The organism is Treponema sp. R6D11 (genome assembly GCF_054786075.1).
The window spans coordinates 1-57,671 of sequence record NZ_BDHD01000002.1 but is presented as its reverse complement, the minus strand read 5'-3'; the positions used below and the strand labels follow the sequence as shown (position 1 = coordinate 57,671).

Below are 57,671 nucleotides of genomic sequence, written 5' to 3'. Positions count from 1 at the left end.
AATTTATTAAATTTCGGGAAAAATGTCAATATGTCAGAAGTTTAAATTATGGATAAAAAAACCCCGGAGAAAGGAGTTACTCCGGGGAAAAAGGAAAAAAATAGGAGGAACGTGGTACAATGTGAGCTTGCTGAATATATAACCATACTTGGGATAAAAGGTTACAGGAAAATAAAGATTATTGCGCCTTTAATTTGCCAATAAATAGCTCGTAGGCGGCTATCGTCGCGGCTAATATTATATCCTGTAAAGTGCCCCTGCCGCCTATGTCTGCGCCTTCCATTATGTACAAATTCCTTAAAATTGCCTCAAAATCCTCCACTTTGCAATAAGGGTCGGAGGCAAGGCGGCGTTCCAAGCCCCTTGTTTCTTGCTCAAATACCTCTTTGTACTTTACTTTCTGCCATTCGTCGCTAAGAGCCACTTTTTTCTCCGGAACGAGAAAGCTTTGGGAAATACTTTTTTATCGTCTCTTTTAAACCTATGGGCTGTAATGTAAAGGTTAGGGCTATAGGCAGAATCAACATCTGGTCTGTAAGATTATCTTGATAAAAAGCGGGGAGGAGCTTAATCAACATTGATATAATTACACCCAAAACCGAAAGTAGCCATACTATTCTTATTAATTCGCCGTAAATTTGCAGTTTCTTTTGGTTTTTGGTTATCGCATAACATATTCCAACCGGGACTGTAACAAGTAAAAGCGGAGTACAGAAAATCATATTTATATTTTGATAGGTGTAATCGTGGTTTGTAAAAAGATTCATAAAATATAAAAGAAGAGCCACTAATCCAAAGAATAATCCGCTTAAACTCATGCTGACGCCCGCCAGCACTCTGCCTGCTTTAATGTTCTTTTTCTGTAAAAAGAAAAAGAAGGCGAAAATAGCGGATAATACAAGACTGAATAGAAGTTCCCATACCCATTGTTTATGCGGTTTTTCCAAAACAGGAGAACGTTCTATAGATTGATTTACAATTTCAACTGACGATACAAGTTTACGCTTTTTGCCGTTAATATCGGTATACTGGAAATCTTCTATCCTTTTGCCAACTTCCGATGGAAGGAACATCTCTTCCCAAATTGTAACGGGATTATCAATAACTTGCCCCATTAGGAAATTTAAAAACCAGTCGGCGACGGGCGAAAAATATGTGTGCCGCCGCACATGGTTGCGTAATGTAAAACCGGTAGTTTTATTTTCAAATTCTGCTTTAAATTGCCCGTCTGTCGCAAGATCGATTATATCCCTTATCCTTGTTGAACAATTATCTTTAAAATGATGGTAATAATAATCACGATTTTCGGGAAGAACATTTTGTACGGCAAAATCCCTTACTTTTCTTTTTGTTTCAGGCGGAAGGTCTAATGTATAAATTGTTATATCGCGGTTGGTTCTTTTATAAATATTTAAATTTCTCTCGGCATGAGAAACTCCGCAACTGTACAACAATCTGCCAAAAGCAAAGTTATAAAAAAAGTTGTCATTATCAAAGGAAAATATTCCGTAATCAAAAAAATAACCGGTATTATCGGAAGAATCTTCTATCATTAAGGCAATATGCCCCCACCAAAAATACAGTTGGTCGCCAGGTCCCATAACGGCAATCTTAATTGTAAGATTATCATCTTGCGCAAAAAGGTTTGCGCTCAAGGCAATAGTTAATAACAACAATAATAAAATAACTTTCTTAATCATGTTATTAGTGTGCATTATCATTAAAAATTTTTCAATAGCATTATCGTTTTGATTTTCGTAAATTTAACGCCAAATTTACCTGCGCCATGCTTATTTCAAGGCGCGATGCTATTTCTTCGGGGGAAAGTCCTTCATTTACAAGCGAATCAATAGCGTTACGAATCTGTTTTTTTGAAGGCGATTTTTGAATAGGGGGAGGCGCAGCTTGAATCGTTTTACTTTCAGTTTTAACCGAAACTTTATCTTGTTCACCTGTTGGCAATTCCAACGATAATTGACGCGATTTTAACGGGTGCTCGGTCTGCAACTGCGGCGCAAGATGAGAAGGCGGTTGTTCTTGAGGAGCTTTTAAAGCTGAACGAACACCATGTCCTAAGTTTGTATAAAGAGTATTGGGCGAAGGTTTAATTTCTATGGCGTTTTTATATTCTTCTATGCGTTTTTCCGCATCTTCCAATATTTTTTTTAGTCTTGAAATACTGTCTTCTACAAGCTGTACATTTCTGTCTGTAACCGAATTAATTTCGGCAATTAATTTTGCTACTTCTGTTCTGTTTTCTCCAAGTCCGTCCGAAGGCGCTTTGGTTTTAATATACCACTTTAAATAAAAAAACATTATCAAACAAAGAGCAAAACAAACAATTGATACTATAAAAAAAATATTCATAAATTTTCCGTATTAAAGGCTTATATCGATCTTCTTGCCCAAATATGGATCGCGCAAAACATGAGCTTGTGTTTCTTCATCATTTTCTTCTTTTTTTCTTTCATCGTGCTTACCGCCTGAATTCTGTCTTTGCCCATGTTCCTTATCGCGATCTTTAATTTTCTCTATTCCTTCCCCCGTATTCTGAGCTTCATTCACCTGCTGAATATGTTCTTCCGTTTTTCGTTCAATTTGTACGCCCTGAATTGCCTGATGAAGCGATTGCCCCTCTTTTTGAGCGGCTTGGGCTTTCCCAACCTTGTCAACCTGTGAAAAAATGGCTTGTAGATCAATTGGTGCTATAGCCATCAAGTCCCTTCATTGCAAGTTCGTCGGGCTCCTCATACTTAGTCGCCCTTACAAGCCCGTTCTCCAGAATAAAGGTTACCGCGCGATATTCTGTTCTTACGTCTTCTTTAACATCACGAATCCATATTTTTACACCGGGCCAGACTTTAGTAGAAGCGGAAACTTTTCCGCGAACTTGCATTTGATTCATAAATTCCTGGACTTTTTGAATGTTGTCATTAGTGTCTTTCAATTCATCGGTTAACACCTGTTTGCGCTCTATTAATTCCTGTAAGTGTGCCTCTTTATCCTCCGGCAATGTTTTACGCTGTTTTTTTGTATTGGTTAATGTCTGCAAATCCAACCGCATTGATTCAAGTTCTTCTTCCGATGTCGCTTTAATCGCCATAAGACGCTCCAATTCCAATTTACTGTGAGGATCAAAACCAACTTCGCAGATTGTTTCAGTCCCGCTTGTTGAGTTACCCAAAACTTTGGCGTTTATTTCCTCTCCCGCGCGCAAACGACCGCCCATGATATTGGCGCGTTTGCCCATACAAACAATGCTCTTTATCGCGTCAACATTTGAATTGATAATTCCGTCTGTAACAACAACCATATTGCCTGCTTCTACATTAGCATTTTCGATAAAGCGAGACCAAAGAGAGCGCCCAGCGCGAATTTTCCCGCCGCTCTTTCCGTTGATACCCTGATAAATAATTATATCGCCTTCCGCGTCAAGCTCCGCTTTGGATACTGTTCCTCTTACTTCAATATTACCGGCAGCTTTTACAGAGAAAGTATCTTCAACATTACCTGTAATAATAACTGTTCCAAGGAAAATAATATTTCCTGTTTTAAGGTTAACGTCGCCTTCAACCGTTAAAACCGGCTCTACGTTAATTTTGCCGTTTGCTACTATAACTTGTCCGTTAATGTCGGAAATAATAGTGTCATTAGCGTCGTTTACATGCACATTTGTTCCGACAGGCAGAGGAATATCGCTTCCGGCTTTTGCGGGAAGAATTTTTCCCGTAACTGTTTTCCCGTCTACGCCGTCTTCGGGAGGCACTTTTTTAGCAAGCGGCTGATTTTGAACAACGTTCTGAATAATATTAAGTTCTTTAAAGTTTACCCTGCCGTTAGTTCCTTCTTTTAATTTTATTTGAGTTTGATCCGTCTCAAAGAAATAATGAATATACGCGTCTTTTCCGTTAACCGGTTTTAAGCCTTCGGCTATTTCTACCTTTTCCCTGTAAACAGGTTTGTCTACCAGTTCTTCAATGTATTGTTCTTTAACGCCGTGGTACACCCTATTCTGCACAAGAAGACTCTTATATACATCAACCGTTAAATCCGCACCGCCTTCATTGGGAGGAATGATAGTCGCAAGAACTTTCATTTCCGCGTCGTCAACTTCTATATTAGCCATAGTATCATTTGCGGGATTATGATTAAAATCAGCCACCTTTACATACATTCCGCCGGCTTCACTTATAAGTTTTTCAACTAAAGAATTGTCGTAATCTTGTATACCTCTGGCATGAAGCTCTTGTACCGCGTAAGCCGAATATACTCTTTTACCATTACCGACAGGAGCAGTAACCTTAAGATAGACTCCGTTAGGCCAACATCGTACAAAAGCGTCTCCGTCTTTATCTTGAATAACCTCAACGCTTTCAGCGTCTTCATCTGTAAGAGCCTCTTTTTCTTGTTTCTTCTTTTTGGTTTGAGCTCGTTCATAAGCGCGTATTACCCAATCTTTTTTTCCCGCGCCCATAAATCCTTCTGAACCTCTTTCAAGGATTTCATACTCAAGACGGCGGATAGACGTATCAAGAAGGGTTGCGGCTTCATTTACAGCCGCTTCCAATGTAGGACCCGACGCATCTACAGATCGAATCGCTCTGTCAACTTCCAGATGCTCTTTTACAATTTCCTGCAACTGGAGAAAATCGATCATACAATACCTTTTCTGATATTTGTTAATTTTGATCTTAAATGCAGAATCGCTTTGGAATGAAGCTGTGAAACTCTGGATTCTGTTACCTGTAAAACGCGCCCAATATCTTTTAATGTTAAATCTTCGTAATAATATAATACAAGAATTTTCTTTTCTTTATCGGGAAGCTCATTTATCGCTTCGACAATAACTCTGCGAATCTCATCGTTAACCACGACAACATCGGGATTCATACTGGAAGGAGATTCTATACTGTCGCCGATAGATACTTTGTCGTTATCGTCGCCCGAATACCACAAATCATTTAAGGAAATTATTGAAGTGCCTGAAATTTTTTGAATCACTTTCATGTATTCCTGTTCGTCTATGCCCATAGCGCCGGCTATTTCTTGCTCCGAGGCGGTTCTGCCTAAGTGAGCTTCAAGTGAGGAAATTGTTGTTTCTATTTCGCGGGTTTTTTGTCTGACGGAACGCGGAACAAAGTCGATTAATCGCAATTCGTCAAAAATTGCGCCTCTTATGCGCGTAACGGCGTAAGTTTTAAACTTTACATTTTTATCAGGATCAAATTTGTCAATCGCGTCAATAAGACCAAAGACACCGTAGCCTACAAGGTCGTCAAATTCAACATTGTTGGGCATTCCAACGGCTACTTTTCCGGCAACATACTTTACCAATGGGGCGTATTGTTTTATAAAAGCTTCTCGTATCGCAGGATCCCGAGTTTTTCGGTACTGCTGCCAGAGTTCCTCTTCTGTCTTTTCTTCCGGCATTCCCAAACCTTTCCTTTTTAATCTTTACTCAATACTGTTCTAATGCCTTCCGCCAAAGTTTGCGGGTTAAAATCACCCTTCAACGCTTGAGGCTTATTGCCCTTATATTGACTGCGATCCGGCTCAGATTCCTCAACAGGATTTGTCGGTCCCGCCGAAGGCACTGAGGACGCCGCCGCAGTTGGGGGACCCGAATAATTGGAAAATGCCATTGCCATCATATCTAAATCAGGCAACCCTCCCAATCCTGAATCATCCCCAATACTTGGAGTAAACTGAGGCTGAAAGACCTGCGGTTTTTCAGCCTCAGATCTGTCAAAAACAGCCGCTTCATCAAAACTACCCGGCTTTGCTTCCGCAGGTTCGCCAAATGAAACATCTCCAAAGTCCTCTGTCCCATTATAACCCGTTTCTCTATTTTGGTCTATACCCTCATCTGCCATTGAAAAGTTGATATTTGGGTAGGCAGGCTGACTGCTTTCCTCGGAAACGCTAGTATCCGCGCCGCCGGGCTTGAAAATACCGGAAATTAAGTCCTCAATATTTCCCAATTCATTTGGATCGCCCTGATTAAACAATTCCGGCACTGCATATTCACCCATGCTATCCATAGCTATACTTATATGCCCTTCAGATTCATCGGTTTCTGGAGTAGAGGTTTCTTCATTGATATATAAAAGCTCCGGAAAATAACTATTTATAACAAAATTCAGACCAAAGCCAAGCCCAAAGAAAACAACGGCAAAAATAATTGCTCTTATAAAGATATGAAACGCTCCTACCCCTGAAACCAAGCCAAGAAGGACTGAAACAACCAAAGCGAAGATTGCGGCTGAAAACCCCCATTTAAAATTATTCACTTTTTGCCCCTTTTACCTTTAATCATTCATTTCCTGCGGAGACTTAAAAAGCCTTTTAAGCATTCCGCTAAAACCTGCGGATTCCGCAGGTTTGTTCCTGTCCATGCGTTCCACAATATGTTGAACACAAATACTTGCCTTGCATTTTGGATCTACTACCATAAATGGTTTCTGCCTTAAAACGGCATTAGAAACCGATATATCATCGTAAATAAATCCCAGATAGTCCAATTTTAAGTTTAAAAATTGACCTGCAATATTGATCATTCTGTCGGCGACGCCTTTTGCCTGAGCCGCGCCCTTTGCGCGATTTACTACAAGTTTTAATCCCATATTAACGGAGTCATATTCCGTAGCGATAATTTTAATTATGCCGTAAGCGTCTGTAATCGCGGTCGGTTCGGGAGTGGTAATAATTACCGCGTCATCGGCGGCGGCGATAAAATCTAAAACATTGCTAGAAACACCCGCGCTTGTGTCTATGATGATTATGTCAGCGTTGGATAATGAATCAAGCTCCGATATAAAAACTTTTCTGTCTTCTTCGCCCATATTGGCAATTTGAGAGAAGCCGGAAGCGCCGGCGACAATGGAAATCCCATATTCAGTCTCTACAAGAATTTCCCTGATTGTTTTTTGCTTTTTAATTACATGGTAAAGGTTGTACTTTGGTATCATATTGAGCATAACGTTGACATTGGCAAGCCCAAGGTCGGCGTCCATTACAACCACCTTTTTCCCCAACCTGGCGAACGCAAGAGCCATGTTGACAGAAAGGTTTGTTTTTCCTACGCCGCCCTTGCCTGAAGTAACGGTAATAACGCGGGCTTTATCAACGGGTTTTACACTCGCCGACTTTGAAGACGAAGATGTTTTTGACGGGCTTGTTCCGTCTTTTTTCCTCTTCATTATTTCCCGCAATTTTTCAGCTTGATCGTCCATACTATCTCCATTTAAATTGATCCGCTTCACCTGAAGGGAAACGTTTTTCAATTTTATCCCGGTTTACTTTAAAACCTTCAAGATTAATAAGAAAATGTACAACTGACGCTCTTCTTATATCCTCAGGAACCCCTTGTCCGTTAGTTATAAAAGAAATACTTTTTCTTTTTTCGGCAAGAGCCGAAATTATATTTCCATAACTGTCGGTTTCGTCCATTTTTGTAAGTATGATTGATTTATAATTAAAAGGTTCAAACTGCCGCATAATAACTTCTATATCGCTTGATTTAGTCGCCGCGCTTATAACCAGATGATATTCCGCGCTTTTTGGACAGCCGTCAAGAATATCTTTCATTTCGCCTATCTTTGATGAATCTTTGGGACTATTGCCGATAGTGTCGATTAAAATTAAATCAATGTCTTCACCGCAAAGCGCGATTTCTTTTTTTATATCCTGTTTATTCAACGCGCAGGAAACAGGAATGCGCATAATGTCCCCGATTTGTTCAAGCTGTTCTTTGGCGCAAATACGGAAAGTGTCAATTGTTATTAATCTTACGTCAACGGCGGGAATTTCTTCCGTCCCTATTCCGTAAATAGCCGCAAGTTTTGACACAGTGGTTGTTTTTCCCACTCCCGTAGGACCTACAAGAACCATTATTCTTGGTTTGCGTATAACGGCTTCTTCTTTGTAAATACTGATGCTCTCCCCTATCCATTCAAGAAGATGCTCCTGCACAATATCAAAATTATCCAGTTGTTCAAGAGACAGCTCTTTTCGCAGTTTCTCAATCATTGTGTTAATATATTTTTCCGAAAAATCATTCGCTTTTAATAATTCCACAGTACGGACAAAAGAGGGATGATCTTCTTTTTTACCGGAACTTTCTACTTTTTCTTTTATTTCTTTAAGCGCGTCTAGAATCTGCTGAGAAGCTTCTCTGCCGCTTGCCGATATTTCGCCGATATTTTTTCTGGCGGCGGCTATAACTTTTTGCTTTTCCTGCTCAAGATTTCTTTCGGCAAATAATTCTTCGGGCGAAATACCCAATGCATTATGCGAAATTGACGAGCGAGTGGTGTTATAATCATGCGTAGCCAAATTATTTTGTCTTTGCGGAGTAAAATAAAATTCAACCTGAACGCCGGGCTTTGAAAACATTCCTAAAAATCCGCCGAATCTAACTTCCTTTTGACTTAAAATGTGGAAAGGACGGTTATACTTTGCGGCAATTTTTAATTCGCAATCCATTCGGCTGTCGCCCTGTTCGATATACTTCTCCATCTTACTGCTCCGTTGTAGTTTCTTCTGCGGTATTTTCTATCCTTATCATACCTACAGCTTCTGGAATAATTCCCGTAACAATTTCCGGGACTGAAAGAACCGCCAAATCAGGCAATTCTCTATCTGTTGAATTTTTAACAAGGAAACGCGCCTGTTCAGAACAGAGAATTACAGGCATCCAACCCTTTTCTTTAACCGCCTTGACCGCTTTAGCGACTGCGGAAATCCAGAGTTTTTGTGTTTGAGGATCAAGGGCGCAAACCATGCCTGTCGCTGTTTCGTATTTTGCGTCGATGATTTTCTGCTCAATATTGGGGTCAATTGTAAGAACGCGCAGTTTTTTATCTTCATCGGCATATTGATCGCATATCTGGCTTGCAAGAGCCTGCCGCGCTTTTTCCGTAAGAAACCAAATATTTTTGGAAATCGGCGCATAATCGGCAACAGCTTCAAGAATTGACACAAGGTTGCGGATAGATACCCTTTCCCGCAATAAGCCGTGAAGCACTTTTTGAATTTCTGTTACGCGCAATCCCTTGCCTTCCCTAAGAGCCTCATCGACAACGGCTGGGTAATCCTTGCGCAGAGTATCAAGAATAACTTGAGTATCCTGCAAGCCAAGAATATCGGCAGCATGGCGGCGAATAATTTCCGTTAAGTGGGTAGCGATTATTGAGGGAGGATCTACAACTGTGTAACCGGCGCGCTCCGCTTCGTCTCTCCTCTCTTGATCGATCCATATTGCAGGAATTCCAAATGCGGGGTCTATTGTTTTTTCGCCTTCTATCTCTGATGTAACTGTTCCCGGATTTATACACAGATAATTTCCAAGACGTATTTTCCCTCGCCCTGAATCTACTCCCTTAATCTTAAAGCAGTATTCCGAAGGTCCAAGCATTGAGTTGTCAATTATGCGCACTTTGGGAATAACAAGCCCAAGGTCGTAGGCGGATTGGCTTCTTACGCCCATAACCCTTTCCAAAAGTTCCGCGCCTTTTTCCTTTTCAACTAACGGCACTAAGCCATAACCAAGCTCTAGCGAAAGGGCGTCAAGCGGAACAACGGGAGGAAAGTCAGCCGCTTTTTCATCTTTCTGCTCGCGGGCTTTTACGGCTTTTTCGTTAAATATTATAGCCTTTTTCTGATTAACGCCTGTCCTATACGCATGGAATCCAAGCAAGCCCGCCATAGGAACAAGCACATGCCACGGGAAACCGGGTAACAAGGCGAGAACTATAAGCACGGCGGCGCATATCCAATAAACAAGCGCATCGCGTTTTAAAAGTTGGTCTACTATTTGATCCGAGAAAACGCCTGTCGCGGCGGCTCTTGTAACAACAATACCCATAGCGACGGAGATAAGAAGAGCGGGAAGCTGGGTAACAAGTCCGTCGCCTACGGCAAGTCCTATGTAGGTGCTTACAACATTTTGTTCTTGGTACATAGTCGAACCAATAATAAAACCGCCGAGCATTTCCACAATTATAATAAAGATTCCCACCTTTACGTTACCTGAAATAAATTTACTCGCTCCGTCCATTGATCCGTAATAATCAGACTCTCTTTGAATCTGCGCTTTTCTTGCTTGCGCTTCTTCTTCCGTGATTGAACCGGAACTGTATTCGGTGTCTACCGCCATCATTTTTACTGTCATACTGTCCAAAGTAAAACGCGCCGCAACTTCGGATACGCGGGTAGCTCCCTTTGTAATAACAATTACCTGCACGGCAATAATTATGATAAAGATGATAAGCCCGATAACAATGCCTTGAAGACCGCCGGATCCGACTACAAAGTTGGAAAAAGCCCTTATCATCTGCCCGTTAAACTTGGCTCCCTGAGTAAGAATAAGGCGTGTAGACGAAACATTTAACGCAAGACTGAATACTGTAGAAACAAGCAGTAATGTCGGGAAAAGGTTAAAGTCTGTCGGTTTTTGAGTGTAAATAACGATAAGCAGTATCATCAGGGAGAAAATCAAATTAATTGCCATAAGCGCGTCAAGAATAACAGTGGGCAACGGAAGGATAATAGCAAGCACAATAGTGATTACAGCTACTGCGGGAAAACTATCCTTTAAAAAGCCCAATGCGTCGCGTGTATTGCCTGCGCTTAATGCCGAATCAGCCATTTATACCTCTCATAGAATTAAGTTTTTTCATGCGCTCATCCTCATTTTTTTGCGCCGTTCTTCGTTAAGACGCCAAACCTTACTAAAAATTACAGCTACCGTATTAATGTACGCCGATGGCACTACGTCGCCTACATCGGTCTCTCGGTACAAAGCCCAAGCAAGCGGCTTGTTTTCCACTAACGGAACTTCATTCTCCTTAGCGATTTCTCTGATTTTAGCCGCCATTTCATCAGCGCCCATCGCCACAACAATAGGACCGTCTCTCATGTAACTTTCGTCGTACTGCAAAGCAACAGCAAGGTGAGTCGGGTTTGTAATTACAACGTCCGCTTTTGGAACAGCGGTAGTGATATTCTGCCTTAGCATCTCGCGGAAGCGGGCGCGAATTCTTTGCTGTATCTGCGGATCCGCTTCGTACATTTTCATTTCTTCTTTTATCTCGTAACGGGTCATCTTGTGTCTTTCGCGGAAACGGAATCGTTGGAAAAAATAATCCGCTATAGAAAGAACAAGCATTAAAACGGCGACAACGATTATCATTCTTATAGCGATTGTTCCTACCAGCGTAAGCCCCTGATAAACATCAGCTTTTTGCAAATTAAGCAGTTTATTAATATCAGCTTTTATGAATAAATACGCGACAATGCCGATGATAGCTATTTTAACAAGGGACATGCCAAGTTTAACAAGTCCGTCAATGGAAAAGATACGCTTAAAATATTGTCCAAACCGCGGGATAACTTTTGTAAAGTCGGGCGTAATAGTTTTTGTTGTAAACAGCCAGCCGCCTGTCTGAACCATGTTTGAAAAAATTGCCGAGACAACGGCAACTATAAGAATTGGAACAACAAGCCGCGCGAAAAATATCAAAAAGTTTCCGGCAATGAGCGCGTCTTTTGTCGGGTCAAGTTCTACCGCGCGAAGAAAGAAGAATCGCACCATTTCAACGCAGGTTTTTAGCATGGAAGGAGCCATAAAAAGCAGCAACAGCGCAGGAAGCAATAAACCGATAGCGCCTACAAGCTCCTGACTTTTTACCAGTTGCCCTTCTTCTCTTAACCTTTTTAATTTATGCTCTGTAGGTTGTTCTGTTTTACCTGGAGCGTCTTCATCATTGCTGTCGGCAAACCACTGCAGATCGATAATGGGTAGTGGATAGTGAGTAGTGAGTAGTGGAAAATTAAATGTGCATTTTAACTCATTAACTCCTATTCCAAATTCTTTCATATTCCGCCTCCATTGGTAATCTGCCGCCCGATTTGTATGTAGAGGGTTTCGATATTTTGAAAACCGGAATCAATTACACGGGTAAATGCTTCGATCATAAACGGGAGCGACGCGAAAATAAGCAGAAAGGCAGCGGTAATTGAAATTGGAAAACCTTCCGAAAGAATATTTACCTGAGGAGCGGCTTTTGATATAAGCCCCGTAGTTAACGATGTTAAAAATAAAGTGCCAAGAATGGGAAGCGAAATTACAATCGCGTCCAAAAACAGGCGAGAAAGACCTGACGCAAACATCTTTACAACATTTTCTCTTCCGTCAATCAAGTACATAATGTTGAGCGATTGCACAGAACGCCAAAAGCCGCCAAGAAAAAGTTGATGAAAGCCGCCAATCATTACAAAGATAAGCATAGACACCAAGTTAAAATATTGCCCCATAAGAGGGTTTTCAACCTGCGCTACAGGGTCAAAAGTTTCTGAAGCTCCAAATCCCATTTGCAAAGAAAAGAATTGTCCCGCCGTGGCAAAAGCGGCAAAAATTACAGTTAAATAAAAACCCATAATAATGCCGATTATTCCCTCTCCGATAAGAAGCATTAAAAAGCGAAGGCTGAATGTCTCGTAACGCAAGTCGCTTAAAGTGCCGCCTGGCAGAGTAACAATGCCGTTAGGTGAATTAGCCGCCATATAAATTTCCGCCGTGGGAAGGACGGCAAAAGCGGCTAACCCCGCAAGCGCGATTTTTGCTGTTTGAGGAACAGCTTCGGACGAAAGAATAGGCGCGGTTTGAATCATAGCAAACGCTCTTACCGCTATCAGCAGAAAGACAGGTCCAAAAGAGAGAATATTCTGTAAGACCGCGTTTTCTATCACTTATTACCTCGCCATCTCCGGAATTCGCATAAATAATTGCGTTGTGTATTGACCAAGGGACGTAAACATAAAACCGCCTAACAACGCAAGCACTCCAAGAATAACAAACAACTTAGGAACAAACGTAAGCGTCTGTTCCTGAATTGACGTTGCCGCCTGAAGTATCGCGACAACCAAACCAATCGCCAACGCGGACAGCAAAATAGGAGCCGCAAGAATTACTGTCTCTAATATTCCTTCGCGTAACACTGTTACCACGTCGCCGACACTCATTCCTTACTCCTTAAACAAATGAACGGACAAGTTGATCCGTTAACAATCCCCACCCATCTACGAGGATAAAAAGAACTAACTTAAATGGCATGGAGATCATAACGGGAGGAAGCATGATCATACCCATGGACATAAGCGCGCTTGCAACAACAAAATCTATTACAATGAACGGAATAAAAAGCAGTATTCCTATTTTAAAAGCGACAGTAAGCTCGTTAAGAATAAACGCCGGAATTAAAACATAAGTAGGAACGTCAGCTAACGTATTTGGACGGTCAAGACCGCGCATTGCCATAAAGAGCCTTATATTTTCCGGGCGGCTGCTCATTTGCCTGTACATAAAAACTCTTAAAGGAGCTTCCGCTTCCCTGTACGCATTTTCTACAGAAAGCGTACCCGCGGAAAGAGGCTTAACGGAATTAGTATAAATTGCGCTAAATGTAGGCCACATTATAAGCACTGTAAGAAAAAGCGATATGCCTAAAATTACCTGGTTGGGAGGAACCTGCTGTAATGAAAGTGCTCGTTTTATAAAATCCAAAACTATGGAAACGCGCAAGAAACTTGTCATAAGAATAATGATACTGGGAGCAAGAGAAAGAACTGTTAACAAAAGCAGTAACTGTAACGAAAACGCTACTTCCTGTCCGCCTTGAGGGTTTCGTATCGTTAAGTCTATAAAAGGAATCGCCGGAGGTCCCGGAGGAGCGATTAAATTTGTTGTCCCCTGTACCGCTCTGTCAGGAAATTGCTGTTGCGCGTTAGCTGAAGCGGGTAAAATAACAAACAAAACCACGAATAAAATAAGCGTCGCTAATTTATAATAAGTTTTTGTTACGCGCATCACATCTCCTTTAGCCTTTCGCGGCGTTTACGAATTTCATCGATGCCGGAAGGACGATTTTGAGCAGGAGTTCCAAGACGGCGAAGAATCGATAAAAAGTCAGGAAATCTATTTTGAGTCTCTACGCTTTTTTTTGAATCTTCAAGGAGCATTGCGTCTATAATTTCTTTATCTTCAATTTCGCTGATAAGATTCACACCGCCTTCGCTTGCGCCAAGAAGCCAAGCTTTGGAGCCTACAGATGCGATATGCACATAACGGTTAAAACCAAGATGAGAGCTTGCTAAAACTTTTAAAAAGGGGTCGTTTGCGGCGGTTTGTTTTGAAGAACGCTTAATAAAAAGAACAATTCCATAAATTGCCGCCGCTGCAAGAGCTAGAACGAGTATCATTCTGAATACAACCCAGATTGACGCGCCTGAATCTCGCCGAGTTTGCGCGGGCGCGTCTCCAAATGTCATATTTTGCTCTGCAATTCTGTAAGGATCTTCCGTAACAGAAGGCGCGACTTGCTCCGTCTCCTGCTCTGCTTCCTGAGAAAAAATAGGTACTTGGACGAATAGCCCCACTGCCAACAGCAAGGCAAATTTAGACGTTTTCAGTTCTTACCCTCCCAGATTAAACTGATTCTCGTTAATTGTACACTTTTTTTAAATAAGTGGCAAGCAAAAACAGGAAAATTTATCAAAAATATTAAAAAAACAGTGAAAATAGCGTGTTTTTCCCCCTTTTTACTATGGGCGGACAAGCCGGAATCCGATCATATAGCTCCTGGTATTCGGGGCATTTTTACCACGATACGCAGAACGCAAGTATTGACCGGCATCGCCCCAGTACCCGCCGCGTTCTACTCGGCTAGTACCGTTAGCCACGCCGGTCGGATTAGCGTTATCTTCTGTTATATCAGCTTTATACCAGTCCCAGCACCATTCATTTAAATTCCCATGCATATCATACAGTCCATAAGCGTTAGGTGCAAAATTTTCTACGGGCGTTGTCTGCCCTCTGTTGATTCCTGTTACATTACCATTATACGGAAAGTTGCCGTTATAATTAGACTGATCTGTAGTTATGTTGTCTCCTGTATTAAACGGCGTTATTGTTCCTGCCCGGCATGCGTACTCCCATTCCGCTTCTGTCGGTAAACGATACCCGCTTTTGTTCTTGTCCATTGCCGCCGCGTTCCATGTCTCATTACTGTTAGTGGGTATGTTTCCCCAGTTAGACGGATTTGTACTACCATTAATACTGTATACGGGGTTTAATCCTTCCTTTATGCTTAATTTGTTGCAGAATACTATTGCATCATACCAGTTTACATAATAAATGGGATAATTATCCCCTTTACCATAATCTATAATAGTTCTATCCTCTGCGTTTCCCATTACCGCTTGATATTGCTCCTGCGTTACCTGATACTTACTCATTTTAAATCCGCTCAATGTTACTTGATGTTGCGTTTCATCGTTATATCGATTCGGTTCGTTTACAGGACTGCCCATTGTAAATGTTCCGCCGGGTATCGAAACCATTGCTACGCCTATATAATCTTTAAATACAATCTTAAAATCTTGGGTATAGTCCTTTCCTTCCGCTATGCCGTTTGTTATTATAGCTCTTATTGTAACAGTTCCGACTGCCGCAGCATTTAAAATATTTCCGCTTATTGTTGCGTCGGTAGTTCCGGCGTTTTTGACAGACCAAATGATAGTTTGATTACTCGCAAAAGCGGGTCTTACTGTCGCGGTAAGAGTAAGAGGCGTGTCCCTACAGTGCCTGTTTCCGGCACGCCTTCAATATGGGCTACCTGTATAAAAAAAGAATTTGAGTCACAGCCTGCTATTGCTAAAAAAAACGCGGTTAAGATGTATAAACGCCTTATGGTTTTGGATATGGATTTAACTGTCATTTTTTCTCTGATACGGAATAAAACCATCATTGGTATTATTATACCACAAATGTTTTTGTTTGTAAAACATGGGATAACTTTTTCAGTAATAAGAAAACTTGACAACCTGACCGCCGTGAATGGTCAAGTAACCAGACTATGTCATGCACCCAAAGCGGACTTATGCCAATAATATCGACATTTTGCATAATAGCAACCGCAATATTCGCTTTTTCACTATCGCCTATAGATAAAAATTTTTTATATACCTCGTAAAGACTAATAACAGGAATATACAAATTGTCGGTATCTTTAATTGTATCAATGATAGATTGATCAATATCATTTTCTAAGAAATATTCAACCCACAAAGAAGAATCGACAATATTCATATCCTGTCTTCTTCATCTCTTTCAATGGTAGTATCCATTCCTTTTAGTTCCTTGAAAATACCATAAGCGTCTTTTATCGCTATTTCGCTGTGCGGTTGTGCCAGAATATGTCTGCCCTTTATAAACATGGCAAAATCAAGCACCTCAGCGGCGGCGGTTTCCGGCATGGTTTCAATTTCTTTTAATAATATGGCGGCAGTTGTCATGTTTTAAATATAGTAATGTTCGTCGCTTTTGTCAAGTATACTATTTTTACTACTTAACACCTTTTATGCAGTCTGGAGCAAGATGTATGCTCATTAAATAGTGGTTAGTAAATAGCGGATAGTATTTAGCATTTCGCTTTCACTATCCACTATTTACTATCCACTACCTACTTCCTCCCTTCCCTCTCCTCTAATTGGAACGCACCACCCGGATACCTGAGTATAAACCCTGACTGTACGAAACATCGACGTACCGACACGCCGAACGCAGGACATTACTAGCGTTGTAATAACTACCGCCACGTTTCACCTTGTAAGTGCCAGTAGCCACGCCGGTCGGATCCGTCTGTGTACCGCTTGAGTAGTCTTCATACCAGTCCCAACACCATTCCAACACATTCCCATGCATATCATACAATCCAAACGTATTTTCTGGTTTCAATCCAACCTGATGCGTCTTACTACTGCTGTTATTATTATACCACCCTGTATTTTCGCTAATAGTGTCTCCTGTGTTGTAAGCTGTTGTTGTCCCCGCCCGGCATGCGTATTCCCATTCCGCTTCTGTCGGTAATCTATACCCGTTTTTGCTCTTGTCCATAACCACCGCATTCCATGTCGCGTTATCACTGGCGGGTATGGTTCCTCCGTTATTTGTTATCCAAAAAGATGGATCGGTAATGCCGTTAATGCTGTATACGGGGTTTAATCCTTCCATAACGCTCAATTTGTTGCAGAATACCAAAGCGTCATACCAACTTACTTTTTCAACAGGCAATTTGCCAGGAGTATTACTTTCCCCTGCTACGGCTGACGTAAAATTACTCGGATTACTCCCCATCACTGCCTGATACTGTTCCTGCGTTACCTCATACTTGCCCATTTTAAATCCGCTTAATGTTACCGAATGTTGCGTTTCATCGGTATTGCGGCTCGGTTCGTTTGTAGGACTGCCCATAGTAAATGTTCCACCTGTTATAGTTACCATTTCCATAAATACATAAATTGTTACTTCTTTTGGCGAACCGCTAATAGTATAGCCCGATTTTGACACCGATACAGTCAAAGTTCCACCTGCATTAAATTCGCTGATTGGTAGTGTGTACACTGACCCCGAATTGCTGAGTGTTCCTTTGGTTACTGTTACTCCGGTAATTGTGATGTCGCTAGCGGCAAGACCAGTTATCGCCGCGCTAAAGGTCAGCGTCAACTGCGTTGTAGTTTGCGTAGATGAGCCATTCGCGGTTACGCTGTTTAAGGTAACTGCAATGAAGGTTGTTATTCCATCGCTGACGTTGGGCGTACCGGCGTTGTAATTGGTACTGGACTTTGAGCGAGCGTAGACATAGTATGTTGTGCCGGAAGTTAATCCGCTAAATGTCGTATTGTCCTGATAGGATAATTCTGTTCCGCTACTCGATGTGCTTATGGCGTATTCTATGCTTTGTCCTGTCGCATTATTTGTCAAAGTTGCCGCACTTACAGTAATACTGGTGGTTGTAGAACTGCTTACAGCGGGCTTGCTTACCGCAGAACCTGCGGCTTTGTTTACAGTAATAGAAACAGTCCGTATAACTGTGTTAGAGGCGCTGCTCCAACCTTCTACGTCCGTATAATCGGTAGCCATATCATTCGGGGTAAACTCTACGGAATACCCGCTGTTGGTTACTGTGGGAATAGTTGTGCCGTTTTGCCACGCGAAAGTACCGCGTCCTGCAGTGCCACCGCTTAGGGTTGATGTCGAAAGCGCTGCGCCGTAGGTTATTGCCGCAGCCGTGGGGAAGGTAATGTCGGAAGCGCTCCTTTTATTGACTGTCAAATTATTTGTGTTTTTTGAATATGTGCTTACATTCACAACGACAGGAGTTCCGCCATGCGTTAAAGCAAGCGTCGTTCCATTAGCGGGGATTGCGGTTATACCATAAGTGTTAAAATTACTGTACGCAACGTTTTCCGGCTGACCCGAGTCAAAGGTAAGTGTTACCTCAAGAGCGGAAAGATCAAGCGTATCTCCTTCTGTATATGTCAGTTTCGGCTGTGTTATAATCGTTAATCCAGTAATATCCTTTGCAAGAGTTTTTGCGAATGTGTACGAAACTTTAATGCTTGCTCCGGTGTTTTCAATTACAATTGCATCTTTATCGTTGACAGTCGCTGTAATTTCGCTCGGGAAAGAATAGCCTTCACTCGCCGTTAGCGTAACAGTTGCCGTATATGCGGTATCGCTCTCGAACGGGTTATCATTAGGCAGCCACGAAACCGCTCCGACAGTAAAATTACCGTCGCCGCTTTCGGCATTGCTCGGCGTACCATTTTTAACGGGAGGGGTTATTGTAAGGGCAACGCCGCCGCCTATGGCATTGTTGCCTATAATAATTTCAAAATCTTCAGTATATGCTTTTCCTTCTGCTACGCCGTTGACTATTGTCGCTCTTATTGTAACAGTCCCTCTTGCCGTGGCAGTTAAAATATTTCCGCTTATACTCGCTCCTGTAGTTCCGCCGTCTACGACGCTCCAAACAATGTCGGTGTTGCTGGCAAAGACGGGTCTTATTGCCGCGTTAAGGGCAAGAGGCGTTCCTACAGTACCGCTTTCCGGTACGCCTTCAATAAACTCTACCCGTACAAAAAAAGAATCATTATCGCAGCTCGCTATCGCTAAAAATAATGCGGCAAAGATAACTGCGGCGTTTTTGAGTGTAGTTTTTTTACGCATCTTTTCCTCCATGTCTAAAATTGCCAGCCTATGCCAAGCCACGGACGCAGACAGCCTGAATCGCTATTTTTATCTATTAAATGATTAAACCCAACGCCTGCTTCTAAATACATCAGTTTCCAAACAAACCAAAGGAATGACGCCTCAGCATTTATTTGGGGTATCAATACTCCCGTTGTGTACGAATAATCTTCGATGTTTATTTCGCCTACTTGAAAGGCAAAGGCGAATCCCGCCTTTAGAGCAACCGCCATCTTATTGTTAAGTTTTTTTTGCGCGACAATATTAAAGCCTGTTACTCCTGTTTGTACGCCGATTTTATCGCCCTCATAGGAGTTGTTAAGCGAGTACCATGATGTTGAAAGTTCAATGCCCGGGCTGAACCATTGCGGTTTCTTAAAAAGAACGCCAAAACGGACAGCCGCGCCTATGGGATAAAATTCACTTCCAAAAATTTCCTGCATTCTTCCATAGATGGGGATTAACGGCAACCATGCGGCATTTAAATACAAATTAACAAGTTTATTGGATTCGTCTCCACCTGATATTTTAATATCATTTGAATCGTTAATAACTATCTCGTTAACGCCCGGCACTATCTGTTCTTTTTCGTAAGGATGAATGACGTAACTTCCGTCATCTTTTTTTTCTACTTCAACCGGAACGATTGGGAGAGGTTTTATTTCGATGTTTACCCAGTTAGACGCTACGCCGGGTTGTTCAAGGTAATCATAGGGGATTATGCGGTAACGGTATTTTCCCAAAGGAAGGGAAACCTGAAAACTTGGCTTTTCGGTAAATTCCTTTATGTGCTCTTTGTACTTGCCGTTTTCGTTTTTTTCTATAACAACTTCATATTTTAGGGTATAGTTGTCTCCTACCCACTCAAGTTTCTGCACATAATGCTGTTCAATAACATAGTGTCCGCTTTCGCCGCCGCTTTGTTGCGGTTGCTGTGCAGGAGTTTTTGAATTTGATTGCGCCCACAGAGGTTGGTTAAATAAAAACAACGCCGTTAAAATAACAAAAAGTAAAATTCTGTTTGTCATGGCTTAACCTCTAGCCCGTTAATTATCTTTACGGGTCCCGCCGTGGGAATGTCTATAGCAAAACGGCTTTCCGCAGGATCGCCGCGACGTTCAATGATATTGTCCTTCCCCACATTTACAGCTTCCACTCTCCAAATAAAATTACCGCGTCCCAGCGTTTTTATTTCTACTGTCCATGAAGTGCGATTATCAGGTCCTAGTTGCGTAACCTGTTGCCGTCCTTTTGAGGTCTCCTGATAAATCGTTAACAGGTAGGCGTTAGCCCCCGGCACTGCCGACCATTTAAAATTGATGTTTACATTTTTTACTTCATTTATACCGATGCGGTATCCTTCGGCAGGTTGACGACCCTGCGGTGCGGGCAGACGTGAAGCGGATACAGGCTCAGACGCAGATGCGGATGCGGATTCAGACGCAGGAGCGGGCAAATACACTATTTCCGTTACATACACTATCTTTGTTTCCGGTACGGGCATTGGAAACGCCGCAAACGATGACGCGGGGTCTCCGGCAAAAACTAAAGACTGATCTTGCGGTTCTTTGCTTTTAACTATACGAAAAGCGGACGGATGCGGGGCTGTAACCCCGTCAGAGTTTTCGACGGTTTGAGAAAAGACGGGCGTTACACGCCAGTACCATATTCCTTCCTCAAGGCTTGAATCGGAAAAAGAGGCGGCGGTTGTCTGTTTTCTTATAACGGGGTTTCTAAATTCGGGAGTAACGTCCACTTCCAAAATGTAATGCAAAACATCGTCAACCTGCGACCACTGGAAATACAATTTTGGCGGATCAGTTTCATAAAAAAACTGCCTGTTTCTCGCGGGGCTTAACAACTCAATGCCTTTATCTTCCGTTATGGTAAAGCGCCCCGAATCCAAAACAGCGCCGTTGTAAGTCAGCCGCCAGTTCCAAAGACCGGCGTTCAGAGCCGTATTTGCCGAATCGTTAAGCCCGTTAAGGGTACGGACGGAACGTCTAAAAGATTGATCTTCCGATATTTCAAGTCGCAATGTTTCATTCGGCTGAAGATTGATCCTGTTCCATGAAAAAGAGATATTAAGCGCTCCGCTTGTACTTTTGCGGTAAAGTGCGTTAGGCTTGGGTTGAATGACAAATACCGAGGGAGAGTAGTTGATTGAGCCGCCTGAATCCATCGCAATAGCCGTCCCCGCGTCAAGTTCGCGGGTTTGATTTTCTTCCGCTATTACCGCCTGCCCTTCGCTGACTTGCAGAGCCATGCCGTTATCTGTGGCGGCGGCGTTAAGGGCGGTTCCCGGTTTGGCTTTTACCTGCCGTCCCATAATGTTTAAAGCGACTTCACTTCCTTTGGTATCGGTAACAAGCCCAATGCTGCCCGATGAAAGTTCAATTTGAAATTGTTTTGTTTCTTTGTCGTACTTCAGGCGTAAAAGCGTATTTTCGCTCATAGAAATGTTATTGCCGCCAACACGAAGATCGGCTTCGGAATTATCTCCCACTCGGATTACGTCATTGGAATATACGGACGATTCTTTAATCAATCTGTCCCATATTACTCTGTCCGACATACGGCGTTGAACTATATTTCTTTTTATATGAACATTCCCTATGGGAGTTTTATTTTTATCGCTGATGGTTTGAAACAGATCATTCCAAAACAAATTAACGCTATAGACCGCTCCCGAAAGACAAAACAGAATAACAAGAAAATCCACAAGCCGGAATTTGCCGTTTGACTTCTTTTTGACGCTCATTTTTATTTGCCGCCAATGTGGTATTTAAGTTCTTCGGCGTTGACATCAGCCTTTGAAACGTCCGGCGGTTTAATGCCTAACAGTTTTCGTACTTCCGCCAAAGTTTTTGGACCTGACTTAACGGAAACATGATTTACAACGGCAAAAAGCCGCACCGGTTTTTCTTTTCCCTTTACGGTTACAGACGGCATTTCTTCCACAATGATATGATCTTTTACCAAGTTCCATGTATCTTCGGTAATCAGAATGTCCGTACCAAGAGGTTTGTTAAGAGCTTCAACACGTGATGCAAGATTTACAGGATCGCCTATTACAGTGTATTCCATGCGAATGTCAGAGCCAATCTGCCCTGCGGTAACAATGCCTGAATTGATGCCGCAACCAATCTTAATAGGCGGGTTTCCAATGTTTTCTTTTTTTCGATCCAGATCCAATTTATACAAAACTACCCTCATCATCAACGCCGCCTTAACGCAGTTTAACGCGTCTTCCTGCGGGCTTCCCGCAGTGCTGGCTGTTCCCCAATGCGCCATTACAGCGTCGCCGATAAATTTATCAATAGTGCCGTTGGTTTTTGCAACACATTCAACCATTCCGGTTAAATATTCATTAAGCCAAAAAACGATGCGGTCGGAAGCTTCTTCGCCAAACGCCTTTACAAAGTTTTCCGATTTTTCGGTAAAGCCGCGTATATCCGAAAAAAAGATCGTGGCGTGCTTGGACAATCCGCCCGGTTTAATCTGACCCCGCATGGCTTGAACGGCAATGTCGCGGTTTGTAAACTTGCCGAAAATATTTAATGCGGCGCACATTTTCCCAAAGCTGGAAGTTAATAAGCCTATTTCATCGCGACTTACCGGATGCAGTTCCACGTCAAAAATACCGCCTTCGATGCTTCTCGCCGCGGCAGCAAGCGTTTTAAGCGGAACAGAAATACTTTTTGCAAAAAACCAGACGCACATTATAGAAAGAAACAAGATCGCGGCGGTAAGATATAGGTTACGCCGAGTGGTCGCATTTATGCCTTCAAAGACTTTATCGTATTCAATTGTGGTGATTACAACGCTTCCCGCCGTATTCAGCCGAGTATAGGCAAGATAGTGGCGTACTTTTTTACTTTTATTTTGCGTATTGTTTTTTCTTATTTTTTCCCACAGGAGGGAGAATAAAGAAGAAGCCTTATCTTTCTGCGTTGGCTGAACGTCAAGTGCAACTAACATCTGTTTGTTGCGGTCGGGGCTGTTAAATATCTGTCTGATAATTTCTTGTTCAGACAGATTAACTTGAGTTTTTACTCTTTCCAAGTCGGCATCAGCGATAATATCGCCGTCCGCGTTTATAAGGAAAGAAGCGTTAACGCCCATGCCAAAACTTTCATTAAGGTTTTCGGTTGAGAACAAAACGCAACAGCTTCCTACCTGTATGGGGAAAAACATCGCCGCAAGATACGTTGAACCTTGCATATCAAACAGTGGCGAGGCGTTTATAAGAACCGTCTGTCCCAACGCGGCGTTTTCCTGCGTTTTTACGCTGTTGACGCGTAAATCGTTCGCAAGCTTTGCATCAATCTTCCCCTCTCCCCCATGCGAAAGGAAAAACCGCTCGTTGACAAATACTCTGTTTGTCCATGCGGCGGGATAGTTTGAAGTATAAAAAAGAGCCGCAATCTGCGGATTCTGCGAAAAGAAATAATCGGCTTCTCCCTGTATTACGTCCGCACGTCTGGCAAAAGCCGCCGTACGGGAAAATGACAATGACAACAGACGCATTTTTTCCAGAGTCTGTTCAGTTTCGGCAGCCGCTCGGCGGTTCACCTCGAAGTTGTTTTCTTCCGCGGTTATTGTAAGGTCTTCCCGCACCAACCATGACACCAACGCGGTTATTGAACCAAGGGAGACCAATACGATTATTGAGATAATGGTTATCAGTTTTGCCCCGATGGAAAAACGTACCCTTGGACCGCTGCGTCTTTCTATAAATTTACCGCTGTCACTCATACAAAAAAATCCGCCTTTTTTTGAATAAAAATTCCTTTTCTTCTATAATATTGAAAAACATTATAATTATATTATAATTTTAAGGTTTTTGTAGGTTTTTGTCGAGGGGTTTTTCTCATAACACACAGCCGTATTTCCATACGCCGCATGACTTTTCCACAACAGCGATAAGGGTTTCCCCGCTAAATACTGCCGCAGAAAAATCCGTCGCATTATGAGTTGAGAGCGTATTCTGTGGAAAGAGCGGTTTCTCGCCCAGAATTTGCGCAAGGGGTTTGCCATGAAAAATATTTTCTGCTTCGGGCGGCGTAACTTCGTACCAAGGCAGACCAAGTGCGACGATTACTGTTTTGGTTATGGGGCGTGGAGAGTTAATTGCGTTGTCAGCCATTTCAAGGGAAAATCCCGCTACTTTAGTCCGTATCAGCGAAGACAGATACGCCCTGCTTCCCGCCGCCAATGCAATGTCCCTTGCAAGGGAACGTATGTAAGTGCCGCTTGAACAGTGGACAAAAATATCGGCAAAGGGCGGCTGCCATTCTTCAAGTTCCAAGTTGTAAATGGTTACTGGTCTTTCTTTCATTTCAGGAGCCTCGCCGCTTCTGGCAAGTTTACTGGCTCGCTGTCCGTTTATGTGAATAGCGGAAAAAACAGGCGGTTTTTGCATTATTTCGCCTTTAAACATTTTAAGTGCCTGCTCTACCCTTTCGCGCGAAGGCGGTTCAGCCTCAGCTATTACATCGCCCTTAGGGTCGAGGGTGTCGGTTTCTACGCCAAAGTGAATACGCCCTTTGTACTGTTTGTCGCAATGGGAAAAATAAGGAGTAAGCCTAAGCGCCCTGCCTGTAAGAACCAATAAAAGCCCTTGTGCGAATTTATCCAAAGTTCCGGTGTGCCCTACTTTCCCCGTTCCAAGGGCGCGTTTTATTTCACCTAACGCTTCAAAGGAAGTAACGCCGGAGTTTTTATTCAGCAGTATCAGTCCCGATTGGGGCGTTTTTGTGTTCTGGTTCAACAAGTTCCTCTATTTTTTTTATTATATCAAAACTTTCGCCTATGCTTTTATCAGCATGAAAACGAAGGCGGGGAATTTTTCTGATATGCATTGTAGCTCCAAGCTGGGACTGAATAAAGCCTGCCGCGCTTTGCAAACCTTCTACTTCTTTTTCGTTTATTTTACCGCGAATGTCGGAAACATAAACATCGGCAAAGGACAGGTCTTTTGATACGTCTACTTTGGTTATGGAAAGAAATGTATTAACGCGAGAATCTTTTATTTTGCCTTCTAGAATAAGAGAGCCTATTTTTTCCTGTATCGTCTGCCCAAGACGCTCCGTTCTGAAAGCCGGCATTAAGAACTCAATTTGCGGGCGATTTCTACGGTTTCGATAGCTTCAAACATATCGCCAACATGAATATCGTCAAAACCTTCCAAACCAATACCGCATTCATAGCCCGCTGCGACTTCACGGGCGTCGTCCTTGAATCGTTTTAATGACGCGATCTTTCCGTTATGAATAACAACTTGATCCCGAATAACATTAATAGTGCAGCTTCGCTTGACAACTCCTGTTTGCACATAACACCCGGCAATAGTTCCGATTTTTGGCACTTTGAAGGTATCACGGACTTCCACTGTTCCTATTACTTCTTCTTTTGTATCCGGTTTTAACATTCCTTCCATGGCAAGTCTTATTTCGTCTACCGCTCTGTAAATAATATTGTATTTTCTGATGTCTACTTTTTCCTGATCCGCCAGAATCTTCGCTTTGGGTAAGGGGCGAACGTTAAAACTGATAATTATCGCTTTTGACGCAATAGCAAGGTCTACGTCGCCTTCGTTAACGGGACCTGGGAGCGCCTGAATTACATGCAAGCGTATTTCTTTTGTGCTTAATTTTTCCAAACTTGATTTTAACGCTTCCGCAGAGCCTTGAACGTCCGCTTTAATAATTACTTTTAATTCTTGAATCGTTCCATCGCTTATCATGTCATGCAAGTTGTCCATTGTTACTTTTCTGAGTATTTTTGCGTCTTCAAAACGGCGTAACTCCTGCCGCTTGGCTGAAAATTCGCGTGCGATTTTTTCATCATCGACCACCTGAAACGGGTCTCCGGCGTTGGGAATTCCTTCAAAGCCAAGAACTTCAACGGGCATGGAAGGAGTCGCCTTATTTATTTTTTCTCCCTTATCGTTAAAAATCGCGCGTACTTTGCCGGGCCAAATACCGGCTACATAAGCGTCTCCAATCGCAAGAGTTCCTCTTTCTACCATTACTGTGGCAACAATGCCTCTTCCGTGATCGACTTTTGATTCAAGAACTTTACCTTCCGCGCTGCATTGGAAATTAGAGCGTAAATCCAAAAGCTCGGCTTCCAATAAAATTGATTCAATTAATTTATCAATACCTGTTTTTTGCAGAGCAGATAGTTCAACGAAAATTGTCTGTCCGCCCCAATCTTCAGGCATTAGACCAAGTTCTGAAAGCTGGCTTTTTACTCTGTCTGGGTTTGCTTCCGGTTTATCAATTTTATTTACAGCGACAATAATCGGCACTTTAGCGTCTTTAGCGTGATTGATAGCCTCGATTGTTTGAGGCATAACGCCATCGTCGGCGGCTACAACAAGCACTACAATGTCCGTTATTTGCGCTCCTCTCGCCCTCATTCGCGTAAACGCTTCATGACCGGGCGTGTCAAGGAATGTAAGAGCGCCGTGCGGAGTTTCAACCATGTACGCACCGATGTGCTGGGTAATGCCGCCAAATTCGCCCGACACTACGTCCGATTTACGGATAGCGTCCAATAATTTTGTTTTTCCGTGATCGACATGTCCCATAACGGTAACAACAGGAGGGCGTGGAAGAAGAGCCACATTGTCGTCGGAAGTTGTTTCTATTACTGTCTCATCGTAGAGACTGACTATTTTTACATCTGCCCCGAACTCCGCCGCAAGAATGGTCGCGGTATCCGCGTCAATTTGCTGGTTTATCGTAACCATCTGCCCCATGCTCATAAGTTTTGTTATTAAGTCTGACGCTTTTAAATTCATTTTACGCGCCAACTCTGATACCGAGATTACTTCCATAATATCAATTGACTTTGGCACAGGGTTCGCAATATGCGTTATTTTTTTCTTTGTCTGGAGAAGTTTTTCTTCCATCTCAAGTTCTTTTTCTTTACGGTTATAACTGGTTTTTTTAGTTATAAATTTGCGTTTTGCGGGTCCCTTTCCTTCGGGTATTGGTCCTGTTGGCGCTACTCCGCCGAAACCGCCTCGATTACCGCCCTGTCCGCCTCGGTTAAAACCACCACCGCCGCCGAATTGCTTGTTTCCGCCTGCGCCGCCTCTCGGCGAAAAACCGCCAGATCTTTGCGATTGTCCCGTACCGCCGCCGCCCTGACGCTGTCCAAAACCACCTCTGCCGCCTGAAGCGCCAGATTCGGTTCTATTTCCTCTCTGTCCCCCCTGTCGTCCTGCATGATGAGGGGGAGCTTTACCGCCGACTAATTTGCCGCCTACCCTGCCTGCTGCAGCGGCGGGACGCTGTTGCATTTGAAAAGAAGCGCCCTTTTCCGCCGGCTCATGCGCGGGTTTTTTTTCTTTGTCTTCTGTTTTTTTGGAGTGAGCGGATTTTCCTGAAGGCGCGCTGACAACTACTTTTGGAGAAGATTTTTTTGGAGCGGCGGTTGGTTTTTTCATTACAACCTTTACCTTACGATGTTCAGCCTGCTCCGATTTTTTCTCCGTCGCATTCTCTTCGCTTTGCGAATGTTTAATTAACTGAGCTTTTGGTTTTTTATTTTTGTCAGTTTCTTCAGCCATATATCCTATCTCACTCCTCCTCTTCGTATTCAAAACTAAGTCCGATACCGCAGCTTGGACAAGTTGTCATTTCTACAGTTATCTTGGCTCCGCATTCGGGACATTCATATTCTTCAGCTTCGCTTGTCTCTTCGCTTGTTTCCTCTTCCGCTTTTTCTTCCTCTTCTTCAAAAGCTGCTTCTTCTTCTACAATTTCAACATGTTCTTCGATAAGTTTACGCAGTCCGTCAAGTTCCTCGGAAGACAATCCTTTTGCGATCAGTTCTTCATGAACAATGCCTAGGAAATCTTCGATTAATTCAATGCCGTTATCAAGAAGGATTTGCGCGACGCGGCTGTCAACATTGGGAAGCTCTCCGATTTTGGAAATTTCATCTTCGTAAGACTCAGTGTCGCCGAACAATTCGGAAACCGCGCGACGGGACTCTGCGGCAATATCCATTTCCGCAAATTGCGATTCGGTTTTTACGTCAATGTTCCAGTCTACAAGCCTGTTCGCAAGGCGGACATTAAGCCCCTGTTTGCCTATTGCAAGAGACAACATTGAATCGCTAACTACAGCTAACGCCTGATGTTTGCCTTCGTCTAAAATTATCACATCACGCACTTCTGCGGGAGAGAGGGCGTTTTTAATAAATCTTCTTGGGTCGGGATCATATTTAAGAATATCTATCTTTTCCCCTTCCAATTCTTTTATTACCGCCTGAATGCGAACACCTTTAAGCCCGACGCACGCGCCGACAGGATCAACATCTTCGCGGTTTGAGAAAACCGCAAGTTTTGTGCGAAAGCCCGGCTCGCGGACAATTTTGTGTATTTCCACGGTCTTGTCGTAGATTTCCGGAACTTCAAGCTCAAAAATAGCGCGTACAAATTCCGTATGCGTTCTTGAAAGAACAATTTGAAGCCCCGATGAATCTTTTTTTACTTCAGCAATAAGCGATTTTATTCTGTCATTTACATGGTATATTTCCCTTGGGGACTGGTATTTCTTTGGAAGGATGCCTTCTATTTTACCGATGTTCACATAAATAGTGCCGTTGCGTTCCCGCTGGTAATAACCAAATATTATTTCTCCTTCTTTATCCTTGAATTCGGAATAAAGACTGTCCTTTTGAATATCCCTGATTGTCTGATGGGCTTTTTGTTTAGCGCTTTGAACCGTTATGCGATCAAATTGTTTTGGATCGATATCCACCAGTATTTCATCGCCTACTTCGGCTTCCGGGTTTAGTTCTTTAGCTTCAAGCAGATCAATTTCGGTTACAGGATCATAAACGCCGTCCTGTTCCACTACCTTTTTCTTTGCGAAAATAGAGACTTCCAGATTTTCTTCATTAAATTGTACAACAGCGTTGTCCGCATTGCCAAAACGGTGTTTATATGCGGCAATCAGCGTATCTTCTATAGTCCGCAGTATCAGCTCTTCAGGAATACCACGATCCTGATTTATCTGACGAATCGCCTGCGACATATCTGTTCCCAATTTATACCTCCTGCGAAGAGTCAAGTTTGGCTTTGGCAATTATATCAAAATCCATTTTGACGCTTCCTTCTTTTGTCTTTACGATAATTCCCTTTTCTTCGACGGTTTCTAAAATTCCCGCCGTCCAATCGGAAATGTCGGTGCGGTAACACCGCACTCCTCTGCCAATATAATTGGCAAATTCGGCTCCGTTTTTAATCAGTCTGTCTACTCCGGGAGATGACACTTCCAAGTAGATATCCTGTCCTTCAAACTCAAGTTCCAGCCGTGGCATTATAGCGCGATGCGCCTTTGTGCAGTCGTCCGTGCCGATGCTTTTACCGTTGTAAATCACCGCCCTAATTTGGACGCTTCCCTTATGCCGGGAAACGACAAATTCGACAAGATTAAAACCCAACCCTTTTAGAACAGCCTCAATCGGCTGCCGCACGGCTGAAATTTCCGAATTCTCGGCATCTTTGCCGGTATACTGCATATCCCACCCTTGGAGCCAAACCATAAAAAAAAGGTCTCTGTAACTTAGAGGTTTTAACCTCAGGTTACTTGGAGCCCTTTTTAAATGAAAAACTAAACTGATATAAAACTAGCTTTTTTTTTTAAAAATGTCAATAGAAAATTAGGAAATTTGTATACTCTTGGCAACGCTTGCGGCTTCGTCAAAATCACTGTGTAAAATGTGTTCATCTATTAAACTGAGCTGTTCTTTTATCGCCCTATAATTCATTTGTTTTAGTTCCGATAACGCCGTTTTTGCGGCTTTTTTATCGTAAGAAGCGCATGCCGTCTGAATAGCGTTCAATTTTTCCGTTAAAACAGCCAAATCTATTGTTTGCTGTCCTGCGTCTTCTGCGGCGGCGTCTTCTTCGGAGGTATCAAATTTTTCAACAACTTTATTCAATTTCTCTAAAAACGCCGGAAGCGAAGATAAAATAAGATCGATATTATTGTCTCTCCCTATTTGCTCCAACTGCGAAGCCTCGTTAGAAAGCTCGTTTTCTCCCACATTCGCAAGGGCGCTTTTCATGGAATGTACATTGATTATGTAGGCTGAAACATCGGCTTCCCTACGGCATTTATTTTCGCAAATCATGCTTAAAATTCTTATTGCTTTTTTAGCGTCCCGTTTAAAATACTCGGCTAATTGCGGTTCAACGGCAATATTATGATTGCCCGCGGCATACAGATTGTTCTTTTGTTTACGCGCTTCTTTTAACACTTCTTCCGGCTGTTTGTCGCGTATTAATTTGTTAAGTACGCTGTTTAACTGGCGTATATCTATCGGTTTGGAAATATAATCGTCAAAGCCGTTCTTTAAAAATATCTCCGCCTGTCCCGCAAGAGCGTTAGCGGTTAATGCGACTATCGGTCTTGTATATCCAAAATCACGGATAATTTTTGCCGCTTCTATTCCGTCCATCTTCGGCATCATGTGATCCATAAAAATAATATCGTACGACGCTCCGTTTCTTACTTTTTCTATTGCTTCAAATCCGCTTATTGCGGTATCTACCGATATTCCGTAAGGAGCCATTAGTCCGCGAGATACATACAGGTTTGTTTCGACATCATCTACAACAAGAACGCGTCCATACGGCATAAATTCCTGCGTTATTTGAGCGTTCCTTATTTTTGTAGTATTTTTCAAATTCATGTTCATTAGATTTTCAGCCATTTCTTTGCCGATAACATCATCATTAACACGCTCTTGCGGCAAACGCACAATAAAGGTAGAACCCAAACCGGGAGTACTGTCTATATTTATGATCCCTTTCATCATTTGAATTAAATTCATTGTGATATTCATGCCAAGCCCCGTACCTTCTGTTTTACGGTTGGCTTCCATGTTAAAGCGGTTGAATTTGTCTCCGAGTTTATTTACCTGCTCGGTTGTCATTCCCTGTCCCGTATCGCTGACACGGAATATTATTATGTTTGTAGAGCTGTTTTCTTGTTTTTCTGCGGACAGCTCAAATTCTATCTGTCCTTCCTGCGTATATTTAAACGCATTAGAAAGAATGTTATTTAAAATTTGTTTAATTCTTAATTCGTCGCCATCCAGAGTTAACGGCACATTTTCATTTACAATCAATTTAAATTCTATCGGTTTATTTTCATAGCGTAAAATATTAAGTTTTACAGTATCGTGAATAAGGCTAGCAATATCATATTGCTTTACGTGCAATTCCAATTTTCCCGCTTCTATTTTGGAAAGATCCAGAATATCGTTTATTATGCCAAGCAATAAATCGCCGGAATTGTAAATTCTTTCAAGCGCTTCTTTTGTCGTTATCGGAAGAGCCTTATCCTGTAATTGAATTTCCGTAATACCAAGAATAGCGTTCATGGGGGTGCGGATTTCATGGCTCATCTTCGCAAGAAAATCGCTCTTTGCCTTACTGCTTTCTTCCGCAATTTTCGCCTTTTGCATTTCGGCTATCATTGTTTTTAATTCTCTTAAATCTCTGATAAAACCGGCAACGGCATACTCGCCGCGGAATTTAACGCGAACCAATGAAACTTCCGTAGGTATCTGCTCTCCGTCAAGTTTTTGATGCATCCATTCAAAGCGGCAATAACCTTCGTCAAACGCCGAATCAAAATACTCATTGAGTCGTTCTTTTGAATCCTCGCCCGAAGGCTGATACTCAGGGAAAAAGTCGTACATTTTTTCGATAAATTCCTGTTTTTCCCGCAGACCTAACATTCTTACAATTTCCTGATTACATTCAATTATTTTTAATTGTTTATCAACCATAAAACTGCTAAGCGGCGTAGCATCAAACAAAACTTGCGTACATTCGTCCGCTTCGCGCATTTTAGACATCATTGTTTTAATTTCACGTAAATCGCGCGTATAGCCGCAAACCATACTTTCTTTTTTTTGCTGTACTCTTACAAGAATAATTTCGCACGGTATCAACTCGCCTTTAAGAGTGCGATGTATCCATTCAAAACGATTATAACCTTCTTCAAACGCTTTTTTTACATATTCTATGGTTTTATCTTTTGATAATTTTCCGTCCGGTTGATATTCAGGAGACAATTTATAAAAATTATCAAGATATTCTTTTTTACTGGATAACCCGAATAATTTAAAAGCCTCGTTATTACAATCTATATTTTCATATTTATTATTCCAAAAATTAGAACAAAGAGGGGTAGCATCCAACATTATTTTTGTGCGCTCTTCCGCTATTCTTTTCGCATAAAGCATTCCTAATAAAATTACGCTTAAAATAGCCGCAAAGATGACACCTAATGTTATTAAAATTCTGCTAATTCTATTTATGCTTTTATAATAATTTTCCGCATACGCGATTATTGCCATATACCAGCCGTTATTTAACCGTCTTGCAAAAAGGATTGAGTCTCCTCCGTTATAATCGGTTGCTTTTCTTTCTGAAACTGTTTTACCGTCCTCTAATTCTTTTTTTATGGCGGGACCGTCGTTCATTTGATTTATATTCTTGCCTATATAAGCGGGGTGAGGGTGGGCAAGCACGTTAAAATCGCAGTCTATAAGAATTCCATAACTGTTATCTGTAACTTTAGCATTAATAACATAATCAAATATTTCTTTTGTCATACTTAACGGGTCATTATCATATTTACCTATTCTGTCATCTATAAAAAGCTGTACGTTATCAAATACATAATCGGCGTCTCTCATTAAATGCTTACGCTCAATATCACTCATAAAAAAATAGCTAAAGAAAACCATAAGGGCAAACGCCGCGACAACAAACAAGAACTGCGCATGTGTTATTAATTGAAGAATTTTCTTCAGCCACAACCCCATTAGGTGGCCGCCTTTACCGCTTTTATATGATCCCTTACTTCATAAAATAGATTAGCTATTTTTGGATCAAAATGAGTTCCTGAATTTTGCATAATAATATTTATCGCTTCATCATCCGAAAACGCTCTTTTATACGGGCGCTCGGAAACAAGCGCGTCATAAACATCTACTATCGCCATTATTCGCCCCTGCAGGGGGATTTCAGTTTCTTTAAGTCCGCGCGGATAACCTTTACCGTCCCATCTTTCATGATGAGTTCCGGCAAATAATTTTGCGTTAAGCAGGAAGTCGCCTTCGCCCGTGCGCGAAATAATTTCGTCTATGATGCGCTCGCCTTCTTTGGCGTGACCTTTCATCGCTTCATATTCATCGTCAGTAAGTTTACCCGGCTTATTAACGATAGTATCGGTAATGGAAATTTTCCCAAGATCGTGCATACGCGCCGATGAAACAATTTTTTCAAGATCCCAGCCGCTGATTTCTTCGGCATACACCCCGCGTTCTTTCATTTCTTTAATCAATATATCAATATACTTGGACGTGCGTTCAATATGACCGCCTGTTCCCTTATCGCGTGTTTCTACCATATCCGCCAAAACCGCGACAATACTATTTTGAAGCGCGTGCAATTTTTCAGTACGTTCATGAATAATTTCATCAATTCCAAGATGGGTTTTTAAGCGATTAAGCAGTACGGGGGCGGAAAACGGCTTTGTTATAAAATCTACGGCTCCAAGCTCAAAACCATGCGCTTCTACTTCCGCATTGTTGCGTCCTGTAAGAAAAATAACAGGAATTTCCGCCCAAGCGTTTTCGGATTTTAGCTTTTTTAAGGCTTCAAACCCGTCCATTTCCGGCATCTCTATATCAAGAAGTATCAAATCCGGGATAATTTTTCCCAAAAGATTAAACATTTTTGCCGCTGACGGCATCGTCATTACACGGTATTGATCTTCAAGTACCGCTTCCGCCATAGATAAATTTGTATCGCTGTCATCAACAACAAATATTGTTTTCATGTAGATGTTCCGAAACACCTTTGTTTCGGGTCTCCTTTAATAACTTTTTTCTGATAAAAATACTCTACTATAAATTTAAACCACTTCGATTAAAATGGCAATAAGAATAGAGCAATTATGTAAATTTGCCAATATAATGCTTAAAAATGACCCTTTTTACATATTATTAGAATGAAAATATTGGCAATTTGCCGAGAAATATGCTAAAAATGAGACATGCCAATAAAAATACCAAGGGAATTGCCGGCATACGACACCTTATGTAACGAGTATATTTTCGCCATGACGGAAGACCGCGCCGAATCTCAGGATATTAGGTCTTTAAGGGTGGGAATAATCAATTTAATGCCCACCACAATAGACACTGAAATTCAACTTTTAAGGCTATTAGGCAACAGCCCGCTACAGGTTGATATTACATTTTTGAACATGGGCAGCCACACGTCAAAAAACGCCCCGCCCGGACATTTGGAAAAGTTCTACATAAGCGCCGAGGAAATAATCAATAGGAAGGTACGTTTTGACGGGCTTATAATCACGGGCGCGCCTGTTGAAACTCTGCCTTTTGAGGAAGTTGATTATTGGGATGAGCTTACAAAAATAATTGATTATTCGCAAAAGAATGTTTTTTCCAATTTACACATTTGTTGGGGCGCGCAAGCCGGACTTTATTACAGATACGGCATTCCAAAGTATAAGTTGGATAAAAAATTATTTGGGGTTTTTCCTCATACTGTAAAAGAACAACATCATTTACTATTCCGAGGATTCGACGATGAATTTTTGGCTCCTCAGTCGCGTCATACCGCAAGCGATAGAGATAAAATAGCGGCTGAAAAACAACTGACAATTTTATCCGAGACTCCGCAAGCGGGGGTTTTTATCGCCACCGCGCGCGGGGGCAGGGAAATTTATGTTACAGGACACATGGAATATGATCCGCTAACGCTAGACAAAGAATACAAACGCGATGTCTCAAAAGGTTTGCCGATTGAAGTGCCAATTAATTATTATCCCGATAATGATCCTTCAAAACCGCCAGTTGTTCGTTGGCGCGCGCACGCTAATCTGTTTTTTAATAACTGGTTGAATTACGTGTATCAGGAAACACCTTATAATTTAGATGATTTAACGGAAAGCGATGAATTTATAGGGTGGGGATTGTAGGGGTTACTACGAACAGAAGACGGAGAATTTTTTTACCACGAACCACACGAACCAATGCGAACCACGACAAGATATTTGATGGGAAACTTTTATTTCTTTCATACTTATATCGCGCTCCTAAAGAAAGCACCTGTTTTTATGTAAAATTATACTATCGTACTTATTATACCACAAACCACTCAGTTAGAAAAAGCTATACAGGAACAAAAGCTTACAATTTCATTGAGTTGAATATTTACAGTAATTTGATACCGCTCCATGCCCAACCTGCGAGCCGCAGACCAAAGGTCTGACCTTTCTTCGCTTTTTACTGATTAATACTTTCTGTGAGGTCTGGGGCAAACGCCTTATGTGTCTAGTATATTCCCGAGGCAAAGAAAGTATTGCCCCAAACGCAAAAAATTAATATACATAAACTTTTAAATTACTTTTATTTTCCATTTGACTGAAATCTGAATCATTATGTAAAAGATAAATATCTTCAAGTATTGCATAGGAGGCGCTATTAAGCAATCATACGGTTTTCGTATTGTTATTCCCTCTTTTCTTAAACTTCGGTATAAATCTATTGCATGATCTACTACGGTCATTATTGGGGTATTTATCATTGTAACATTCTTCAAAATACTTTTTATTTCCGTAAATATATTTTCGTCTTTAACGCCCTGCAAAACCTCTTGGTAAATTATAGGGCAAATGCAAATATTATTTTCTTCTTCAATTAATTGTTGTAATACATTTGCCTGTTTTGTTTCCTTTTCGCGAAAAAAATCTACCCAGATAGTTGTATCTACAAGTATGGTATTCATCTAGGACTTCTCATTTCTTCAATATCGCCTTCCCAAATGTCCTGCCCTCTGTACTTTAGGATTTGTTTTAGGCTGTTTTTTTGTTTATGTTCAGAAATAGAAATGTCCGGAAAATTAACAATTACTTCACATTCTTTAATAGGTGGTTTGCTATCCAAAACAACCGTTGCCCCATTATATATACCTTTTACCGCAAGCATAAAAACTCCTATATATTAAATATATCTTTTTTACGGCAAAATCGCAAGTATTTATTATCAACCACAAACCATGTTAGTGGATAGCATTTCGCTTTCTCTATGCTACCCCACAATTGCGTTTTTGCAAAAGCGGATTATTTGGGGACTTTTTGCTTAACATGGCGGTTCTTTCACTCATGGTAATATCTTGCGTTTTTTGGGCGTATTTGTCAAGCAAAAATCTTCTCTGCCTTAATCCGTAATCTCTTATGCTAATTTAAGTAATCTATAGTTTATCTTTCTAGGTTCGCTCCTGGTTCGTGTGGTTCGTGGTAAAATTCAAACTTATTGCACAGCCCCTTTAATTCTTGCTTAACAACGAAGCATACTCCTTCTCATAACGCTTCAAAGCAGGGTGATCGGGAGCTATGGCAAGCGCCTGTTTTAGGTAGTAGACTGCGCGGCGTTCTTCGCGACGGTTGTGGTAGATTTCAAAGGTGGCTATAAGGGCGTCAAGATTTCTGGGGTCTTCAAAAAGGCTTGAGCGCAGATTGGCTAGAATGTCTTCTTGATTGGGCTGTAAACGGCTTCGCAGATAATAATATTTGCTATATATTTGACCGCCGGGCACTGTAATAATCCGGATTTCCAGAATACGGGAAGCTTCGTCTTTTCTGCCAGAATTAATCAGAGCGGAAATATAAACCGCCGCGTAATCGTGATTAGAATTATCACGATCATACAATTCGCGGGCAAAGTTAAGCGCCCTTGCGTTATTTCCAAGTCCGCGCTCAACAGTGTACGCATCTGTTAAATCCTGGGGTGTGCGGCGGACGGCAAGAATACGATTCAAATACCCTTGCGCTTCCTGCCATTTTTCCCTTTGAATTGCGTCCTTTACGCTCAAACTTAACACTTCTACAGAAGAACTGTTTTTCTGTTTGAGGCGTTCCAACATTTCCCTGCCCTCGGTTTGATCTTCGTCGCGTTGCGACTCCATCAGTAAACCAGCGGCATAAACAAGAACTTCCGCATCATCGGCATTAACGCGCAAAATTGAGCGTAGATAGTTCAACGCCGAATCGCGGTTTCTATTTCCTTCGGCTTGCACTCTTGCGCGTAAAAAAAGATAATTTCTGTTATTTGAATTAATCGACGCGTAACTGTCAAGCGAAGCGTTTGATTGTGAAAATTGTCCCTGCTCTAGCAAAATAGCCGCTTTAAGTAAAAGAATTTCTCCGTCTCTTGGGTCTGCTTGCAGAATCTCGTCAATAGAGGATAACGCCCGCGATAAGTCATGGTTTTCATAATAACAAATTGCGAGCTCTCTTTTTATTTGCGTACTGTCAGGGTAACGGATAATTAATTCGGATAAAATAGCGATAGCTTCCTGCGTATTACCTGCTTTTCTCCTTGCTCGGGCAAAACCTATCCTTGCCGGGTAACATTCATCGGAAATGTCGTACGCCTGTTTGAAAGACTTTTCCGCCTGACTATTTCTGCCCTCACGCTGATGTATCAGCCCCTGAAACAACGGCGGCAAAACGGAATTGGGTCTTAATGTTTGCGCTTTTTCAACATTACTTAAAATATTCGCAAGAACGGTCGATTCTGTTTGCTCATTTATCGCTAAAAACGGTAAAATATGCTCAAAAAAATCGGTCGAGTTTGAGGCGGGCTGGACATAAACGCCTTTTTCAGCTTCCCTTATTATCTTGGCATAATTTGATGTTTGCGGAAGATCTACAGTAGGAAGTTTTGCCGGTGAATCGGGGTAAATCAGCCTTATCAATATTATATTAATTCCAGACATAGTGCGTCCAAATTCCGATCCGCTTAAATCCCTGTTTCGGATTAATTCCACCGCTTGAACCATAGATGACAAAATTCCTGTTTCTGTCAAACCGCGTATTTCTTCCGCGAGACTGCCTGAAGGCTGATTATTATTGGATTGTTTTTTTGTGTTTTTTTCTTTTTTTTCGGTAGGTTGCCGCGGCTCGGATTGTGAGGATTCAGGTCCTGATTTACAGGAAAAAATGACCAATGCGAAGAAAAAAAATATAAAAAGGCTATTCCACTTTTTTAAAACCACTGTTTATTATCCAAAAATAAAAAATTTACAGGAGAAATGATATAGATCACATATACAAAATACTAACATAATGATACTATCATAAACAATGGATATTAATAAAAAACTTAGCTTTTTAATGTATTTCACATTAATATTATCGGTTTTTATGGCAATATCATGCAATTTTCATTCTTCCGGCATCGATCCTTATTACCTTACAGGCTCAAAGGAAGACAGGAAAAACCTTGTAGAGCTTTTTAACCTGCTTAAAAACGAAGACACGGGCAGTGATGGAGAATTTGCCGTAACAAGGGAGATTGCCACAAGTTTCGCGCGGTTAAATGATTATGAAAGAGTTATACATTTTTTAAGCGAAAAAACAATTAATAATCCGGCTGACCCTTATAACGGCTACTATTTTTTAATGATTGCATACGCCTATGTTCAACAGGAATCAAGACCTATCGCCACCCTTTACTTTGATTTAATCATTAAAAATTACCCTGATTTCATCATAAACGACGAATCAATCCACCTTGTATGCCTGCGCAATCTTATCAACGAGAACGTCAAGGTAGACCGCAAAGTTTGGTATTACAAAGAGCTTATCTCCAGATTTGCCGATAAAATCGATCTGGGAACCAGTTATTTTATGCTTGGTCAGGCTTGCGAACAAGCCGGAGACTGGAACGGCGCGGTTGCGGCATATACAAATTATCTGCCGTATTCCGGGACTATAATACCCGGTTTCCCATACGCAGATCAACACGCAAAACATCAAGTTGACTTTAGCAGGTCTCAAAAAGACTGGACTTTTGACAGTCTTACCTCGTTAAGAAGCGCCATAGAAGCGGCTATTGACGCAGGCAACGCCAGCGCCCTTATGAGATACCAGACAAAGGTAAACTTTTTCGCCCGCTCTTGGGAACAGGTAGAAACCGATGATATTGGTATGAACAAATTTAATCTTGAGCAATTTATGTACGGCAACCATATCAAATATTCTCCGACTCTGGACGCTTCTTCAAATTCAACCGAAGCGTTTTTAAAAACGACCGGTTGGTCATTCTCGCTTAATACATGGCATTTATATTTTAGAAAAATTTATTTCCCGCAAGATCCTGAAATTCACGGAAGATGGGAATGGGCGGGGATTTACTACGGAGAGAAATTTTGAGCAAATCGGCGTTTAAACGGATAAGAATGGACAAAATGCGTAGGCTTAGTTTCATCTTTTTTTTATTTTTCATTATCAATTTTACATGGGCGCAGACGGAAGAAAGCCGCCCTTTACGCGGTAAACAGCCCGATCCTTCGCTTCCTCTCCCTTCTAACCGCTCCATGCAGGTTTTTACGCCTGCTGGAAATTCGCTTATTACGGAAACGGCTCTTGAACAGCCTTTAACACAGCGTTACATTAAACAGTTTTCAAGTCCTCATGGAATTGCCACTCTTAACGCCGTTTTAGAGAGAGGGAGTCTTTATCTGCCGTTTATCAAGGAAGAAGCCGCCCGCCTTAATATGCCGCCTGAATTGGCTTATCTTCCTGTTATTGAATCGGGTTTTGTGATAACGGCAAGGAGTAAGTCGGGCGCGGTGGGTCTTTGGCAATTTATGCTAAACAGCATTGCTCCATACAACATAAGGGTTACAGACCTTATTGACGAGCGGCGCGATTTTGAAAAAGCGACAAAAGCCGCCCTGCTAAAACTGGAAGAAAATTACAGAACGCTAGGCAGTTGGGAACTTGCGCTTGCGGCATACAACAGCGGACTGGGCGCAGTTAGCAAAACAGTAAAAAAGACAGGAAGGCATGATTACTGGGAACTTGTAAAGAGGGGCGATTTAAGGCAGGAAACTCAGCATTTTGTACCCAAATTAATCGCGGCAAATTATATTATTTCCCAACCGCGAAAATACGGAATCAACATCTGGCATGAAAAAGTAGACTGGACGGCAATTCCACTAAAACGCCAGGTTTCCATTGATATTCTTGCAGAGGAAACAGGCGTTTCCAAAGAGCTATTACGCCGTCTTAATGCGGAACTTCTTCATGGGATAAGCCCCGCAGACGTAAACTACAGGTTAAAAATCCCCGCAGAACATCTTGAAAAAATTACAAATGCCGTTGAAAGCGACGATCTAAAATTGATCCGTTACCATTACCATGTGGTTAAAACCGGCGACACTTTATGGTCAATGTCGAGGAATTACGGGATAGACGTAAAAATAATTGAACAGCACAATCCCGGTCTTTCCGGCAGATATTTAAAAATAGGGGAAACTATCATTATTCCGGCATTTGGTAACGCGCCTGCGCCCAAAAACCAAAACCAACCGCAAAATACGCTGCAAAACAGGCAGGTAACCGTACCGCCCAACTTTACGGATACCCATATTGTGCAAAAAGGCGAAACTTTCTGGTCTTTAGGCAGAAAATACGGGATTGAACCCCAAGTCCTGGCGGAGGCAAACGGGCTTAAAATAACCGATATTCTGCATGAAGGAAGAACGATTAGAGTGCCGATAATATTAGAATAGTTACTATGAAAAAACTGATAATTTTAACTTTAATTTTCTTCTCCGTTATGGGTGTCTTTGGACAGGGAAAAACGGGAATTTCAGGCTCGGTAGAATGGGACACATTACGCATTAATGCGGCAGTTTCCTTTAATCTGGCTCAAGCGGGGTTAAAACTTCCCGCCGGCAGAACACATGGGGAATCACTTTTAAATTCAAATTATTTACGCCTTATAGAGCCGTGCCTTTTGGGGTTGCAAGTAGATTCTTCTACCACCATAGAAGACCTTGTCAATTCAGGCGAATTAACCCTTGAACAAGTAGAGACAATTTCCCGCAGGGCAAACTCATCATCGCCCGCTCTTTCCCCTGACATGAAAAATATTACTTCGTCCATAACAATACCAATTTCATCTATTAGCTCTATGCTTTTAACCCATAAAAGAGCATCTCCTGTTTTAAAAACATTAATCCCCATTTCCACTGCGCGGCATACGGGGATAGTCATTATCGCCTTGGATAAACTTCCCATACATGGAATGAACAGCGTCGCCATGCCCGTTCCATGCCTGTTTCCTAAAATTTGGGACAGCGATATGAACCTTATTTATGATCGCAATATGCTGGAATCTAAATTTGAAGGCACTATGGTACGATATTCAGCGGCTAAAAATATTTTTCAAAAAAATCCGTCAGGGCTTTCTGCGGAATTACAAAAAATTGTCGGTGACAGACCGTTACGCATTTTCGCTCAAGGTGTTTTTGGAGTTAAACCTACAGACCTTATTATCGAAAAAAGCGACGCAATGACAATTATTTCTTCCGAAGAAAACCGCAGACTGCTTTCGCAGGGTAAAGTTGTTTTTATTTTTGACGAATCAGCCCTGCGCTATGAATTCAGCGGCGAATAATTAATCTGCCCATTATCGCGGCTATTGATTGCTGTAAAATAATACTCATCAATGTAGGCAAAACCGCAGCTTCCGGCAAAAATGTTACAGCAAGCGTCATAACCGCGCTGTTATTGCGTAATCCGCCTGCAATAACAAGGGCGGCGGTTTTTTCATTGTCGCATTTAGTTACAATGCCGTTAAGCCTCGCAAGCAGAAAACTTGAAGCCGTTAAAAACAAACAAAGAACGCCTGTTTTCCAAAGAAGCGGGTCATCAAATTTTAAAATATTCGCTATTGCCGCTGAATTAGCCGCAATAACAAGCATCAGGCAGAATTTGGCAAAAGGGTCTACTGCGGGACAAATTTTTTGCGGTATCGCGCCCCTACTTGTTTCGTTTAACGCAACGCCTATTATTGTTGGAACCACAACCATAAATATTAATGAAACCGCTATACCGCTCATGTCCATTGCTACTTTTGTCCCCATAAGAATTGAAAGCGTCGCCGGAACAACAAGCGGGGCAAGCAAGGTATCAAGCAAAATTAAAGAAAGCCCTAATGCCTTGTCTCCTTTATAAATTGCCGACCAGATAAAACCTGACACCGCCGTAGGACCGGCAAAAAGAAGCACAAAACCGGCGATAATATCTGTATCTTTAATAAATTGCGAAGATAAAAAAAGAGCTGCTAACGGCATTAATACATGGGTTGAAATAAAAAAAAGCAAAATAGGAGCGGGACTTTTTATTGAAGTGCCTAATTCAACGGCGGTAAGTTTTAATGCGCCTGAAAATGTCATAATACTGAACAATAAAATGACATAGGGGCGTAACGGAAGAAAAAAATTGGGGAAAAGCAAACCAAGCGCTACGGACAAAGGAGTAATAAAAGGCATAAGCCTGTCCATAGAGTGATTTAACCTTAAAAGGCTGTCTTTTAACATTTTAATTTTCCAGAATAGTAATTTCTACTCTTCTGTTTTTTTTCATTCCTTCTTCGGTTTTGTTATCCGCTATCGGCTTATCCGCTCCGTATCCGCGAATCACCATGCGGTCGGCAGTACGAACTTTATTGGCAAGGAAATAATCCGCCACCGCTTTTGCCCTCTCTTGTGAAAGCTTGATATGATCGTCTCTTGTTCCTCTCGCCAAAGCCGTATGCCCGCTTATTACAATATCTCTATCGGGATAATTTTTTATAATAGCTGAAATTCTTTCAAGTTTTTCCAACTCTCCCGGAAGCATCTTGTTAGAGTCGGCGTAAAATTGAACATTCTCCATTCTTAATGAAATACCTTCGTCTACAACATTAACAACAACATCGGGGATTTTAAGGCGATCTATTTCTTTTTCAATTTCCGCCGCAAATTGTTCTTTGTTCATTGTTTCAGACTCGATAAATTCAGCCTGCGCTGTTCCGCGAAACTCTATTTTTCTTTTGTCTGACATTTCAAAAGTCAGGCGGAAACTTTCCTCGTATGCGATTGCCTGTCCAAGCGAATGACTCCAGTAAACAATTTGATCAAAATCGCCCATAATACGCACAGGATAAAGACGACCCTGCGCAGCTTGGGGTCTTGAAGCTATTTTATAACTTACGGAAAATGCGGGATAACTTTTCCCCTTCCATTCGCGCTGCCCTACATAAGCATAATTCGCCGTAAACGGTATGCGGTACGGCTCTTCTATCCCAAACGAATCTCTAAAATCGTGTATCTCATAGCCTTCCGCTCTCCATGTTTCTAAAACTTTTAAATCTTTATCAGGAAATACAGGCACGTTACGCACAACCGGCATATAGTATTTTGGGTCTATAGTAAGGTATCCGAGTTTATCGCGCTCAAAAACAGAATCATATTCCCTTGTCCAATAAAATCCCGATCCTGTCTGCGCCTTGGTTGCGGAATCATAGACAATCCGCTCCGATGTTTGAAAAACAGCCTTGTGTACTCCCTTGCCGTCTTTTACATCAGTAACTTCTACCGCGATTCGGTTAAGTATTTCAGCGCGATGACTTAAAATGCCGTTTAAAAAAACCGCTTCGTCCACAACGGAAAGTATCCTGTATCGCGCGCCTTTTATGTGCTTATATTCAAAAACATCGCATTGCGCGTTAAAAGGGTGCAAAGTGTTTAATAACAGGAGAAGCGTGAAAGCGGGTATTAGTCTTTTTTTTGTCATAATGGTAATTATATACTTTTAATTGCTATTTGACTACTTACAGCCCCAGAAATCTCTGCGCATTTATACCAAGTATCAGGTTTTTATCCTCTTCTAAAAGCCCGCTATTCTCCAGTCCTTTTATGTAACGTGAAGGCGGCAGAAGCGGAAAGTCGCTGCCAAAGATAATTTTTTCGCAAATACCCAGTGCTTTTGCGGCTCGGTAAATTCGCTCATCAAAAAGATACGGGGTAACGGCGATGTCGTAGTATACATTGCGAAAACTTACCTTGATTTCTTTCATGGTCTCATAGATAAATATTCCGCCACCCCAATGGGCAAGAATTATTTTTAGATCGGGATTATTCAGTATAAATTTTTCTAGGTCTTGCATTTGTATATTTGTTTTTCCCGGATAATAATGACCGATAGTTTCGTTTGCGTGGAGCAATAGCGGTATGCCAAGTTCCTTGCAAGTATCTGTTAAACCGCAAGTCGCTTTTTCGTTAATAAGATCAAAACTCTGCCCTTCGGGGAAAAGCTCCCCTACCCCTTTAAGTCCGTTGTTAAAACAGCGTTCTATCTCTTTTGCCGTCTCTTTAGCGTGTTTTACACCGCCAGGTGGGACAACGGCAAAACCTGTTAATCTTTCGGGAAACTGTTTTATTTTTTCTATTACATAGTCATTCACATAACGGCACAAGCCTATATCATTAAAACCAAAACCAAAAATTACCGCTTTGTCAAAACCGTCTTTTTCCATTACGGAAACAACATCCTCCGCCGTGGCGAATTTATTTACCTTGCTGTGCGAAATTAACGAAAAGTACGGTTCTTTTTTTGCGTATTTTTTCCAGTCCTCAATAATATCAGGCGGCGTTACATGAACATGACAATCAATTTTCATAAGTGCCGCCTTGAGGACCCATAAAAATACCTATTTTATTCAAACCTGAAAGAAGCGGGACTCCTACAAGCATCGCTACAGACGCAAAAACAGCGCGTTCAATGGGGGCGGTAATTGTAAGCAAGAGCCAAACTTCTTTTGGCTGTTTGTACAATACAAGAGAGAAAAAATTTCCTATTGTAGCTCCGCCGATAAGACCGCTAAAAGCGCATAGCCAAACAGCGGGAAATTTTATCCATTTGTTTTTGCTTTCAAACATTCGCCGCGCGAAAATTACCGCTGTTATCAAAAAGACAAAACCCACTCCGTAAAAAATTAATGGAAAACTGATAACGCTTCTGCCGATTTCCTGAGTAAACCAAAGAATTGTCCCAACAAGATAAACGATAATCCCTCCGTTAATTATTATACTTCCGGTTGAACTGACGGCGACAGGAGGGAATTTTCCCCATGCGGCACACCCTGCTGTAAACGCCGTTGTTGTTCCTACAATAAAAGTGCCAAGCCCCATCCATGCGGTGTAAGGGGCGATTAAAGAGCCGATAAAGCCGCCTGCCGCAGAGCAAAGTGCGCCGCCTAACGGACCAAAAAATATTCCTGAAAGCGGATAAAGAACAGTGGACAATGAAAATGTACCGCCCGTTCCATAAATTGGAATAGTCGGCAATAAATGTCCCAATGCGATAACGGCAGACCAAACGCTTATAACGGCTGGGTGAACGGAAAAATGTTTACTTTTGTTAATCTTCACGTCTTCCATCAAATACAATCCTGTCCTTTTCCATTTTTATCAGTCTGTTAGCGTATTCGCCAGCTAAAAACATATTATGAGTAACAAAAATTATTGTAAAGCCCTTTGAATGTAACTCTTTTGCTATATCCATAACTTTTAAACTGCCTGAATAATCATTACCCACGTCAACTTCGTCAAGAATAATTATTTTACAGCCCATAGCGATAACGCACGCTATTAATGTCTTTACTTTGTCCGATCTATTTAACGCAGGAGGAAAAGCGTCCGCATAGTTAAGTCCCACTGTTTTAAGGCTTGCTTCCACTCTTTGCTTTATTTCTGTTTTTGAAAGACGCATATTTTTAAGAGCAAATGCAATTTCTTTGTAAACAGAATCAGTAAAAAGTTGGGTGTTGGGGTTTTGCATAACAAATCCTACGTCTTTGGAAATATCACTGACGGAAAGTTTTTTTGTACTTTTTCCGCAAATAAAAATGTCCCCTTCGCATGGACGCAAAAGACCTGTAATACATTTAAGAAGCGTAGTCTTTCCGCAACCGTTATTTCCGGTAATAGCGATAAAATCGTTATTTGCGATTTCCAAATTAATATTCTTTATTCCCGAACCATTTGAATATGAGAATGAAAAATTTTTTATGCTTATTACGGGGTTATCGCAAGTTTTATTTTGCGGAATAAAATTAGTAAAATTTTCGGCAATTGGCTGTATACAATTTTCTTTTAATAAATCGCTATTAGAAAAAATATTTTTAGCTGTATCAAGGGCGGCAATTTTTCCGTCCTTAAAAACGCAAACCCTGTCTGCGAATTCAGCCGCTTTTGTACTGTCGTGCGTTGTCATAATTACCGTTATATTTTCATTTTTACGCAACTCGCTTAAAACCGACATTACTTCCAGCGCGCCCTGCGGGTCAAGGCGGCACAGGGGTTCGTCAAGAACCAGTATCTTCCCCTTCATTGCTAAAACGGCTGCAATAGCAAGCCGCTGCTTTTCGCCACCGGATAAAGTCGAAGGTTGCCTGTCCTCAAACCCCGTAAGCCCCACTGCTTGCAAAGCCTGTTTAATTCTTATTTCCATTTCTTCGGGCGGCAAAAGAATATTCTGCAAGCCAAAAGCGGTTTCCTCACGAACAGACGATGTAAAAAGCTGTACGTCGGGATCGTCTAATGTCATTCCCACTTTTACAGCCAACTGCGGAACAGATGAATTTTTTGTGTCAACGCCGTCAACCTCGACTTTTCCCGATAAAGAGCCGCCTGAAACATGGGGGATTATTCCGTTAAGGAGCTTGCAAAACGTGGTTTTCCCCGACCCGTTTTCGCCCATTACGGCAAGAAATTCACCCTGCGAAACGGACAAATTTATCCCTTCCAAAGCGTTTTTTGGGGTATGAGGGTACATAAAACTAACATTTTCCAGTTTAATTACGGACATTCTAATTCAATATATATTATAACCGTGAAAAAAATAAGACTGCCTAAAATAAAGAAAAAATCACGTTTTTTCATTTTGGGCTGTTCAAGCCATGTTATTGTTTTATAAACGCCAAACGCTCTGGAATCCATCGCAACTGCGGAAATTTGGGCTTTTTGCATGGCATTTAACAAAAGGGGAATAAGCAGGTTTATATATGATTTTATCCCGAATTTACGAATTCCTCGCAATCTTTGAGCGTCCATAATTACTTGAGCTTCCGAGTTAAAAACAGGAATTAGGTTTAACGCTGATGTTATAATAAAGGCGGCTCGATAATTTACGCCAAAATTGCACAAACCTCTGGTTATTTTATGAAGGGGAGTTGCCTGAGTTAATACCGGTAAAATCATCATTAACGTAAAAAGACGGCAGATAATTATAACGCCGAATAAAAATCCGTCCCAATTAAGAGAACCTTTGCCGCCCAAAAACGGAAACGAGGTAGGAAAAAGTGGAATTATGATATAATTTTCACCTTTACCAAAGAGCGTTTGTATAAGAATAATAAATAACGCTAACAATGTAAGATTTTTAAAATATTTGAGACCCTTAAAAGGTATTCCTGCGGTAATTCTGATAATAAAAAATAACAACATCAAACTGACAACAGATGAAAAAGTGTCAACAAAAAAAACAAGAAAAGTAAAAAGAAAAACTATAAACAATTTTGTTCTGGCGTCTAAAAAATAAAAAACAGACATATTATTCTTTTACTATAAATTACCAAATTTAACAATAACTATAGACAAAAAAATAATTATGTACTATACTTCTTAATATATCACACAAAAAGGAGAGTGTATATGACCGATGCAAAAACACGCCTGGCGAACAGGGAAAGGCAAAGAAGGTATCGTGAAGCGCACAGAGACGAAATTAATGAACAGCGAAAAGAAAGGTATAACAGCAGAATTAAAAAAGGAAAATGCCCAAGATGCGGTGGAAAGGTAAAAAAAGGGTACATCTTATGTTCGGAATGCAGTGATTATCAGGCTAACCTGAACAGGAAGTACGCCAAACAAAAGAAGAAAACTACCGGAAAAGCTAAAGTTAAAAAATCAACAGTTAAAAAAGCAAAAGTAAAAAAAACAGCGACAAAGAAACCAAAAGCCAAAAAACATTAAAAAAGAAAAAATAATATCTGCACAAAAAATGAACTCGAAAACCGTGTAAAATTACACGGTTTTTTATTTGAAAAATTTTAATTTGAAGATTGCGTAAAAGGCAACTCGTTCTGGGGTTCTATCGCTTTCTTGGAAAGCAGGCGGTTAATAATAGCGGAATTATCAAGCAGGCTTGAAACAGACTGATTTTGATGAAGGCGCGAAATAACATCGGCAAACAGGCGCGTAATATTGACATTTACATACCATTCGCGCTTTACAACTTCTTCCTGATAGACGGCATTTGTCCCGATAATGCGGTAAAAAAGCCCTTCGCTGTAAGCTTCGTCAAAGTGTGAAATTGAATTACCAGAAAAAAGAGGCAGGCTGATAGCGCATATAATTCTGCGCGCGCCGTTTTCTTTTAAATGCCTCATGCCCTTTATCAGCGTACCGCCTGTTCCTAAAATATCATCTGCCATAAAGACGGTTTTATCTTTTACATTACCAAGCAGACGTATTTGCGAAATATTTGATTGGGACGCGTCCTTTGATATTTTTGAATAATCTCTTTCTTTGTACAAAAGAGCCAAAGGCTTTTTAAGCGCGGAAGCGTAGAATTTATTTCTGTCAACAGCGCCGGTGTCTGGAGAAACAACTACAAAGTCATCGTTTAAAATATCGTCCATATTGATTAATGTTTGTATAATTTGATAACTGGCATGAAGGTTTTCAAGGCGTATTTGATTAAACACATTCATTATATCCCTTGAGTGAATATCAAGGGTAATAATATTGTCTACTCCAAGGCTTTCAAATATTTTTCCTATTCTGCTCGCGGTAAGCCCTTCCCTTCCCTTTGCCTTGTGTTGGCGCGAATAAGGATAATTCGGTATAACAAGAGTAATCCGCTCGGCTCCCGCTTGGCGCGCGGCGTCAACTGTAACAAAAATTGTCATAAGGTGATCGTTTGTCGATAAATTATTGACAGTTTCGCCGGAAAAATTTACAGGATAATGATTTTCAACATCTTGAAAAATATACACATCTTTCCCGCGGATAGATTCCTGAATCTCGGATTTTATCTCGCCGTTAGGAAACAATGTAAATTTAACAGGAACTTTAAGTGGTCCGTTATTTTTATCGGAACCGCTTTGGGATAATGTTCCACGCGCGACAATTTTATTTATCAGATCTATTTGGAGACCGATTCTGTCGGCTTCTATACTGTAACGTTTGGAAAGTTCTTCTACTGTTTGTTTACGGCTTATTCGATATTTATGACGAAGATGTTGAATTACTTCATTTGCAAAAATGTCCCCGCCGGGACAGGCAATAATGGCTAAATTCGCAGGATTGAAGTATTTCATAAGTTAACTAATAATTACAGAAATTAAAAAATTAATCAAGCCCAGCCGCGGCTTCTTTCTACCGCTTTATGCCAACCGGCGATTAATTTTTCGCGTTTTTCATTGTCCATTTCAGGGGAAAAAACTATATCCTCCCGCCAGCGGCTTTTAACCTCGTTTAAATCTTTCCAGAACCCTGTTGTAATTCCGGCAAGACACGCCGCGCCAAGAGCCGTTGTTTCCCGAATAATCGGGCGGACAATCCGCATACGGCACATATCAGCCTGAAACTGCATAAGGAATTTATCCCTGCTTGCGCCACCGGCAACTTTTAACTCTTTTAATTTTACTCCAAGATCATTTTCCATTGCGTTTAAAAGATCCATAACCTGATACGCTATAGATTCCTGCGCCGCCCTGATAATGTGCGCTCTTTTTGTTCCGCGAGTAATCCCAATTATACAACCTCTCGCATACATATCCCAATACGGAGCTCCAAGCCCCGTAAACGCAGGAACAAGATAGACGCCTCCTGTATCCTTTACCTTACTCGCAAAATATTCACTGTCCGCGCTGTCGGTGATAATACGCAATTCATCTCGTAACCATTGAATAACCGCGCCGCCCGTAAAAACCGAACCCTCAAGCACATATTGAACTTTTTCGCTTAAACCGGCGGCAATTGTAGTTAAAAGACCGTTCGCACTTTCGGCGGCGTTATGTCCTGTGTTCATTAACAGGAAACAGCCAGTGCCATAAGTGCATTTTGTATCGCCTTTTTCAAAACAGCATTGCCCAAATAACGCCGCCTGTTGATCTCCCGCGTTACCCGAAATTGGTATTTCAACGCCGTTAATGTTGGCGGACGCAAAGATTGCCCCAGACGGCTTTACCTGCGGGAGTATCGCGCGCGGAATATTTAATGCTTTAAGAAGCGTATCGTCCCAATCAAGTTTATGAATATCAAAGATCATTGTTCTGCTTGCGTTTGTGTAATCCGTCACATGAGCTTTGCCGCCTGATAATTTCCAAATAAGCCATGTATCTACAGTGCCAAAAAGTATTTCACCTTTTTGCGCTTTCTCCCTTACGCCTTCTACATTATCAAGTATCCATTTAATTTTAGTCCCTGAAAAATAAGCGTCGTGAATAAGCCCCGTAGTTTTTTTTATATGATCTCCAAGTCCGTCTTTTACAAGTCTATCTACAATTGCCGATGTTCTTCTGCATTGCCATACAATCGCGTTATAAACGGGCTTGCCTGTATTTTTATCCCAAAGAATTGTCGTCTCACGCTGGTTTGTTATGCCGATGGCGGCTATATCGCTTGTTTTTATTTTCGTCTTGGAAATAATATCCGTCATTACCGCGTATTGGGTAGAAAAAATTTCCATTGGATCATGCTCCACCCAGCCTTCTTGCGGATAAATTTGGGTAAACTCCTTCTGCTCTACCGCGACAATATTTTGTTCATGATCAAAAAGAATCGCGCGAGAGCTTGTAGTTCCCTGATCCAGTGCAAGAATATACTTTCCCATAATTCTTACTCCATACTATTTGGTCTTCATTACTTCCACGCCGTTCCAGTCGGCAGGCGGCGGCGCGGAAGCGTATTCCACGCATCTTTTGTACAGATTGTCAGCGTTAAAATCGCCTGGTAACGCTTCAAGCGCTTCCTTAAATTTTTGCGCGGCTTCGGCAAAGGAACGCGCATAATAAAGTTTCATTCCCTGATTATGCAATGACCATGATTTTTGCTCCTGCGGCGTGAGGGTTCTTTTTACTGTAAAAATTCTTACTCCCTTGGTTTTACCTTTTACCGCGACAGTATCCAAGAGCCTATAAAACAATCCCGCATTTGGAGCTATTTGGCGCAATTCCTCAAAAAGGCTTTCAGAAATTAAAATTTCAGAGTGATAAGTTTTTGTCAGTCCTTCCATGCGCGACGCCAAATTTACCGCGTCTCCGATTACCGTGTAATCCATCTTGCGCTCGCTTCCGATATTGCCGACAGTAACTTCGCCAAAGTTAAGCCCTATGCCGATTTTAAATTCGCATTTGCCAAGTTTGCGTTGGTTTTCGTTGAATTTTAAAACCGCATCTGACATTTCCAAAGCCGATAAAATAGACTGTAACGCGTCATCTTCGTGTTTTTCTGGAGCGCCCCAGATAGCCATGATAGCGTCGCCAATGTATTTATCTACTATTCCCTTTCTGTTGTAGATAATGTCAACCTGTCCCGAAAAATAGCGGTTAAGAGAGTTAACCAAATCGTCTGGAGCCATACCTTCAGAAATTGTGGTAAAGGAGCGAATGTCGGAAAAAAGTATTGAAAGTTTGCGATTATCGCCAACGAGCATTTTTTCGGGAGACGCGAAGAAGCGTTCGATTACGTTATTAGGCACATACTTTTGGAAAATTTGACGGATACGCTCCTCTTTTTTCCCTGCAAGAACAGCCTCAAACGCATAACGCTTTATTTGCGAGTACGCCCTTTCCAATTCATCTGTCATATTATTGAATGTATGCGCAAGAATACCTGTTTCATCGTTATATTCAACTTCAACTTTAGATGAAAGATCCGCGGTCTCAATTATAGATTCCATAGTTTTAACAATCTTCCCCAACGGATTTGTTAGGCGGCGGGTAACAATAATAAGCATAAACACGGCGATAGCTACCGAAGCTCCAAGAGAAATGACAGTTTGGTACGCTATCATTTTTGCGTCTTCAAAAAACACTTGCTCTTTTTCGCTGATCAAAATATTCCAGTTAAAGGGAGTAAAATAAAAAGCTTGAAAAATACGTTTTTCGCCGCCTATGACGGCAGTTTGCAACCCTTGGTATTCACGATCAAGAAGCTGTAACAGCGTCTTTGACTCGTAAGGCGATAATTCAATCTCGGAAGTAGACATAGCTACTTTCCCGGAATTATCTACAGCAAAGATTATTTCCGTATCGCTTAGAAGAATACTGCGCCCGTACTGTTCCACGGCTTTTTCCGCCGCTTCTACCATTTCCGGTTTTCCGGCATAGTTATTATCAACCAAAAGCGACCATTGATTATTGGCGTATTTTTCCAGTTCTCCCAGTTTAAACCCTAAAAGCTCTCTGGCAAGGCGGGTAATACCGTTTACAGCCTGAAAATAGGACGCAGTTTCCGCCAAAACAAGCGGAACGATGATTAAAGGCAATATAACAAGGAACATTTTGAACCGAATTTTCATGATATTTATTGTAAAGAAATTCGGTAAATTTCTCAAGAGGGACTGAAATTCCTCCGATATAAATACTATGAAACGTTATAGTATCAAGTGTTTACCGGGCAATACGGAGTATGTGGATATTCTTAAAGAAATGGACAATGAATATCTGGTTCGCTTTACGCGATGTAATGGCGGAAATACAAAAACAACCGAAGAAACCATTACCAGACATTTGTTCAATATTTGCGTACAAACCGGCTATTTAAATCCAATAGCTGACGGTTCTGCAGCCTAACACACCATTTCTGAATATCAATTCCGCACCGGATCAGGCGTTACTCTTGTTGTAACGCCTGTAATTCTTTTAAGGCATTTTGCGCAATATCAACCTGTCTTTTTAACCTTGTCATTTCCTGTTCCTGCGCCTTATTCACTGTATTAAGCCTGTTAATCTCCGCGGTAGAATTGGTTTTATCCGCTTCCAATGTCGATATTTTTGTATCTTTATCCGTAATACTTGTTTCTAACTCGCTGATTCTGCTTGTAAGCCCTGAGCCGCCGCTTTTTAAAGCGTCGTTTGTTTTTTGCATTTCATTGATTTTTTCTTGCAGTTGTACATTTTTTGCCTGTAAATCAAACTGTTCCGCGCCAAGCGAAGATCCGCTGTTTTTTCGCGCGTCAATTATCATCGCTTCCACAAAATCAATCGACTGGTTATAAAAATCCCTTCTTGATTGGAACACACGCGATGAGGCAAGCGTATTGGTATTACAAAAGTGGCGCAGATTTTCAACAACGCGCGACGCCTGATCATACTGTTCATTTTTAATATAGTCCTTCACAGAGGCAAGCCCGCCTGAAACTTGGGCGTCTATAGCGGCGATTCTTTCCTGTTCCGTTGTAAGCCTGTCCAATTCGCTATTTGCGTAATCCAATTCGCCTGATGTTTTCTGCTGCGCCGCTGCGTATTCCCTTGTTCTTTCGTCAAGTTGCGCGCGAAGACGGGCTTCTCTTGAGCGGGAAGCTTCTAAAATTTGCGACTTTTCGTCCTGTAATACCGCAAGCTCATCGCGGAAAGAATTTTGCAAAGCTAAAAGTCTTTCTTGAGCCGCTATTTGTTCTTTTGTAAGCTCCTGATTACTGGAATATAATTTTGAAAGCTCATCGTCAACTTCGTCCAACCGCGTTGTTATCGTCGTTATTTCCATTTCCTTTTCAGCTATTTTTTCAGACGTATCTTTGCGAATTTCCTGTATGAGCGTACGCTCTGTTATATCATAAACGGCTTTTCCTATCCTTACCTGAGAATCTTTCTTTCCGTAAAAAGAAAACAGAAAAAATACTCCCGCTAAAAGCACAATTACAGCGGCAATATTTACAGCTAACGGAAAACCCGCTCCGCTCTTTTTTGCTTTTATAATTATTTCGCCTTTTTTATCTTTATCAATTTGCGTTGTCTTGGAAAGAAGCTTGCGGTTTTTCTCGGCTATTCCGTTAATTTTAGAAAATATTTCCTTCTGTTCTTCTATTGATATTCCCGATTTTTCATCAAAAACAATATCGTCTTTACTCATCATTACTCCTATACGCCGGTTACTTTCTCTGCTTCTTTCGCCGAAAGCCTTATTCCTCCGGCTTTTAATCCGCGCACATTGTAATCCTGCGCTTTAAAATTTTCCGAAAGAACTTTAAGCCGAGGTTTGGGTTTATAGTGGACAGTAAATGTAAATTTCGGCTTAATATCTATGTGCAAAACTTCAGCCCCATCTGGTACAAGGAAATAATCCTTGTTCATTATCCAACCCTCAATTACACAGCGTTTAATGCACGGGTAGCCTGTATCTTTTTCCTTGTAAATAATTGTAAAAATTGTTTTAGAAAGAATATCCTTGTCCGCCGCTCCAATAAACCACGCTTCCGCCCCGATAAACGCCTTTTCGCTTAAATCCATAACTGTATACATTCCGTTTTTGCGAATTGCAAGAATACGGTCATAAGGCGACACTTCCGCAATCTTAGCTCCCGATACATTTGTGCCAAGGTAGCCTGTTTTATTGTCATACCTAAGCTCAACATCGCGCTTAACAACTTCTTTGGCGATAATTTTGTTAAATGCGCCAACTAATGTTTTTCGCGCCCCGCGACCGATTTCCTCATTTGCTTTTATTTTTGTAATAATCCCTTTAAGATAAGAAACCGAATATGCTGTTATATTTTTTAGGTGGCTATTAATTTCTTTTATACGCGCCTGTATCTGCTCCATTTCCTCACGGGCTTTATTAATGTCGTATAACGATATTCTGCGGATTGGTATGCGCAAAAGGTGTTCAACATCATCATCTGTAATTTTTCGCGGTCCTATTTCTTTTAAGAAAGGTTTAAAACCCGCAAGCACCGCATCCTGTACTCCCTTTGCCGTTTTCATTTTTTCGATAGCTTTATAAATTCGCTCTTCTATGAATATTCTTTCCAAAGTACGCAGGTGCAATTTGTCCAATAATTCTTTTTTCTCAAGCTCCAATTCTTTTGTAAGAATTTTTACAAGCTGTTTAGCATGATACTTTATAATTTCCGTTACAGTCATAACGGCGGGAAGCCCGTTTTTAATTACCAAAAGATTTACCGAAATTGATTGTTCGCACTCGGTAAACGCATACAGAGCGTCTACTGTCTCTTGAGCATATACGCCGCGGGCAAGTTTAATTTCTATTTCAACTTTATCAGTAGTAAAATCATTAATGCCCATGATTTTAATTCTTCCGTTTCTTGCGGCGGAATCTATGCTGTTTATTAAACTTTCAGTAGTAGAGCCAAACGGAAGTTCGGTAATAAGAATGCGTTTTGGGTCGGACGTGTCCATTTTGGCGCGGACTAAAACTTTTCCGTTTCCGTCAGCGTACTCTGAAACATCTACATAACCGCCAGTGGGGAAATCAGGGAAAAGTTCAAACTTTTTTCCGGTAAGGCAGGCGATTTCAGCTTCCAATACTTCCAACACATTGTGCGGCAAAATTTTTGTTGACATGCCGACGGCGATGCCCTCAACGCCCATAACAAGAACCACGGGAATTTTTGCCGGAAAAAGAACGGGTTCTCTGTTTCTGCCGTCATAGGAATCAGCCCATGCTGTAAGTTTTGGATTGTAAAAAATATCTTTTGCAAGAGGCGTTACGCGACACTCGATATAGCGCGGGGCGGATGCGTCGTCGCCTGTAAACAGGTTGCCAAAGTTCCCCTGCCTGTCGATAAAAAGCTCTTTGTTGGCAAGAACAACCAGCGCAGGGTTAATGGAAGCTTCTCCGTGGGGGTGGTACTTCATACAATGCCCTGTTACGTTGGCGACTTTATGGAATTTACCGTCGTCCATTTCAAACAGGGAATGAAGGATACGCCGCTGTACGGGCTTAAGACCGTCTTCAAGATCAGGGATAGCCCTGTCCTTAATTACATAAGAAGCGTACTCAAGAAAGTTTCGATCAAAAAGATTTTTTATAAAAGCCATTACTTAACAGTATAACAAGAGAAGGTATCGCGTCAATATTACTTAACCTATTTCTTTTTTTGGAAAGCCCCGAATTTATAACCTAATCCCAACTGAATACAATAACGCCTATATTCGACTGTTCCTGCCAAAGTGGAAGAATCATAAAAATCCATAGAAAACCTTGGGTCTATAACAAACATTCCTGTCTCACTTCTGTCTTTTATGCCGAATTGAACGCCTGCAAACCATGAATACATAGAAGGTTGAATTTTTCCCCCTATTGAAAAATTCCAGGCGGCTCCTCCATAAGGTTCCAGCGAATAATTATTATCTACTTTTAAAACAAATTTTAACGCTACGGGCGTTTCCAGCATTAAATCAGTAACTTCCTCGGCGGCGGAAATATACTCTTGGGTTATCTGCGCTCCCGCAGCCAGAGACATAAATCTTACAAAATGAAATTCCGTGCCAACTTTCATACCAAAACCAAGTAAACTAATCTCATCATATCCATCGTAATAAATTTTAGGCATCCATAATGCGCTTATTTCAAAATACAACCATCTATCGCGGGAATCGCCGCGTTTAACGGGAAGATCCGGTATATTGGAAAGTAGCTCATAAACAATAATAGAAACCAATTTACTTACAGAAGCGTCGGTAACAGAAAAAAGAAGTTTTTTCCTGCCAAGAGGCTCGCCTGTTCCGCTATCTAACATCTCCAATATAAAATAATATCCTTCCTCTTGCGCTTGAGCTTTAATTTCCAATGACGAATTAACATCGCCTTTTGCGTCTATAAAGTAAATTTCTTCGGGTTTTTCAATAGAAAAATATTCACGTCTGCCCGGAGCATTTTTTACGGGAGGAAACGCTCTTTCCGAAATAGCGCTGTAACTATCTTTTTGTCCGGCAGACTGGTCTTTAGGCGGTTCTTTGACGGGTACGCCGCTGACAGGCTCAATCGTCCCTTTAAAAATATAACTACTGTCGTTTTGCGACTCTACAACTATATGACGTTGAAAAAAGACTTCATAACCCAGTTGTTTATAAAAGTAATCATTATCCTTCTCTTTGCCGTATCCGGCTATAGGAGAAACATAGATTTTATATTCATTGGGTTTTTGCCCTGATGTTTGTCCAAAGAGCGAAAAACAAAGAAGGAAAAACAATGTAAAAAATGTAAACTTTCTCATATTACTATTTTAACTTTTATTGGCTAATATTTCCAATCCTTTTACAGGTTATCCAGCGTCTTCTATCAGATTTTTCATTATATATTCGCGTCTTTCAGGGGTATTTTTGCCCATGTAGAAATCCAGCACCTGCGGAACCTGTTTTAAGGTGTTTACCGAAACAGGCACTATCCGCATATCTTCTCCAATAAATTGCCCAAACTCCTTGGGACTTATCTCGCCAAGCCCTTTAAAACGGGTTATTTCGCACTGGGCTCCAAGCTCCGCTGCGGCTATGTCGCGTTCTTTTTCCGTGTAACAGTAGCGGGTCTCTTTTTTGGTGCGGACTCGGAACAGCGGCGTTTCCAAAATATAAACATGACCCGCCGTTATAAGCTCCTCAAAATAAGAGAGGAAGAAAGTTAATAAAAGGTTGC

At 41.4% G+C, this 57,671-nt stretch carries 50 protein-coding genes and 1 pseudogene; 6 read left to right on the top strand and 45 right to left on the bottom strand.

What is annotated here, in order from left to right; translation table 11 throughout:
- Positions 1–178: 178 nt before the first annotated feature.
- The 29 genes from ACYVTD_RS00755 to ACYVTD_RS00615 form a co-directional block, all read right to left on the bottom strand.
- Positions 179–424, bottom strand: a complete 246-nt coding sequence (locus ACYVTD_RS00755) for a hypothetical protein (protein WP_461245866.1) — start codon at positions 422–424, stop codon at positions 179–181.
- Positions 414–1,700 (bottom strand): lipoprotein N-acyltransferase Lnb domain-containing protein, encoded by a 1,287-nt coding sequence (locus ACYVTD_RS00750; protein WP_461245865.1) that lies wholly within the window; start codon positions 1,698–1,700, stop codon positions 414–416. The genes ACYVTD_RS00755 and ACYVTD_RS00750 overlap by 11 nt, the downstream gene beginning before the upstream one ends.
- A 40-nt stretch (positions 1,701–1,740) precedes the next feature.
- Complete coding sequence (locus ACYVTD_RS00745; protein ID WP_461245864.1) at positions 1,741–2,316, bottom strand: hypothetical protein; 576 nt, start codon at positions 2,314–2,316, stop codon at positions 1,741–1,743.
- Positions 2,317–2,379: 63 nt separating this feature from the next.
- Positions 2,380–2,715, bottom strand: a complete 336-nt coding sequence (locus ACYVTD_RS00740) for a hypothetical protein (protein ID WP_461245863.1) — start codon at positions 2,713–2,715, stop codon at positions 2,380–2,382.
- On the bottom strand, positions 2,696–4,657 hold the full coding sequence (locus ACYVTD_RS00735; protein ID WP_461245862.1) for a FapA family protein: 1,962 nt from the start codon (positions 4,655–4,657) through the stop codon (positions 2,696–2,698). Before ACYVTD_RS00735 ends, ACYVTD_RS00740 begins: the two co-directional genes overlap by 20 nt.
- Positions 4,654–5,430: an RNA polymerase sigma factor WhiG gene (whiG, locus tag ACYVTD_RS00730; protein WP_461245861.1), complete on the bottom strand. Its 777-nt coding sequence runs from the start codon at positions 5,428–5,430 to the stop codon at positions 4,654–4,656. Before whiG ends, ACYVTD_RS00735 begins: the two co-directional genes overlap by 4 nt.
- 17 nt (positions 5,431–5,447) lie before the next feature.
- Positions 5,448–6,290, bottom strand: a complete 843-nt coding sequence (locus ACYVTD_RS00725) for a hypothetical protein (RefSeq protein WP_461245860.1) — start codon at positions 6,288–6,290, stop codon at positions 5,448–5,450.
- 18 nt (positions 6,291–6,308) lie between these two features.
- Positions 6,309–7,232, bottom strand: a complete 924-nt coding sequence (locus ACYVTD_RS00720) for a MinD/ParA family protein (RefSeq protein WP_461245859.1) — start codon at positions 7,230–7,232, stop codon at positions 6,309–6,311.
- A 1-nt stretch (position 7,233) separates the two neighbouring features.
- Positions 7,234–8,517: a flagellar biosynthesis protein FlhF gene (locus tag ACYVTD_RS00715; protein WP_461245858.1), complete on the bottom strand. Its 1,284-nt coding sequence runs from the start codon at positions 8,515–8,517 to the stop codon at positions 7,234–7,236.
- Between the two features lies 1 nt (position 8,518).
- On the bottom strand, positions 8,519–10,648 hold the full coding sequence (flhA, locus tag ACYVTD_RS00710) for a flagellar biosynthesis protein FlhA (protein WP_461245857.1): 2,130 nt from the start codon (positions 10,646–10,648) through the stop codon (positions 8,519–8,521).
- A 27-nt stretch (positions 10,649–10,675) separates the two neighbouring features.
- Entirely contained in the window at positions 10,676–11,878 is a 1,203-nt protein-coding gene (flhB, locus tag ACYVTD_RS00705) for a flagellar biosynthesis protein FlhB (protein WP_461245856.1), read from the bottom strand.
- The gene (locus tag ACYVTD_RS00700) at positions 11,875–12,750 is read right to left on the bottom strand and encodes a flagellar biosynthetic protein FliR (protein WP_461245855.1); all 876 of its coding nucleotides are present in this window, start codon (positions 12,748–12,750) and stop codon (positions 11,875–11,877) included. Before ACYVTD_RS00700 ends, flhB begins: the two co-directional genes overlap by 4 nt.
- Positions 12,751–12,753: 3 nt before the next feature.
- The gene (gene fliQ / locus ACYVTD_RS00695) at positions 12,754–13,023 is read right to left on the bottom strand and encodes a flagellar biosynthesis protein FliQ (RefSeq protein WP_461245854.1); all 270 of its coding nucleotides are present in this window, start codon (positions 13,021–13,023) and stop codon (positions 12,754–12,756) included.
- A gap of 10 nt (positions 13,024–13,033) precedes the next feature.
- Entirely contained in the window at positions 13,034–13,867 is an 834-nt protein-coding gene (fliP, locus tag ACYVTD_RS00690; protein ID WP_461245881.1) for a flagellar type III secretion system pore protein FliP, read from the bottom strand.
- Positions 13,867–14,436, bottom strand: coding sequence for a flagellar biosynthetic protein FliO (locus ACYVTD_RS00685; protein WP_461245853.1), 570 nt, complete (start codon positions 14,434–14,436; stop codon positions 13,867–13,869). The genes fliP and ACYVTD_RS00685 overlap by 1 nt, the downstream gene beginning before the upstream one ends.
- 165 nt (positions 14,437–14,601) lie before the next feature.
- Entirely contained in the window at positions 14,602–15,399 is a 798-nt protein-coding gene (locus ACYVTD_RS00680) for a formylglycine-generating enzyme family protein (protein WP_461245852.1), read from the bottom strand.
- A gap of 415 nt (positions 15,400–15,814) precedes the next feature.
- A complete protein-coding gene (locus ACYVTD_RS00675; protein ID WP_461245851.1) occupies positions 15,815–16,147 on the bottom strand; it encodes a PIN domain-containing protein in 333 nt (110 codons plus the stop codon).
- Entirely contained in the window at positions 16,144–16,353 is a 210-nt protein-coding gene (locus ACYVTD_RS00670; protein ID WP_461245850.1) for a hypothetical protein, read from the bottom strand. The genes ACYVTD_RS00675 and ACYVTD_RS00670 overlap by 4 nt, the downstream gene beginning before the upstream one ends.
- 190 nt (positions 16,354–16,543) lie before the next feature.
- The gene (locus ACYVTD_RS00665; RefSeq protein WP_461245849.1) at positions 16,544–19,069 is read right to left on the bottom strand and encodes a formylglycine-generating enzyme family protein; all 2,526 of its coding nucleotides are present in this window, start codon (positions 19,067–19,069) and stop codon (positions 16,544–16,546) included.
- Positions 19,070–19,083: 14 nt separating this feature from the next.
- Entirely contained in the window at positions 19,084–20,118 is a 1,035-nt protein-coding gene (locus ACYVTD_RS00660) for a hypothetical protein (protein WP_461245848.1), read from the bottom strand.
- Positions 20,115–21,851: a FecR domain-containing protein gene (locus ACYVTD_RS00655; RefSeq protein WP_461245847.1), complete on the bottom strand. Its 1,737-nt coding sequence runs from the start codon at positions 21,849–21,851 to the stop codon at positions 20,115–20,117. Before ACYVTD_RS00655 ends, ACYVTD_RS00660 begins: the two co-directional genes overlap by 4 nt.
- A 2-nt stretch (positions 21,852–21,853) precedes the next feature.
- Positions 21,854–23,848 (bottom strand): adenylate/guanylate cyclase domain-containing protein, encoded by a 1,995-nt coding sequence (locus ACYVTD_RS00650; protein WP_461245846.1) that lies wholly within the window; start codon positions 23,846–23,848, stop codon positions 21,854–21,856.
- Between the two features lie 115 nt (positions 23,849–23,963).
- Positions 23,964–24,863, bottom strand: a complete 900-nt coding sequence (gene truB / locus ACYVTD_RS00645; RefSeq protein WP_461245845.1) for a tRNA pseudouridine(55) synthase TruB — start codon at positions 24,861–24,863, stop codon at positions 23,964–23,966.
- Positions 24,814–25,200 (bottom strand): 30S ribosome-binding factor RbfA, encoded by a 387-nt coding sequence (gene rbfA / locus ACYVTD_RS00640; RefSeq protein WP_461245844.1) that lies wholly within the window; start codon positions 25,198–25,200, stop codon positions 24,814–24,816. Before rbfA ends, truB begins: the two co-directional genes overlap by 50 nt.
- Positions 25,200–27,674: a translation initiation factor IF-2 gene (infB, locus tag ACYVTD_RS00635; protein ID WP_461245843.1), complete on the bottom strand. Its 2,475-nt coding sequence runs from the start codon at positions 27,672–27,674 to the stop codon at positions 25,200–25,202. The genes rbfA and infB overlap by 1 nt, the downstream gene beginning before the upstream one ends.
- 10 nt (positions 27,675–27,684) lie before the next feature.
- Positions 27,685–29,160, bottom strand: a complete 1,476-nt coding sequence (gene nusA, locus ACYVTD_RS00630; RefSeq protein ID WP_461245842.1) for a transcription termination factor NusA — start codon at positions 29,158–29,160, stop codon at positions 27,685–27,687.
- A 1-nt stretch (position 29,161) separates the two neighbouring features.
- On the bottom strand, positions 29,162–29,635 hold the full coding sequence (locus ACYVTD_RS00625; protein WP_461245841.1) for an LSm family protein: 474 nt from the start codon (positions 29,633–29,635) through the stop codon (positions 29,162–29,164).
- A 141-nt stretch (positions 29,636–29,776) separates the two neighbouring features.
- The gene (locus ACYVTD_RS00620) at positions 29,777–32,959 is read right to left on the bottom strand and encodes an ATP-binding protein (RefSeq protein ID WP_461245840.1); all 3,183 of its coding nucleotides are present in this window, start codon (positions 32,957–32,959) and stop codon (positions 29,777–29,779) included.
- Entirely contained in the window at positions 32,959–33,978 is a 1,020-nt protein-coding gene (locus ACYVTD_RS00615; protein WP_461245839.1) for an HD-GYP domain-containing protein, read from the bottom strand. Before ACYVTD_RS00615 ends, ACYVTD_RS00620 begins: the two co-directional genes overlap by 1 nt.
- 216 nt (positions 33,979–34,194) lie before the next feature.
- On the opposite strand from ACYVTD_RS00615, the gene ACYVTD_RS00610 reads away from it, so the two are divergent.
- A complete protein-coding gene (locus ACYVTD_RS00610; RefSeq protein WP_461245838.1) occupies positions 34,195–35,145 on the top strand; it encodes a homoserine O-succinyltransferase in 951 nt (316 codons plus the stop codon).
- 419 nt (positions 35,146–35,564) lie between these two features.
- Here the strand turns inward: ACYVTD_RS00610 and vapC are convergent, their stop codons facing one another.
- The 3 genes from vapC to ACYVTD_RS00595 all read right to left on the bottom strand — a co-directional run bounded on the left by vapC (position 35,565) and on the right by ACYVTD_RS00595 (position 38,225).
- On the bottom strand, positions 35,565–35,954 hold the full coding sequence (vapC, locus tag ACYVTD_RS00605) for a type II toxin-antitoxin system VapC family toxin (protein WP_461245837.1): 390 nt from the start codon (positions 35,952–35,954) through the stop codon (positions 35,565–35,567).
- Positions 35,951–36,154, bottom strand: coding sequence for a hypothetical protein (locus ACYVTD_RS00600; RefSeq protein WP_461245836.1), 204 nt, complete (start codon positions 36,152–36,154; stop codon positions 35,951–35,953). The genes vapC and ACYVTD_RS00600 overlap by 4 nt, the downstream gene beginning before the upstream one ends.
- 340 nt (positions 36,155–36,494) lie before the next feature.
- Positions 36,495–38,225 carry a tetratricopeptide repeat protein gene (locus ACYVTD_RS00595; protein WP_461245835.1) on the bottom strand — a complete coding sequence of 577 codons (1,731 nt, stop codon included), beginning with the start codon at positions 38,223–38,225 and terminating at the stop codon, positions 36,495–36,497.
- Positions 38,226–38,373: 148 nt separating this feature from the next.
- Between ACYVTD_RS00595 and ACYVTD_RS00590 the strand changes: the two genes are divergently transcribed.
- From ACYVTD_RS00590 to ACYVTD_RS00580, 3 genes are read left to right on the top strand one after another with little or no spacing between them, the layout of a single operon-like run.
- A complete protein-coding gene (locus ACYVTD_RS00590) occupies positions 38,374–39,384 on the top strand; it encodes a tetratricopeptide repeat protein (protein WP_461245834.1) in 1,011 nt (336 codons plus the stop codon).
- A 26-nt stretch (positions 39,385–39,410) separates the two neighbouring features.
- Positions 39,411–40,748, top strand: coding sequence for a LysM peptidoglycan-binding domain-containing protein (locus tag ACYVTD_RS00585; RefSeq protein ID WP_461245833.1), 1,338 nt, complete (start codon positions 39,411–39,413; stop codon positions 40,746–40,748).
- Between the two features lie 5 nt (positions 40,749–40,753).
- Positions 40,754–41,638: a polymerase gene (locus ACYVTD_RS00580; RefSeq protein WP_461245832.1), complete on the top strand. Its 885-nt coding sequence runs from the start codon at positions 40,754–40,756 to the stop codon at positions 41,636–41,638.
- Here ACYVTD_RS00580 and ACYVTD_RS00575 read toward each other — a convergent pair.
- From ACYVTD_RS00575 to ACYVTD_RS00550, 6 genes are read right to left on the bottom strand one after another with little or no spacing between them, the layout of a single operon-like run.
- Positions 41,625–42,563: a bile acid:sodium symporter family protein gene (locus tag ACYVTD_RS00575; RefSeq protein ID WP_461245831.1), complete on the bottom strand. Its 939-nt coding sequence runs from the start codon at positions 42,561–42,563 to the stop codon at positions 41,625–41,627. The genes ACYVTD_RS00580 and ACYVTD_RS00575 overlap by 14 nt on opposite strands.
- Before the next feature lies 1 nt (position 42,564).
- The gene (locus ACYVTD_RS00570) at positions 42,565–43,800 is read right to left on the bottom strand and encodes an OmpA family protein (RefSeq protein WP_461245830.1); all 1,236 of its coding nucleotides are present in this window, start codon (positions 43,798–43,800) and stop codon (positions 42,565–42,567) included.
- Between the two features lie 37 nt (positions 43,801–43,837).
- Positions 43,838–44,686, bottom strand: a complete 849-nt coding sequence (locus ACYVTD_RS00565; protein ID WP_461245829.1) for an amidohydrolase family protein — start codon at positions 44,684–44,686, stop codon at positions 43,838–43,840.
- Entirely contained in the window at positions 44,676–45,446 is a 771-nt protein-coding gene (locus ACYVTD_RS00560) for an ECF transporter S component (protein WP_461245828.1), read from the bottom strand. Before ACYVTD_RS00560 ends, ACYVTD_RS00565 begins: the two co-directional genes overlap by 11 nt.
- Positions 45,427–46,875, bottom strand: a complete 1,449-nt coding sequence (locus ACYVTD_RS00555) for an ABC transporter ATP-binding protein (RefSeq protein WP_461245827.1) — start codon at positions 46,873–46,875, stop codon at positions 45,427–45,429. The genes ACYVTD_RS00560 and ACYVTD_RS00555 overlap by 20 nt, the downstream gene beginning before the upstream one ends.
- Positions 46,866–47,618: an energy-coupling factor transporter transmembrane component T family protein gene (locus tag ACYVTD_RS00550; RefSeq protein ID WP_461245826.1), complete on the bottom strand. Its 753-nt coding sequence runs from the start codon at positions 47,616–47,618 to the stop codon at positions 46,866–46,868. Before ACYVTD_RS00550 ends, ACYVTD_RS00555 begins: the two co-directional genes overlap by 10 nt.
- Positions 47,619–47,720: 102 nt before the next feature.
- On the opposite strand from ACYVTD_RS00550, the gene ACYVTD_RS00545 reads away from it, so the two are divergent.
- On the top strand, positions 47,721–48,041 hold the full coding sequence (locus tag ACYVTD_RS00545; protein ID WP_461245825.1) for a hypothetical protein: 321 nt from the start codon (positions 47,721–47,723) through the stop codon (positions 48,039–48,041).
- 77 nt (positions 48,042–48,118) lie between these two features.
- On the opposite strand, the gene prs is transcribed toward ACYVTD_RS00545, so the two are convergent.
- From prs to ACYVTD_RS00530, 3 genes are read right to left on the bottom strand one after another with little or no spacing between them, the layout of a single operon-like run.
- Positions 48,119–49,390, bottom strand: coding sequence for a ribose-phosphate diphosphokinase (prs, locus tag ACYVTD_RS00540; RefSeq protein ID WP_461245824.1), 1,272 nt, complete (start codon positions 49,388–49,390; stop codon positions 48,119–48,121).
- Between the two features lie 35 nt (positions 49,391–49,425).
- The gene (gene glpK, locus ACYVTD_RS00535) at positions 49,426–50,907 is read right to left on the bottom strand and encodes a glycerol kinase GlpK (RefSeq protein ID WP_461245823.1); all 1,482 of its coding nucleotides are present in this window, start codon (positions 50,905–50,907) and stop codon (positions 49,426–49,428) included.
- A 15-nt stretch (positions 50,908–50,922) separates the two neighbouring features.
- Positions 50,923–52,596 carry an adenylate/guanylate cyclase domain-containing protein gene (locus ACYVTD_RS00530; protein WP_461245822.1) on the bottom strand — a complete coding sequence of 558 codons (1,674 nt, stop codon included), beginning with the start codon at positions 52,594–52,596 and terminating at the stop codon, positions 50,923–50,925.
- Positions 52,597–52,663: 67 nt separating this feature from the next.
- On the opposite strand from ACYVTD_RS00530, the gene ACYVTD_RS00525 reads away from it, so the two are divergent.
- Positions 52,664–52,870 (top strand): hypothetical protein, encoded by a 207-nt coding sequence (locus ACYVTD_RS00525; RefSeq protein ID WP_461245821.1) that lies wholly within the window; start codon positions 52,664–52,666, stop codon positions 52,868–52,870.
- Positions 52,871–52,910: 40 nt separating this feature from the next.
- On the opposite strand, the gene ACYVTD_RS00520 is transcribed toward ACYVTD_RS00525, so the two are convergent.
- The 4 genes and pseudogenes from ACYVTD_RS00520 to ACYVTD_RS00505 all read right to left on the bottom strand — a co-directional run.
- Positions 52,911–54,152: a hypothetical protein gene (locus tag ACYVTD_RS00520; RefSeq protein ID WP_461245820.1), complete on the bottom strand. Its 1,242-nt coding sequence runs from the start codon at positions 54,150–54,152 to the stop codon at positions 52,911–52,913.
- Between the two features lie 5 nt (positions 54,153–54,157).
- Positions 54,158–56,077, bottom strand: coding sequence for a DNA topoisomerase IV subunit A (locus tag ACYVTD_RS00515; RefSeq protein ID WP_461245819.1), 1,920 nt, complete (start codon positions 56,075–56,077; stop codon positions 54,158–54,160).
- A gap of 47 nt (positions 56,078–56,124) precedes the next feature.
- Positions 56,125–57,255 (bottom strand): hypothetical protein, encoded by a 1,131-nt coding sequence (locus ACYVTD_RS00510; protein ID WP_461245818.1) that lies wholly within the window; start codon positions 57,253–57,255, stop codon positions 56,125–56,127.
- A gap of 48 nt (positions 57,256–57,303) precedes the next feature.
- A pseudogene (locus ACYVTD_RS00505) lies at positions 57,304–57,671 on the bottom strand (type IIA DNA topoisomerase subunit B); the annotation flags it as partial.

Bases quoted from the DNA above. Each gene is read 5' to 3' on its own strand.
- ACYVTD_RS00750 (WP_461245865.1), bottom strand. From the start codon at position 1,700: ATGATTAAGAAAGTTATTTTATTATTGTTGTTATTAACTATTGCCTTG.
- ACYVTD_RS00745 (WP_461245864.1), bottom strand. From the start codon at position 2,316: ATGTTTTTTTATTTAAAGTGGTATATTAAAACCAAAGCGCCTTCGGAC.
- ACYVTD_RS00740 (WP_461245863.1), bottom strand. From the start codon at position 2,715: ATGGCTATAGCACCAATTGATCTACAAGCCATTTTTTCACAGGTTGAC.
- ACYVTD_RS00735 (WP_461245862.1), bottom strand. From the start codon at position 4,657: ATGATCGATTTTCTCCAGTTGCAGGAAATTGTAAAAGAGCATCTGGAA.
- whiG (WP_461245861.1), bottom strand. From the start codon at position 5,430: ATGCCGGAAGAAAAGACAGAAGAGGAACTCTGGCAGCAGTACCGAAAA.
- ACYVTD_RS00720 (WP_461245859.1), bottom strand. From the start codon at position 7,232: ATGGACGATCAAGCTGAAAAATTGCGGGAAATAATGAAGAGGAAAAAA.
- ACYVTD_RS00715 (WP_461245858.1), bottom strand. From the start codon at position 8,517: ATGGAGAAGTATATCGAACAGGGCGACAGCCGAATGGATTGCGAATTA.
- flhA (WP_461245857.1), bottom strand. From the start codon at position 10,648: ATGGCTGATTCGGCATTAAGCGCAGGCAATACACGCGACGCATTGGGC.
- flhB (WP_461245856.1), bottom strand. From the start codon at position 11,878: ATGAAAGAATTTGGAATAGGAGTTAATGAGTTAAAATGCACATTTAAT.
- fliQ (WP_461245854.1), bottom strand. From the start codon at position 13,023: ATGAGTGTCGGCGACGTGGTAACAGTGTTACGCGAAGGAATATTAGAG.
- fliP (WP_461245881.1), bottom strand. From the start codon at position 13,867: ATGCGCGTAACAAAAACTTATTATAAATTAGCGACGCTTATTTTATTC.
- ACYVTD_RS00680 (WP_461245852.1), bottom strand. From the start codon at position 15,399: ATGGTTTCGATACCCGGCGGAACATTTACAATGGGCAGTCCTGTAAAC.
- ACYVTD_RS00675 (WP_461245851.1), bottom strand. From the start codon at position 16,147: ATGAATATTGTCGATTCTTCTTTGTGGGTTGAATATTTCTTAGAAAAT.
- ACYVTD_RS00670 (WP_461245850.1), bottom strand. From the start codon at position 16,353: ATGACAACTGCCGCCATATTATTAAAAGAAATTGAAACCATGCCGGAA.
- ACYVTD_RS00665 (WP_461245849.1), bottom strand. From the start codon at position 19,069: ATGCGTAAAAAAACTACACTCAAAAACGCCGCAGTTATCTTTGCCGCA.
- ACYVTD_RS00660 (WP_461245848.1), bottom strand. From the start codon at position 20,118: ATGACAAACAGAATTTTACTTTTTGTTATTTTAACGGCGTTGTTTTTA.
- ACYVTD_RS00655 (WP_461245847.1), bottom strand. From the start codon at position 21,851: ATGAGCGTCAAAAAGAAGTCAAACGGCAAATTCCGGCTTGTGGATTTT.
- ACYVTD_RS00650 (WP_461245846.1), bottom strand. From the start codon at position 23,848: ATGAGTGACAGCGGTAAATTTATAGAAAGACGCAGCGGTCCAAGGGTA.
- rbfA (WP_461245844.1), bottom strand. From the start codon at position 25,200: ATGCCGGCTTTCAGAACGGAGCGTCTTGGGCAGACGATACAGGAAAAA.
- infB (WP_461245843.1), bottom strand. From the start codon at position 27,674: ATGGCTGAAGAAACTGACAAAAATAAAAAACCAAAAGCTCAGTTAATT.
- ACYVTD_RS00625 (WP_461245841.1), bottom strand. From the start codon at position 29,635: ATGCAGTATACCGGCAAAGATGCCGAGAATTCGGAAATTTCAGCCGTG.
- ACYVTD_RS00620 (WP_461245840.1), bottom strand. From the start codon at position 32,959: ATGGGGTTGTGGCTGAAGAAAATTCTTCAATTAATAACACATGCGCAG.
- ACYVTD_RS00615 (WP_461245839.1), bottom strand. From the start codon at position 33,978: ATGAAAACAATATTTGTTGTTGATGACAGCGATACAAATTTATCTATG.
- ACYVTD_RS00610 (WP_461245838.1), top strand. From the start codon at position 34,195: ATGCCAATAAAAATACCAAGGGAATTGCCGGCATACGACACCTTATGT.
- vapC (WP_461245837.1), bottom strand. From the start codon at position 35,954: ATGAATACCATACTTGTAGATACAACTATCTGGGTAGATTTTTTTCGC.
- ACYVTD_RS00600 (WP_461245836.1), bottom strand. From the start codon at position 36,154: ATGCTTGCGGTAAAAGGTATATATAATGGGGCAACGGTTGTTTTGGAT.
- ACYVTD_RS00590 (WP_461245834.1), top strand. From the start codon at position 38,374: ATGGCAATATCATGCAATTTTCATTCTTCCGGCATCGATCCTTATTAC.
- ACYVTD_RS00585 (WP_461245833.1), top strand. From the start codon at position 39,411: ATGGACAAAATGCGTAGGCTTAGTTTCATCTTTTTTTTATTTTTCATT.
- ACYVTD_RS00580 (WP_461245832.1), top strand. From the start codon at position 40,754: ATGAAAAAACTGATAATTTTAACTTTAATTTTCTTCTCCGTTATGGGT.
- ACYVTD_RS00575 (WP_461245831.1), bottom strand. From the start codon at position 42,563: ATGTTAAAAGACAGCCTTTTAAGGTTAAATCACTCTATGGACAGGCTT.
- ACYVTD_RS00570 (WP_461245830.1), bottom strand. From the start codon at position 43,800: ATGACAAAAAAAAGACTAATACCCGCTTTCACGCTTCTCCTGTTATTA.
- ACYVTD_RS00565 (WP_461245829.1), bottom strand. From the start codon at position 44,686: ATGAAAATTGATTGTCATGTTCATGTAACGCCGCCTGATATTATTGAG.
- ACYVTD_RS00560 (WP_461245828.1), bottom strand. From the start codon at position 45,446: ATGGAAGACGTGAAGATTAACAAAAGTAAACATTTTTCCGTTCACCCA.
- ACYVTD_RS00555 (WP_461245827.1), bottom strand. From the start codon at position 46,875: ATGTCCGTAATTAAACTGGAAAATGTTAGTTTTATGTACCCTCATACC.
- ACYVTD_RS00550 (WP_461245826.1), bottom strand. From the start codon at position 47,618: ATGTCTGTTTTTTATTTTTTAGACGCCAGAACAAAATTGTTTATAGTT.
- ACYVTD_RS00545 (WP_461245825.1), top strand. From the start codon at position 47,721: ATGACCGATGCAAAAACACGCCTGGCGAACAGGGAAAGGCAAAGAAGG.
- prs (WP_461245824.1), bottom strand. From the start codon at position 49,390: ATGAAATACTTCAATCCTGCGAATTTAGCCATTATTGCCTGTCCCGGC.
- glpK (WP_461245823.1), bottom strand. From the start codon at position 50,907: ATGGGAAAGTATATTCTTGCACTGGATCAGGGAACTACAAGCTCTCGC.
- ACYVTD_RS00530 (WP_461245822.1), bottom strand. From the start codon at position 52,596: ATGAAAATTCGGTTCAAAATGTTCCTTGTTATATTGCCTTTAATCATC.
- ACYVTD_RS00525 (WP_461245821.1), top strand. From the start codon at position 52,664: ATGAAACGTTATAGTATCAAGTGTTTACCGGGCAATACGGAGTATGTG.
- ACYVTD_RS00520 (WP_461245820.1), bottom strand. From the start codon at position 54,152: ATGATGAGTAAAGACGATATTGTTTTTGATGAAAAATCGGGAATATCA.
- ACYVTD_RS00515 (WP_461245819.1), bottom strand. From the start codon at position 56,077: ATGGCTTTTATAAAAAATCTTTTTGATCGAAACTTTCTTGAGTACGCT.
- ACYVTD_RS00510 (WP_461245818.1), bottom strand. From the start codon at position 57,255: ATGAGAAAGTTTACATTTTTTACATTGTTTTTCCTTCTTTGTTTTTCG.